The sequence below is a fragment of the Paraburkholderia youngii genome (genome assembly GCF_013366925.1).
GTDB classification, from domain to species: domain Bacteria; phylum Pseudomonadota; class Gammaproteobacteria; order Burkholderiales; family Burkholderiaceae; genus Paraburkholderia; species Paraburkholderia youngii.
Genome location: NZ_JAALDK010000002.1, coordinates 1,486,911 through 1,544,581, shown reverse-complemented (window position 1 = coordinate 1,544,581; position 57,671 = coordinate 1,486,911). Strand labels below are relative to the sequence as shown.

Sequence of the window (57,671 nt, the reverse complement as noted above, 5' to 3'; positions counted from 1 at the left end):
TCGCCGTATGACTTCACGCTCGTGAGGTTGATCGCGTTGATCACGCCAAAGCACACGAGTGCGGAGACCCACGTTGGCAGTCCTGGCCACCAGTACTGCATGTAGATGCCAACGGCCGACAGTTCCGCCATGGACACGAGCACGTACAGCACCCAGTAATTCCACCCGGAAACAAAGCCAGAGAATTGCCCGCAGTATTTTCCTGCGAAGTAACTGAAAGAACCTGCGACGGGTTCGTCGACGACCATTTCGCCGAGTTGCCGCATGATGAAGAAAGCGACGATGCCCGCGATCGCGTACCCAAGCAACACGGACGGCCCTGCCGTCTTGATGGTCTGCGCGATGCCGAGAAACAGGCCCGTGCCGATTGCGCCTCCTAGCGCGATCAACTGAATGTGACGATTCTTCAGGCCGCGCTTTAGCGTGCCCTGTTGCTGGTGTGCCACGATGTTGTCTCCTGTGTCCTGCGGTTGGTTCTGGACGCCACGCTTCGCTTTTTTCGCCTGCTCGGGTCAGAGCAGGCGAAGTATGCCGAGGCCTCACAGCCGACGCTTGTGACGCCGGTGCCGTGTCTTGCTGGGATAGGTATGGTTGAAGCGGCGATGAACGGGTTGCATGCGCGTCAAACTTTCAGCGTGCCCCGCTCGATCTGATCGCGTTCGAGCGACTCGAACAGCGCCTTGAAATTGCCTTCCCCGAAACCTTCATCGCCCTTGCGCTGGATGAATTCGAAAAAAACGGGGCCAAGCAGCGGTTTGGAAAAAATCTGTAGCAACAGGCGCGGCGATCCATCCGCAGTCGTTCCATCGAGAAGAATGCCGCGCGACTGCAATTCGCCAACCGGTTGACCGTGGCCTGGCAGGCGGGTTTCGAGCGCATCGTAGTAGTAGCTGTTCGGCCCGGTCATCAGCGGCACGCCAGCCATCTGCAGGTTGTCGATCACCGCGATCAGATCGTCGGTCAGGAAGGCGATGTGTTGAATGCCCTCGCCGTTGAAGGCCATCAGAAATTCTTCGATCTGGCCGCTCCCCTTGCCGGACTCCTCGTTCAATGGAATGCGGATCTTGCCGTCCGGCGCCGTCATCGCCTTCGACGTGAGCCCCGTGTATTCGCCCTCGATGTCGAAGTAGCGCAACTCCCGGAAGTTGAACAGCGTCTCGTAGAAGTTGGCCCAATACGTCATGCGGCCGCGATAAACGTTGTGCGTCAGATGATCGACGAGGCGCAAGCCATGACCGGCCGGCCGGCGCTCGACACCTTCGATGAACTCGAAATCGATGTCGTAGATCGACTTGCCGTCTTCGAAGCGGTCGATCAGATAAAGCGGCGCGCCGCCAATGCCTTTGATTGCCGGCAATCGCAACTCCATCGGACCGGTTGCGATTTCGATCGGCTGAGCGCCCAGCGACAGCGCGCGGGCGTAGGCCTTGTGCGAATCTTTCACGCGAAATGCCATGCCGCAAGCACTCGGGCCATGTTCGGCGGCAAAGTAAGCGGCCTGACTATTGCGCTCACGATTCACGATGAAGTTGATTTCGCCCTGGCGGTAAAGCAGCACGTCTTTCGAACGGTGGCGAGCCACCAGTGTGAAGCCCATCTGCTCGAACAGCGGTTCGAGGACATCGGGTGCGGGCGAGGCGAATTCAACGAATTCGAAGCCCATCAGTTGCATTGGATTGTCAAACAGGTCGGCCATGATTTCTCAGGTTCAGCGGAGGTTGAATGATTGGTGGCGATCGACGGGCACTGACTGATGCGGAGGCATGTTGGAACAATGAAAGAAAATTTCCCATTCGTCACGCAGGGAAAGGCCCTCGAGCCACCTGCTCATCTGACCACCTTCCCAGCACACGCGCTCGTGTCGCAGCAACATCTGGAATCAGTTTAATTTTTTATCGATGCAATAGGATTTCCTAGCGGACGCAGACAAACCCTGATTTGTGCATTAACATTTCATTTCGCTGCGGAACGAGGAAATAAGAGTGCATACAATCGACATCGACCGAATCGACGTGCGTTTGCTGGAGATTCTTCAGTCGCAAGGGCGCATCTCCAATCTCGAGTTGGCGGAGGCGATCAAGCTGTCGCCCGCGCAAACGCTGAGGCGTCATCGCCGGCTCGAGGAAATGGGCGTAATCAAGTGCTACGAGACGCGGCTCGACGCGCAGCTGCTGGGCTTCGGCGTAGTGGCTTTCATCCAGGTGACGATGGAGCGAGGCCATGTGCGCGACCTGTCGAAGTTCAAGCGAATGATCTCGGAACTCACCCAGGTTCAGGAATGCTTCGTCGTAACGGGTGATATCGATTACATGCTCAAAGTCGTCGCGCACGACCTGAAAGCGCTGTCGGAGTTTCTACTGGATACGCTGATGCGTATTCCGGGCGTGAGCGGAGTCAAGTCCAGCGTTTGCCTCGATGAAATCAAATGTACAGGCGCGGTCCCGCTGGCGGCCTAGTGAATCGACTCGGAGACTGTATTGACATGCTCACCAAAACGTGTCGACGTGCGTTTTGTCGCCCACCTCGACGCCAGGACGCGGCGTGTCGGTGCAGGTCGAAGCCTCAGCATGCCGCCAGGGTTCCTGCAGCGTGTTCCGCCGCGATAGGGCCCAACCGCCCCGCAACCCGTTCGATAGCCGCGATACGACTGATTGCCGCGCGGTACGTCTCGTCGATACTCCGCTCCCCATCCAGCGCGACGACGCCATTGACGTCGAACACGGCGCGATAGGCCGCCACCTGACGCGTCAGAAAACTCATCGGCGGCGGCTGGTCGTTCACGTCGTTCCTTGAGCGCACGCGGCGGTGTGAAGTCGCGCCGGAAACGTTCAGACCAAAGGCGACGTCGGGACGCAGCACATGGCCAGCGATGCTGCGGAGCACCGGCGCAGTCGCAGCCGGATCGGAACGCGTGCCGATCTCGGCCTGAGAGGTGAACACGTAGCGGTCGCAAAAGACTACGTCGCCGCGTCCCAGTGCCGGTATGACCGTGTCGGTCAGATGCTGGACGAGGTCGCCCATGATGGACAGCAGAATGCCCAGCATGTCGACGCGACGTACGCTTGCGTCGGGCTCGGAGCTCGCTTTGAAGGTATGCCAGTGGCTGTCGACCATCTCCCGGAACAACGCATCTTTGCGGATGCGACTGGTCGGCGTAAACGTCGTCACGCAATTGAGCCCTGCATGCGTACACGCGCTTTCGAGCTTTTTCATCAGTGAGGACTTTCCGGCCCCATCCACGCCGCACAACGTGACCAGTACGCCGGGATAAGCATGCGGTTTGAGCTCGAGCGCTTCGAACACGGCATTCGACATGAAATCACCTCAGACCATCACTTCGCGGCTCTCCGCAAACACCTCGTCACGGGCCTCGATCGGCGCGAGCACCGCGGTGAAGTGCTTGAGCATCGGCGGCGCCGAGACGATGCGCATACCGCGGATCGAATCGCGTCGCTGGTAGACCCGGATCAACGCCGCCGCAACCGCCGCGAGGTGGCTATCGGTGTAGACGCGGCGAGGAATGGCGAGCCTCAGCAGTTCCAGCCTCGGGGCGCTGAGCGCGCCCGTCGATGGATCTTCTTTCAGGAACGCCAACGAGCCCAGACCGACGGCGCGCACGCCGCCCTCCAGGTAAAGCTCGGAAGCCAGCGCCTCGGCGGGGAACTCCGAGCGCGGCACGTGCGGCAGGAAGGCGGCCGCATCGACATACACCGCGTGTCCACCGGTCGGCCTGAGGATCGGAACGCCACCGGCAAGCAGTGTGTCCCCTAGCCGTTCGACCTGACCCACGCGGTGTTGCAGGTATCTGTCGTCGACCATCTCGCGCAGACCGATCGCGAGCGCTTCGAGATCGCGGCCTGCCATCCCTCCGTAGGTGACGAAGCCTTCGTGCAGCACGAGCAGCGGCACAACCTGCTCGTAGAGCACGCGCGACCGTGTCGCGAGCAAGCCGCCGATGTTGACCAGCGCATCCTTTTTGCAACTGAACGTGCAGCCGTCGGCGTAGGAAAACTGCTCCTTCAGAATTTCCGCCACCGACCGGTTCGCATAGCCGCTCTCGCGCTGCTGGATGAAATAAGCATTCTCCGCGCAGCGCGCCGCGTCGAAGTACACGGGAATCGCAAACTCATCGGCCAACGCTTTCACCGCGCGCAGGTTCGCCATCGATACCGGCTGTCCGCCGCCCGCGTTGTTCGTCAGCGAGACCATTATTAGCGGAACGTTGTCGCGCCCTTCGCTCTCGATCACGTTGCGCAGTTTCTGCACATCCACGTCGCCCTTGAACGGATGCTCGACAGAGGGTTGGTAGCCGATTTCGGCGACACACGATATCGCGGTCCCGCCGGCAATCGATACGTGCGCCTCGGTCGAATCGAACGGCGCGTTGAACGGCACCACCTGGCCCGGGCGCACGAGGGTCCGGAACAGGAAGTGCTCGGCCGGCCGTCCCTGGTGAGTCGGCAATACGTATTCGAAGCCGAGCATGTCCCGCACCGCCTGCGTCAGCTTGGTAAAGCTGCGGGAGCCGGCATACGACTCGTCGCCGGTCATGATGCCCGCCCACTGGTTCGCGCTCATCGCGGAGGTGCCGCTGTCCGTCATCAGATCGATATAGACGTCGTCGGCTTCGAGGCGAAACACGTTGTACCCGGCAGCGGCAAGCCGCGCCTGCCGTTGCTCGCGGTCGATCAGCCTGATCGGCTCGACCATCTTGATCCTGTACGGCTCAGGCTGGCTGTTTTCTAAAAGCATGCACTCCTCCTGCGTTGAAAGTACACGGGCCAGCGGATGGCTGGCCGCTTCGGACATCACATCCCGCGTCAGGCGCTTTGCTCGATCGGCAAAATCTCGATCGGCGTCCAGTCCGGATCGCCGCCGTCCGCCGACGCGCGGTGACAAGCGCGCGCGTGATGGGCCGCTTCGAAGCGTTTCTCGATCCGGTTCAGGATCGACCAATACGCGCCGCGTTCGCCTTGCGCGATCGCTTCGACCAACGCGTCGTTCGCGTTGTAGTTGAACAGGCTCGCATTGGTCCCGAAGAACCGCCGGTCATTGCCGATCAGATCGGCAACGAACTGCTGCGGGTCCGGGCCCAATGCGGTCGGCAGATAAAACACCGGGTGCAGCAGATCGTCGTTGCCTTCGATATGGCCGTGCAGATTCGGATTCCCGACGTGCAGGCCTTCGCGGCGGATCATCTGTTCGAGCTCGGTGCCCGGAAAAATCCTCAGCCCGACCGTGACCGAAACGCGCTCCGGATCGACCCGCTTGATGAACTCGATCGTCTCGCGAGCGGTCTCCTGCGTCTCGCCGGGTGCGCCGAACAGCAGTTCGATGATGTGCTCGAGGCCGTGGCGCTTCGCGGTATTGACCGCATGTTCGATGTCGGGAGCACTGAAGGTGCGGCGCAGTATCTTCAGCATCGTTTCGCTGGCGGTATCGACGCCGAAGTTCATGCCGACGCAACCGGCCGCTTTCATCGCGGCCGCGAGTTCGTCGGGAAACGGCCGCGGCATCCCGTACGCATACCACTGGATTTTTCCGGCGAGCCCGTGCCGGATGATGGCGGCGCACAGCGCCATCGGATGCGCGACGCTCAGATTGAATTCCGAGTCGTTGATGTGAAAGACGTTGACCCCGCGCTCCTCGAGCGATGCCATCTCGGCGACGACGTCATCGGGTTCGCGCATGCGCACCGAGCGGCCTTTGATCAGCGGCTCGACGCAATAGATGCAGGAGCGATTGCAGCCGCGTTTCGTTTCGATGCCGATCTGGCCGCCTTTGGCGAAATAGTGCGGGTTGTTGACCAGCTCGCGTTTGTGAGGCCCTATGCTGGCCAACGGTCCGCATGTGTTGGGCGCGAGCGGCGTAGCATGCACGCCGGCCGTATCGCGGTAGACCAAGCCGGGTATGTGCGTGAAACTCCTGCCTTCTTCGAGGCAGGTCAGCAGTTCGGGAAAGCTGAATTCGCCTTCCCGAACTATGCCGAAGTCCGCGTCGAGGTACGCAAGCAGTTTTTCCGGCATCACCGAGTAGCCCGCGCCGCCCATCACGATCGGGACCGCGCGCGCACGCCGAAGCATCGCGACGATGTCCCTGATGCGTTCGAGAAAGCTGTAGCCGCTGGAGAAATAGACGTCGTCGGTATTTCGCAGCGTCACCCCCCAGTAATCCGGCGCGGCGGTGTGGCAGTGCTCGGCAATGGCCGCCTCGCAATCGTCGGAGAAGCACAGGTCGAGCAAGTTGAGCTCGAACCCTGCACGCTCCATCGGCGCCGACAGATAGTCGAAGGCAATCGGCGCAATCGCCGGCTTGATCTGGTTCGTGTTGACGAAGGTGACGCGCTTGGCCATGTTCGATCAGTCTCAGTGGAAAGTTTCGCGAGGGTTCGCAAGGGGTCGCAAGGGGTCGCAAGGGGTCGAAAAAGGGCGCGGCTAGACGGCGACGTCGATCGACATCTTCTGGCCCGCGCGGGCCACCGTCATCTCGCTCATGAATTCACTGAACCGATGCCGCATCACCGCCGAGAGGTGCTTCGCCTTTTCCTCGCAGTCGGAAAACGCATAGAAGCCCGGACCCGCGCTGCTCATCCCCGCGTACACCGCGCCCTCGCGTTGCATCGTCTCGTCGAACTCACGCATCACGTCGGTCCGGAAGATGCCTTCGAGCACCTTCATGTTGCTCATGCTGTTGAGTTCCCAGCCGTGCTTCAGAAACGCGAACAGGTCGTTGCGATGCAGCGCCGGCCGCAGTTTCTGTTCGATGAAGTTGCGCCACGCGGTGCCATAGCGCTTCTGCCACTCGACGAAATGCGTCGGCACGAAACCGGCCTCGGTGGTGCCGGACATGTCCGCGCCTTCGCCATGCGCACGCAGCGCTTCGGTCGATAGCGTGTCGTAGTTGCCAACGGCGGTGGTCACCCACAGGTTTTCCGAACTCAGGTTGCCGAGGAAACGGCCGTTGCCGTGTTTCTCGTCGACCCAGACCAGCCCGCCGAAGAACAGGCAAGCTTCACCGACGCCGGTCTCGAGGCCGAAATACACGTGCTCGTCATCCTTCGCGGTCTCGACGTAGTTGCGGGTGATCATTTCCCACATGTCGTGCGGCGAAAACGGTGAGCCGAACAACGCGTTCAAGCCGGCGAGCGTCGCGGTGTTGAACGACACATTCGAGCCGAAGCCGCTGTGCTGATGCTGGATGCTGCGCAGCCGATCGACACGGATGTCGTCGCGTGAGTAGCCGACCGTTCGCTTGAACAACTCGAGCATGTGCCGCCCGCTCGGCACGTCGCAGCCGCCTTCGCCGTTGTTCGTCTTCGTGACGGTGATCCGGTGTCCGACCGTGCTCGTCGATACGCCGAGTCCGCCGCCGCCGAAGCCGGGCATCATTTGCATGAAGTCGAACACGGCGAAGTGAAGGCGCCCTGGCACCGAGACTTCGGCACGATCGTAGCTCGGCACCGCGTCGCGCTCCCAGTGCGGCAGCACAGTCAGATTCGCCCCCGGCAGGAACTGCCCCGCTTTCGCCTTCCAGGCCTGATTCATTGCTCTACCTCCGTCCTCGTGAGTTCCAGGAATTCCAAAGGGCACCACCCGTTGTTCGCGCTCCTGGTGCACTGTTCGTGCCAGGCATTCTTTTGCTGCGCGAAGTGAGTCCCCGTCAGAGGCAATGACGCAAGCAGGCCGCCAGATTTCAAAAGGCCGGGCCATATATCCGAACGTTTAGATGTTTGGACGTTGGCATGTGAACCGGGCCGGTATCAGACGTCGTGCAGTCGAGCTGCAACCAACAGATCTCCTTCGGATGTTGGACCGGCACCGACATTCAGGAGGCTGAGGGGTTTTCCTCCAACGTGCGTCGGCAATGCGCCGACACCGCTTCAATCCGCGCGATACCCGCCCCGCCTTTTGAGATCTGGGCACTTCGTTCCGTTCTTGCAGGGGATGAGGACGACTTGCGTGGTGCCAACGGATGACTGGCATGAACCCTGCAAAATGCGTCCGCAAGAAGTGGCACCGGTCGATCGCCACTCGTGACCCGCCCTCTTGATCTTTGCCGGGAGCCGCAGATGACAGCAACTTTGAAGGACGACGCGCTGGCGCGACGCCACATCGATTGGCCGCGCGCGTTGCGAGCGATCAAGGCGTTGAGGGAGAACGTAGACGACATTCAGCATGCCTACGAAGTGATGATCGCGCTCGACGGCGGTCAGATGGAGACGATGTACCAGCGCTTTCTGAGCGAGCCGGGCGCCGGCGCGCTGCTTTCGGAACAGCCGTCATTGCTCGATACGCTCGCTGATTCCGACACGCTGCTGCGCTTGCCGCCCGGCTCGTTCGGCCGCGCCTACATGGCGATGATGGAGCGCAGCGGCTACAGCGCCGATGGTCTGCTGCAAGCAAGCCGGCTGGCCGCCGGTCTCGAAGAAATCCTGCCGGGCCCGGACCGTCAGTGGTTCATCGAGCGCAGCGGCTGCATTCATGACCTGCTGCACGTGTTGACGGGCTATGGACAGGACTGGGCCGGCGAGACCTCGCTTCTCGCATTCGACTGCGGCCTCGAACCGATGCGCGCGCGCATCGTCGGTCTGCTCGGCACCGCGTTGACCGCGCCGTGGTGGCCGAACTTCTGGGTCCATCGTTTTCTGCACCGCGCATGGCTGCGTGGCAAGCGCGCGCGCATTCCCCTCTCATACCGCTGGGAACAAGCGTTGGAGCGACCGCTCGCACTCGTCCGCCTGCAACTGGCGATCGAGCCGGTCGCGCTCGCGCATCCCCAGGGCATCCTGGCCGGTGGCCAGACTCTGCCGTGGCGCTACGCCGCGCCGAGCAACGCGTGAACGGAAAGGAACCCAGCATGGCCAGCACACCGAAAAATGCGTCGCTGCGCAACACCGTATTCGGCATCGTACGCACGCAGTTGCTGCGCGTCTGCCGCGAGCATCAGCGCGACTTCAACGCAGAGATTCACCTCGAGAGTTCGCTGATCGCCGATCTCGGCCTCGACTCGCTATCGCTCGTCGAAGCGGTGGTCGCAGTCGAGCAGGCGTTCGGCATCGACCGTCTGCCGCTAGAAGCGTTGAACGAAGAACACGCCGAAACGTATTTCACGGTCGGCTCGCTCGTGGACCTGTGCATCCGGCACGCCGCCATCCGCGTGGACGCCAACGAGGGGATGCGTACATGAGCCCGCGCCTTTCGCTGGCCACCGCGCAGGCAAGACGTGGCCGGCTTGCGGCCGCGGCAGCTGCCGTCGGCAACACGCTCGGCCGCTTGCCGCTGGCCGCCGAAGCGCTGCCGATCGCCGGCGCGTTCGTCTGCTCGCTGCTGCTGTACGGACGGATCGCCGGCGTCGCCGTTGAACCGGGCTGGCGTGTGCTGGCCGGCCTCGTGTCCTTTCTCCTGCTGTTCGTCCAGCTTCGCTTGATCGACGATCTCGACGATCTCGAACGCGACTATCCCGCCGGGCACGCGCTGTTGGCGCGCCGCGAGGCACGACGCACACGTCTCGTCGCCAGCCTCGCGACCAGCGCGCTGCTGCTCGTTGCGCTGAACACCGGCATGGAGCACGCGAGGACGGCCGCCGCTGCCGCCACCGCCCTCGCCTTCGCCGCGCCGTTCGTATTCAAGCGGCTGCTCCCGAGCAGCCCGCTGCTGTGCTTTCCCGCATTCGAGGGGGCGCCCTTCGCGGTCTTCATGTACGGCTATTTCTGGTGGCGCGACATGGCTGGCCGCGAACTGAGCTTCTATGCCGTGATGTGCGTAGCGGGCTCGATGTGGACCGGCTACGAATTCTGGAAGTTCTCGCGCAAAGTCGGCACCACCGCACTGCAGCCCTATCACCTGTCGGCGCGCGAAATCCGCGTCGCGCTGAATGTCCTGCTGATGCTGGCGCTCGGCATCAACGTGTCGCTGTCGCGCCTCGCAGGCCTGTCGCAAACCTATTCGATCTATGCGGCGACGCTGCCACTCGTATGGCTCGTCTGGCTCAACGCGAGTCGGCCGGGCCCCGCGAGCAGGCCGGGCCGGCCACGCTGGGCGGGCACGCGCTTCATCGTCGCCGTCGAGCTCGGAATGCTGGCCGAGATTTTCCTCAAATGACACGCAACCCTGGATGGTCACCCACGATGAATAAGCACGTTCTCGTCACCGGTGCGCGAGGTCTGTTGGGCGCCGAAGTGATCGCCCGGCTCACGGCAATGGGCTACCCGGTCGTCGCATTCTTGCGCTCCGAAGGACCGGTTGTCCGCAACGACGGCACGCCGCTCGCGGCAACCACGTACGACGGCCACACGCCTTCGGCCGGAACCTTCGCATGTGTGCGGGGCGACGTCGCCGAACCCCACCTTGGGCTCGACCCGCACACCTACGAGGCGCTGCGCGCGACGACGGGCACGATCGTCCACTGTGCCGCGCTCACCAGCTTCGGCCGCAAGCCCGAGGTCTACGACGCGATCAACTTTCGCGGCACCGAGCGCATCGTCGAGTTCGCGCAACCTCGCGACGAAGCGCCGATTCCGCTGCTCTACGTGAGCACCGCCTATGTCTGCGGCGAGCGTCCCGGCGTGTTCAGCGAGGACGATCTGGACCTCGGCCAGCGGCTGGGCAACCCGTATGAGCAGAGCAAGTACCGCGCGGAACAATCGGTGCGGGCGGCGATGCGCAGCGGTCTGCCGGCCGCGGTGCTGCGCCCGTCGATCATCGTCGGCGACTCGGCGAGCGGCGTGATCCGCAAGTTCGACACGCTCTACACCGTCGTGCGCCTGACGGCCGCGGGACTCGTGCGCACGATGCCCGGCGACTACGGCGCGACGCTGAACATCGTGCCGATCGACTGGGTCGCCGACTGCGTCGTCGAGGCACTGGTGAAGTTCCCGCTGGTGCGCGGACGCACGCTGCATCTGACCTCGGGCGCGCCGACCACGCTGCGCGAAATCAACGACGTCTGCGCGGAGTTCCCGTCGTTTCACGTGCCTCGCTATGTGCCGCGGCATGTGTTCGACGCCGCCGCGATGAAGCCGCTCGAGCGGCGCTACTACGACGAGGTCGTGAAGCTGTACGAGTCGTACCTGACGCGCCAGGTGCGCTTCGCACGCGACGCAACCGCCGCGATCCTGCCGGCCCTGCCTCGCGCGACGGGCAAAACGCTGCTGCGCAGGATCTTCCGTTATGGGATCGCGGCGGGCTACTTCGTGCCGCGCACGGCTTGACGCTCAGGGAGCCTAACCATGTTGATGACCGATCCGATTCTCGCCGAGCTCTGGCAAAAAGCGCGCACCGCGTTGAGCGCCCAGTTCGAACAGCGGGCACCGAGCGCCGTCTTTCTCGAAGGCTCGATCGCCGAAGGTTTCGGCAACGAGCGCTCCGATGTCGACTTCGTCGCGATCGTCGATAGCGGGCTGGAGCCGGCCACGATGCCGTACATCCTGTTCATCGACGGCCGCCGCATCGAAGTCAGGTTGCTGAGTCCGGCGCGCCTGCGCCGCGAGCTCGCGCAGGTACGCGCAGCGCTCGGCAAAGGGCGTCGCGCGGTCGCGCGCCTGTCGTGGAATCTGCTCGAACGGTGCCAGCGCTTCATCGGCGCGCTGCCGATCGACAACCCGGCATTGATCGAAACGCTGCAAGCGGAGCTTGGCCGCGACGCGCTCTGCGAGGCGGTGGCGCTGTGGTTCGAGGATTTCGCGCGCCAGACCGGCCGCTATGCGGTCGCGATGTTCGCGCTCGGCGAGCCCGACTACGCCCGCGCCTGGATCAGAACCGCCGCGTTTCATGCGGCGAAGAGTCATGTGGCGCGGCTCGGCGAGTGCTACATGAGCCCGAAATGGCTGTCGCTGCAACTCGAACGCGCGGCTGTCGACGCGGGTCTCGCCGGCCGTCTGTGGAACCTGCTACACGCGCCGCGCGAGCATGGCGCCGAAAGCGCGTTCCTCGCGGCGGGGGTCGCGCTGCTCCGCGAGTTCGGCGTCGGCGGTGTGAGCCTCGCGGGGAAGAACGTGCTGATCGGCCCAGGCAAGGACGCGACGACCTGGCAGATCGGCGAACGGGTCCATGTGCTGCGAGGCAGCGACGTCTTTGCGCTCGACGACGAAGCCGCCCAGGCCTGGCGTGCGATCACCTTCGACACCCCATGCACGGCCATCGCCAGCCGTGGCGACGCGCAGGCGGCGAGCCGGCAGCGCGCGCTGATCGCGGACTTCAGCCGGCTGGGTCTCGTCAGCCTGCGCTGGAAGGGCAGCGGAGAAATCCACGCACGACAGCAGGCGACTTCGACGCCGGTGTCCCGTGCGCCGTTGATCTCGATCGACGGCGCACGCCTCGCGGCCGGCCGCGCGAGCGGTGCCCAGTTGCTGCCGATGCCCGCCGGGCGCTTCGCCGAAGTGGGCCTCGAGATGGTCTGGGCCAACATCGGCCTCGAAAATGCGCGCGAGGACGCCCAGGGCGCACTGCGGCGCGGCCAATGGAAGGTGCTCGAGTACGCGCTGCAACGGATGATGCAAACCGCCTGCATGGTCACGCTCGGCGCGCACGGCGTGACGCCGCAGTCCACGATGGAAGAAGCGACGCTCGACGCGATCCGGCTGCTGCCTCTCGATGCGGCGCTGATCGACGGCATCCGCGAACTCGAACAGTGCTCGATCGGATCGGCACCGGATGCCGAGCGTTACGTCGCGCTGGCCGATGAGCTCGCGCAGCGTCTGCGCAACCTCGGCGGCGACCCGCAGTTTCCGGCGAGCTTCGATACGGCGTCGGGCTGGCGCGGCACGATCCACGCCGCCTACGACTGGATCAACCTCGGTGCGCATCTGCACGCGCGCTTTCCGCAGACCGCTCACGGCGGACGCGGTACCGCCGAGGAAGCAAGAGACCTGCTCGCTTCGTCGAGCACCTGAGCAACGGGGACCTCAATGAATTTCGACACCATTGCGCGCGCATGCGGCGAATTCGAAGCGGGCAAGAGCTACGCACAGCACGAGAGCTTCGACGCAAGCAGCAGCGCCGGCCCAACAGCATCGCCACGTTTGATCCTCACCGCGGCAAGTCCCGCCGAAGCCATCGAGCGGCTCGCCGGCAACAAGGGACGGTCGCTTCATCGGCTGGCGAACCTCGGTGTAGCGGTGCCGCACTGGGCGATCCTCGGCACCGACTGCTTTGCGGAGTTCCGCCGCGACGGCGGCCTCGATCAAACCATCGCCACGCTGCTCAGCGACTTCACGCCCGCCAACGCCGCCGCGATCGCGAGCAGGATTTGCGAGGCCGTGCTGACGTGCGACATCAGCGCCGCGTTGCGCGCCGACATTGCACGCGCGCACGATGCGATCGGAGACGGACCGCTCGCGGTGCGTTCGTCAGGTGTCGAAGAAGACAGCGCGAGCTTCTCGTTCGCAGGCCAGTTCGACACGTTCCTCGATGTACGCGGGCTCGACTCGACACTCGAACACGTGCGCCGGTGCTGGGCCTCCGCGTATTCCGAGCGCTCGCTGCGCTACCGGCATCAGCACGGACTCGACATGGCCGGCGCCGGCATGGCCGTGATCCTGCAGCGCCTCGTGCAAGCGGACACGAGCGGCGTCGTGTTCACCATCAACCCGGCCAACGGCAACCGCGACGAGCTGGTGCTGAGCGCCGTCTACGGGCTCGGCGAAGGACTCGTGTCGGGCGCCGTCGACGCCGACACGATCACCGTGGACCGCCACACCGGGCAGCACAAGCAGGTGGTGATCGGTGAAAAACGCGAGCGTCATGACGGCCGCCGCATCCGCGAGGTGCCGGCCGCGCTGCGCGATGCAGCGGCCCTTTCCAACGACGAGATCGAGCGCGTCGTGGCAGCGGCCCGCACGCTCGAAAGCAGGTTCGGCGAGCCGCTCGATATTGAATGGTGTATCGCGGAGCACCAGTTGTGGATTCTGCAGGCGCGCCCGGTGACCACGCCGGTCGCACCGGCCGCATCGCGGACCGGCGAATTCCAGCTGTGGGACAACTCCAACATCGTCGAGAACTATCCCGGCGTGACCACGCAGCTGACCTTCACCTTCGCGCAGCACGTCTATGCGCAGGTGTTCCGCGAGTTCTGCCGGCTGCTCGCGATTCCGCACAAGCAGCGGCGCGAGATGGACGGCTTCCTCGGCTCGACGCTCGCGTTCCTGAACGGGCGCGTGTACTACAACCTGCTGCACTGGTACAAGCTGTCCGGGCTCGCGCCGTTCCAGGACCTCGGACGCAAGATGATGGAAGTCCAGATGGGCGTCGACGAGCCGCTCGATCTGGCGAGCTTCGCCGAGCTGATCGCGCCGTACAAGGCCGGCTCGCGCGCTGGGCTCGCCTGCATCCGCGCCGTGAGCGGCACGAAGTTCGCGTGGCACTTCGCGCGGCTGGAGCGCAACGTCGAGCGCTTCCGCGCGTTCTTCTATCCGGTCTACGACGAGTTCAACGCGTTCGACTATCGCTCGCATCCCGCCGATGCCGTCTATGCGCACTACTGCCGCTTCGAGCGGGCGCTGCTGGCACGCTGGGGCATGATGATCGTGCTCGAATCGGCGATCGGTCTAAGTTACGGCGTGCTCAGGCGCCTGATCAAGCGGTGGATTGCCGATGCGCCCGACTGGCTCGAAGTGGCGGTGATCGGCGGCATGGACGACATCGAGTCGATCGAGCCGGTCCGCAGGCTGGCCGCGCTGGCGGAAGCCGTGCGGTCGAAGCCGCGGGTCGAAGCGCTGATCCGCAACACGCCGTCAGCCGAAGCGTATGCGGCGCTGCGCGAATGCGGCGCGCCGGAGATCGTCGCCGACGTCGAGCGCTACCTCGCCGACTTCGCGTACCGCAGCAACAACGAGCTGAAGCTCGAAGAACCCGATCTGCGCGAAGACCCGGGCGTGCTGTTCGATATGTTGAAGGCCTCGCTCGCGCATGGCGCCGCGACGATCGATCGCAGCGCCACCGAAGCGCGCATCGACGCGTTGTTGCGTGAGCGGCTTAATCCGCTGCAGCGCTGGATCTTTGCCCGCGCACGCAGCCGCGTGCGCGCCGCGATCCGGGCGCGCGAGACCGTGCGCTTTTGCCGTTCGCGCGCGTTCGGGGTCGCGCGCCGGATGTTCCGCGCGATCGGCGAGGGTCTCGCCGCCGACGGCGTGCTGGCCACAGGCCGCGACATCTTCCATCTGCGTCTCGACGAAATTCGCGGCTGCTTCGAAGGCACCGTGTCCCACCGCGAACTGCGCCCGCTCATCGAGCAGCGCAAGCGCGACGACGCGAGGTATCGCGCGATGGATGATCTGCCGCCACGCTTCCTCACGCATGGTCCCGTAGCGGCCTGGCTCAGCAAGCCGGCGAACCTCGCCGCGCTGCACGCGGCGCCCGCCCATGCGGCCGGCGCGACGCTGCGCGGCACGCCCTGCTCGCCGGGCTTCGCCGAAGGGCGCGCGAAGGTCGTGCGCGAAGCGAACGAATTCGACGGCGGCATCCTCGTCACCTATCGGACCGACCCCGGCTGGGTCCCGGTATTCGCGTCGGCGACCGGCCTGCTGATCGAGCGCGGCAGTCCGCTGACCCATGCCGCAATCGTCGCACGCGAAATCGGCATCCCGACCGTCGTGCAGATTCCGGGCCTCACCACGCGCGTGCAGTCGGGCATGCAACTCAAGGTCGATGGCCATAGCGGCGTGATCGAACTGCCCGAGCCGACCTGAAACGAATCCCTACCTCCTGACTGACCACTGCAACCGCCCCTGAAGGAAACTGCCATGTACCGCCTGCTCAACGATCGTCGCGACCTGCCGCATCTGTGGCTCTACATCGAGTGCGCGCTGATATTCATCCCCGCCGCAGCCGTGCTGTATTGGCTCGGCCACTTTCCCTGGTGGGCGGGCGTGGCCTATGTGCTGGTCTGGAACATGTTCGGCGACCGCTTCACGATGAGCTACCACTGCACGCTGCATCGGCGGCTCTTCAGGAAGAAGTACCGTGCGCTCGAAATCCTGCTCGACTGGGTGCTGTGCCCGTTCTTCGGCCAGACGCCGGGCACGTTCTATGTCCATCACATGGGCATGCATCACATCGACGACAACCTGCCACGCGACCTGAGTTCGACGATGCGGTTTCAGCGCGATAGCGTCATCGGCTTTCTGCACTACTACCTGCGCTTCGCCGCGCTGGTGCCGGTCGAGCTCAGCGTCTATCTGTGGCGCTCGCGCAATACGAAGCTGATGCGCCAACTGCTCGTCGGTGAGATCGCGTTCTACGCGGCGATCGGCGCGGCCGCGTACTGGAACCTGCGGGCGACGCTGGTCGTGTTCGTGTTTCCGTTCGTGTTCGTGCGGCTGATGATGATGATCGGCAACTGGGTCCAGCACGCGTTCATCGACCCCGATCATCCGGACAACCCGTACACGAGCAGCACCAATACGATCGACTCGCGTTTCAATGCGCGCGTCTTCAACGCCGGTTATCACATCTACCACCACGTCCGCAAAGGCACGCACTTCAGCGAGCTCACGAAGGAGTTCGCCGCGAACCTGGAGAAGTACGGTCACGAGGATGCGGTCGTGTTCGATCGCATCGACATCGCGCAGATCTGGCTGCTGCTCGTCACGCGTCAGCACCGCAAGCTCGCCAGGCATTTCGTGCGCTTGCCGGGCGCGCCGGTGCGCAGCGACGACGAGGTGATCGCGCTCTTGCGCCGCCGTCTGCAGCCGATCCGCGACTGGTCGCCCGCTGCTTCGCTCGATCACGGAATCTCGACCAAGTAAGCGGGGAGCCGTCACCATGAACCTGACGCTAGTCGATGCCGTTTCAGCGCTGCCGCGCGGCGACGCTCGAGGCCTTCGTTTTGTCTCCTCGCACGGCGACGAGCACTACTATCCGTATGAGGCGCTCGAGCGCGAGGCACGCCAGCGTGCGAAAAAGCTCGTGGCACTCGGCCTGAACAAGGGCGACCGTATCGCGCTCGTGATCCTCGACCCGGAAGCGTTCATCCTGAGCTTCCTCGGCGCGTCGTTCGCCGGTCTGGTGCCGGTCCCGATCTTTCCGCGCGGAAGCCTGAACTTCAGAACCCGCGAACGCTACGCCGAAACCGTCAGTCACATCGTGCGCTCGGCAGGCGCGCGGATGCTGCTGACGTCGAACTCGACACGCGAGACTATCGAGGACGTGCTGGCCGCCGACACCGGCCTCGAATGCATCGTGACCGTCGAAGCGCTGCTCGACGGCGAGCCGCCCGCCTGCGATTTGCCCGCGCTGCATCCCGATGACCTGTGTTTCCTGCAATACACGTCGGGCAGCACGTCGCTGCCGAAAGGCGTGATGGTCACGCATCGCAATCTGATCGCGAATGCGACAGCGTTCCTCGGACCGCGCGGCATCGATCTGCACGAGCAGGACGTCTATGTGAGCTGGCTGCCGCTGCACCACGACATGGGACTCATCAGCGTGCTGGGCGCGCTGATCTGCGACTTGCCGAGCGTGCTGCTAGCAACCGAAGCATTCGTGCGCCGGCCTGGCCTGTGGATGGAGGCGATCACGAAGTACCGCGGCACGATCAGCTTCGCGCCGAACTTCGCGTATGCGCTCGCCGCGCGCCGCACCCGCGACCAGGATCTCGAAGGCCTCGACCTGAGCCGACTGCGCGTGGCCGGCTGCGGCGCCGAGCCGATCAACGCGCAAGCGCTGCGCCAGTTCTCCGCGCGCTTCGAGCCGGCCGGCTTTCGCGCCGAAGCGCTGCTGCCGTGCTACGGGATGGCCGAGGCAACACTCGCGATCACGTTTCACGAGCACGGCCAGCCGATCGTCACCGACGTCGTCTATGCGGCACCGCTGGGGCTCGGTCGAGCGATACCGGCCGCGCGTGATACCAGCTTGCGCACGATCGAACTGGTCGGCTGCGGCCATTGCTTTCCCGGACACGAGCTGCGGATCGTCGACGAATCCGGACGTGCGTTGCCCGAACGCTGCGTCGGCGAGATCGTCACGCGCGGGCCCAGCATCACCGTGGGCTACTACGGCCTCACCGAAGCGAGCGCCGACGCGTACCGCGACGGCTGGCTGCAGACCGGCGATCTCGGCTACGTCGCGGGCGACCAGCTCTATATCTGCGGCCGCAGCAAGGACCTGATCGTGATTCACGGCTCGAACCTCTATCCGCAGGACATCGAATGGGCGGTGGCCGAGTTGCCGAGCGTGCAAAGCCGCGGCGTGATCGCGTTCAGCGTGATGCGCGACGGCGACGAGACGCTGGTCGTCTGCGCCGAGGGCAAGCCCGCGGAGGCCACGGCGCTGCGCCGTGCGATCGCGCAGAAGGTCGCCGAATGCGCGGGCCTGCAGGTCGGTCACGTCGCGATCGTACAGGCGGGCAGCTTGCCGCGGACTTCGAGCGGCAAGGTGCAGCGCCGCCGGACCAAGGCGCAGTTCGAAGCCGGCGAGCTGGAGGAACACTCGTGAGCATGCGCTGGCGCGAGATCATGCTGACGGTGTCGGGCGCACTCGCGCTCGCCGCCTGTCACGCGAAAGAAGCCGAGGTGACGCTGCCGCGCCCGGTCATCGCGGTGGTCGTGCATCGGGACAGCAAGCCCGTGCTCGCGACGCTGCCGGGCGAAGTCAACGCACGCTATGCGACACCGCTGTCGTTTCGCGTCGCCGGCAAGCTGGTCGAGCGGAAGGTGCGGCTCGGCGATACGGTCACGGCCGGCCAGGTGATCGCGCGGCTCGATGCCGACGACGCGCAGCGCAGCCTCGCGAGCGCGCAGGCCCAATTGATGGCGGCGCAGCATCGGCTCACCTTCGCCGAGCAGCAACTCGATCGCGACCGCGCGCAGGCGCAGGAACAGCTGATCTCGACGACGCAGCTGGAGCAGACCCAGGATGCGTATGTGGCGGCCGCCGCGCAGCGCGATCAGGCGGTACAGCAATTCGCGCTGCTGAAGAATCAGACCCAATACACGGTCCTCACGGCGGACCATGCCGGCGTCGTCACCGCCGAAGACGCCGATACCGGGCAGAACGTCGCGGCGGGACAGCCGGTCTACCACCTCGCGTGGTCCGGCGAGGTCGATGTCCTCTGCGACGTGCCCGAGAGCCTGCTGAACGCGCTGGCGGTCGGCAGCGCGGCCAGCGTGTCGCTGCCGGCCGTCACGGACCGACGCTTCACCGCGCACGTCCGGGAGCTGTCGCCGGCAGCAGATCCCGGCAGCCGCACCTATCGCGCGAAACTGACGCTCGATGCGCCAGGCCCCGAAGTCCGCCTCGGCATGACGGCCACCATCACCTTCGCCGACGCGTCCGGCGAGGCGCAAGCGGACGACCCGATCACGCTGCCCGCCAGCGCGCTCTTTCACGACGGCAACGCGCCGGCCGTCTGGGTCGTGCGGCCCGGCGACGAGGCGCTGGAACTGCGCCGGGTCCAGGTGGGCCGCTATGACGACCGCACGATCTCCGTCGCGCGAGGCCTCACCGACGGCGAGCGCGTCGTGCTGCAAGGCGTGCACACAGTCAGCGCCGGCGAAACCGTGCGCGCAGTTGCGCCGTTGCATCCCGAGGACTTCGCATCATGAGAGCGCTGTTTGGCCAGGGGCCCGACGGAGCGGGCGGCCCCGGTGAACCGGGTGGACCGCGGCGGCCAGCAGCGGACGACACCGGCCGCTTCAATCTGTCCGCGTGGGCAATCCGCAACCAGGCGCTCGTCTTTTTCGCCGTCGTGCTCGCGACGCTGTTCGGCGTGCTCGCCTATTCCCGGCTCGGACAATCGGAGGACCCGCCGTTCACGTTCCGCGCGATGGTGATCCGCACCTTCTGGCCCGGCGCGACCGCGCGCCAGGTCGAGGAGCAGGTGACCGACCGGATCGGCCGCAAGCTGCAGGAGACGCCGCATCTCGACTATCTGCGCAGTTACTCGCGTCCCGGGGAATCGCTGATCGTCTTCACGATGAAAGACTCCGCGCCGGTGAGCGAGGTGCGCGACACGTGGTACGAGGTGCGCAAGAAAATCGGCGACATCGCGGATACGCTGCCGCCCGGCGTGCGCGGGCCGTACTTCGACGACGAATTCGGCGACGTCTACACGAACATCTATACGCTAGCCGGCGACGGCTTCTCGCCGGCCCAACTGCACGACTATGCGGACGAACTGCGCGGCGTGCTGCTCCGTGTGCCCGGTGTCGCGAAAGTCGATTATTTCGGCGACCCCGACGAGCACATCACGATCGAGATTCCCAACGCGCAATTGACGCGGCTCAGCATCACGCCGCAACAGCTCGCGCGGGCGATCAACGCGCAAAACGCGGTCACGCCGAGCGGCACGCTCACCACCGCGTTCGATCGCGTGTTCGTGCGTCCGAGCGGCCAGTTCACCGACCTGACGGCGATGAGCGACACGCTGATCGACATCAATCACCGCCTCGTTCGTCTTGGCGACATTGCGACGATCAAGCGCGGCTACGACGATCCGCCGGTCTCGCAGGTTCGCACCAACGGCCGGCCGGTGCTCGCCATCGGCATCACGATGCAGACTGGCGGCGATGTGATTCAGCTCGGCAAGCTGCTCGACGCGAAGACGGCCGAATTGCGCGCGCGTCTGCCCGCGGGGCTCGAACTCGTCCAGGTGTCGAGCATGCCGCACGCGGTCTCGCACTCGGTCAACGGCTTTCTGCGCGCCGCCGCCGAAGCGATCGTGATCGTGCTGGCCGTGAGCCTCATCTCATTGGGCTGGCGCGCCGGCGTGGTTGTGGCGATCTCGATCCCGGTCGTGCTCGCGGTCACCGCGCTATGCATGAATGGGTTCGATATCGGCCTGCACAAGATCTCGCTCGGCACGCTGGTCCTCGCACTGGGGCTGCTCGTCGACGATGCGATCATCGCGGTCGAGATGATGGCAGTGAAGCTCGAACAGGGATGGGGCCGCGCGAGGGCCGCGGCGTTCGCCTACAGCAGCACCGCGTTTCCGATGCTGACGGGAACCCTGGTCACGGTGGCGGGATTCCTGCCGATCGCGCTGGCGAAATCGGCCACTGGCGAATACACGCGCTCGATCTTTCAGGTGTCCGCGATTGCGCTGGTTGCTTCGTGGTTCGCGGCGGTCGTGCTGATTCCGTTGCTCGGCTATCACCTGCTGCCCGAACGCAAGGACATCGCGCGCGAGACGCCGCCTCGGCGCGCGCTTCGCAAGCTGCGCCGGCGCGACGACGCGCAGACGCGCCGCGCCCCGCTGGCGGCGCCGCGCGCGCCCCGCTTTCATGACCGCCTGCGCGACTGCATCGCGTGGTGCGTGAAGCGCCGCCTCGTCGTGATTGGCGTCACGGCTGCGCTGTTCGTCGTCGCGTTGGCCGGCTTCGCGCTCGTGCCGCAACAGTTCTTCCCGAGCTCCGAGCGTCCCGAGCTGCTCGTCGACATGCGGCTGCCCGAAGGTGCGTCGTTCGAAGCGACGCTGCGCGAAGCCGCGCGCCTCGAAAAGACGCTAGCCGGCCGGCCCGAGATCGATCATCTGGTCGACTTCGTCGGCACGGGCGCGCCGCGCTTCTATCTGCCGCTCGACGTCCAGATGCCCCAGCCGAACTTCGCGCAGCTCGTGATCACCGCCAGGTCCGTCGACGACCGCGAAAAGCTCGAACGCTGGCTCGCGAGCACGCTGCAAAACAGCTTTCCCGCCGTACGTGCGCGCGTTTCGCCGCTCCAGACGGGACCCTCGGTCGGCTATCCGGTGCAGTTTCGCGTCAGCGGAAACGACCTTGCCACCGTGCGGGAAATCGCGGAAAAAGTCGCGGCGACGATGAAGGCCGATGCCCGCACGACGGGCGTGCATTTCGACTGGGACGAACCCGGCGAACGCTCGGTGCGCTTCGAGATCGACCAGCAGAAGGCGCGCGAGCTCGGTGTCACGTCGGAAGACGTGGCGAGCTTCCTCGCGATGACGCTATCGGGCTATACGTTCACGCAGTACCGGGTGCGCGACCGGTTGATCAGCGTCGACCTGCGCGCGCCCCAGCGTGAGCGGGTCGATCCCGCCGAGATCGTGAACCTCGCGATGCCGACGCCGAACGGCCCGGTTCCGCTCGGCACGCTCGCGCACCTGCACAACGAACTCGAATACGGGGTGATCTGGGACCGCGACCGTCAACCGACGATCACGGTCCAGGCCGACGTGCGCGGCAACGCGCTGGACCTCGACGTGACCCAGGCGATCGATCGGACGCTTGCGCCGCTGCGCGCGTCGCTGCCGATCGGCTATCGGATCGAGACCGGCGGCGCGGGCGAGATCAGCGGCAAGGCGCAGGCGTCGGTGATCGCGCAGCTGCCGCTGATGCTCGTGGTGGTGCTGACGCTGCTGATGATTCAACTGCGCAGCTTTGCGCGCGTGCTGATGGTCGTGCTCACCGCGCCGCTGGGGCTGATCGGCGTGGTCGCCGCACTGCTGCTGTTCGGCAAGCCGTTCGGCTTCGTCGCGATGCTCGGCGTCATTGCGATGTCCGGAATCATCATGCGCAACTCGGTGATTCTCGTCGATCAGATCGAACGCAATATCGCCGCGGGCCAGGGGCGCTTCGATGCGATCGTAAGCGCCACGGTCCGGCGCTTCCGCCCGATCATGCTGACCGCCGCGGCCGCCGTGCTCGCGCTGATCCCGCTGCTGCAATCGGCCTTCTTCGGACCGATGGCGACCGCACTGATGGGCGGCATCACAGGCGCGACCGTGCTGACGCTGTTCTTCGTTCCCGCGCTCTATGCGACCGCGTTCAAGGTGCGGCACTTCGAACGCGGTGTGCGAACCGCGTCCTCGACAATCGAATACACGTGGAGCTGATCGTGCGCACAGACTGCAACCCTATCGACGGGCCGGCGAGCGCGCCGCATTTCACTGACGCGCCGCGTCGAGCGCGGGCGGTGGCGACCCATCGCTGGCGCGCGGCGTTCGGCGCGGCCGCTGTGATCGCGCTTGGCGCATGCTCGTTCGGTCCGAGCGGCGAGCCGCCGGCGATGCCCTCGCCCGCCCATTACGGCGCCGAGCCGCAGCCCGCGCAAACCGTCGAGGCGCTCGGTGTAGCACAGCGCTTCACCACCGGCGCGCAGCCGGTGCCGCAATGGTGGCGGCTGTTCGGCTCGACGACATTGAACGACCTCGTCGAAGAAGGCCTGCGCAACAGCCCGACGCTCGCCGCCGCCGACAAGCACCTGGCCGCCGCGCACGAACAACTGCGCGCGCAGATCGGCGCCACGCTGCTGCCGTCGGTCGATCTGGTCGCGCAGGCCTCGCGCGGACGCGATCTCGGCATTCCGGTTCCCGGCGCGCCGAATACGCTGCTTTACAACGAGTTCATCGGCGTGGTCCAGGCGCAATACACGTTCGACCTGTTCGGCGCGGTGCGCAAGGCCAACGCGGCGCGCTCCGCGCGGGTCGACATCGATGCGTATCAACGCGAAGCCGCGCGCCGCGCGCTGGCCACCAACATCGTCACGGCGACGATCGAGGCGGCGATGCTGCGCGCCGAGATCGATGCGACCGAGCGCCTGATCGTGCTGGCGGGCGATCAGGCTCACGATACCGAACGGCATTACCAGCTCGGGTCGCTGACGCGCGGCGACGTGTCGGCTGCGCGGCAAAGCACCGCCGCGCTCCAGGTCAGCGCGGCCGATCTGCGGCAACGGCTGACCGTGACCCGACACGCGCTTGCGGTGCTGCTCGGCCGCACGCCCGACGCGGCGCCGCCCGAGCCCGATCTGGCGAGCCTGCATTTGCCGCAGGACGTGCCGGTCGTGCTGCCATCGGACCTGTTGCGCTCACGGCCCGATATCGCGGCCGCCGAGGCGGCGCTGAAAGCCGCCGCGAACGACGTCGGCGTCGCCACCGCACAGCTCTTTCCGAGCCTGACGCTGAACGCATCGATGGGACAAGGCGGGTTCAGCTGGCCGCTCGCGCTGTCGGGCGCCGGCGCGATCTGGAGCATCGCCACGACGATGTCGCAAGCGCTGTTTCATGGCGGCGCGCTCGTCGCGCAGCGGCGCGCGGCAATCGATACCTACGAGGCCGCCGTGTTCGAGTACAAGCAGACCGTGCTGGCCGCGTTCGAGAACGTCGCCGACACGCTTGCGTCGCTCGAACACGACGCGCAGGCGCTCGAAGCCGCGAGCGGCGCTGCCCGCGACGCACGCGAGACGTTCGACGATGCCACGTCACGTCACCGGCTCGGCGCGCTGCCCGCTGCCTCCGCTCGCGGCGGCGAGCAGCAGTACGAAGCAGCGAGGCTGGAAGAAATCCGCCTGGTCGGCCGGCGCCTGGCCGATACGGCGACGCTGTTTCAGGCGATGGGCGAGTTGCCGCCGGGCAACACCCAGACACCCGAGCATCTGGCCGGCAAGTGATCCGCGCGCCGCGCCCGACGGCGCGCGCTTGCGTTCAAGCCTGCGGGTTGCCGCGGAACGCCGACAAGATAAGTCAGACCGAGCGGCGAGCCCTGCACCGGCAGCGTGCCGATGTCCCAATCGAAGCTCTGCTGATCCGGAATACTCGCGACCATCTCACGCAATTCGTCGGGGTTGTAGATGCGCAGCATCGACACGATGCCGTCGAACAGACACAGCAGCGGGATCGCCGGCAGCACATAGGTGAGCGCTAGCCGCGACCAGCGAAACGGTCGGATCAGCGGGGTCAGCGCGAGCATCATCAGCGGCATCACCAGGATGAACACGATACCGAGCAGCCGGTGATCCGCACCCTCGACGACGACGATCGCGCGGCGTTTCGTCACGGCGTCGGCGAGGATCGCGCGCGCATCGTCCGGCCGGAAATGGTGGAACGAGTTGAACATCGTGCGCACGCCGTCGAATCTCGATGGCACGTTCATCGCGTCCACCGGTTCGCTCACATAGGTGACACAGTTGGTCGACCCGGCTGAAATCCGCTCGTACGCGGCGCGATTGGGATAGAAGTCCGTCAACTGCACCATCACGCGGCCGGACAGCGCGAGCAACGGTGCAAGCGTCTGCCATGGCCCGCCGCCGCCCGAGCACAGATCGACGATCCGGTCGCTGCCGACCCGGCGCATCGCCTCGCGCAGCTTGCCCGCGATCACGTTGAAGCCCTTGTGGGAATTGGCCAGAAAGTGCAGCCAGTCCGTCCCGCCGTCACGGAGGGCGCGTGGGCACCACGGCTGGTCTTCGATTTCGAGCAGATGCAGGCGTCGCATGATTACGCGGGCAACCGAGGTAATTGAAAACCACGCCGCTCGGTCAGCCTTGGCGAGCGGCAACTTACTACCGAAGTTAAACGAGCCAACGCGCGGGCTTCTTTAACGGCGTCAATCGACTATACGCCGAGTCGCCCCGCGCGGGCGACGCTCGCCGTTCACATCCCGCATAATGACGACGGATTAGGACTTACCCGCATCAGCCGCCGGACGGCGGCCGGGAGATGAACGATGCAAAACGACAGACCGCCGCCGCGGCGGGTGACATATGAGAAAGGGATCCGGATCGGTGGCTCAGGCTGGTTCGGCCGGTTGCTGACCGTCGCCTTGAGCGCGATCCTGTTCGTGGTGGCCGCGACGCTGTCGATCGTGCTGTTCGCCGTGCTGTTCGCGGTCGGCACGGTCGTGGTCGGCTATCTGTGGTGGAAGATGCGCAAGTTGCGCCGGCAGGCGGCCGCGTATGGCGACGACGGCCGCACCGTCGACATGGAGGTCGTTCACAGGGACACACCCGACGACGACGGCCGCACCATCGACATGGAGTTGGTCCACAAGGACCCGCCCCGCGACGATTCCGCGCCGCGCTGACGATCTGCTCCGCGCCTGTTTCAAGCCGCAAGGGCCGTTTCGACCGCGCTCACGTAGTTGCGAAAGCCGGCCTGCTGTAGCGCCTCGAGCAGCCGCAGCAGTTCATGTCGTGTGGCGTCGGTAAGCGGCGCCTGAAGCGCGAGCGCAAGCGCACGGCCACGCGCCGCGAAAAGCTCGGACCACGGCAACGGTTCGCGCTGCGTATAGGCCTCGAGTGCGTCCACGTAGTGCAGCATGCCGGCAGGATCGCCCGCCCCCAGCATCGCTTCGATGGCGTCGCGGTAAAACCACAGGTGATTGTGGCCGACCGCGCCAAGGCGCAACAGCGCCTCACCTTCAGCCAGTAGCCGCGTCCGCTCGTCTTTGTCGTCAACCGCGCGGCTCAGCGCGCTCAAGGTCTTTGGCCCGGAAAACTGACTGCCCACCTCGCGTGAGATGGCGAGTGCTTCGCGCAGCGCCATCACCGCTTCACTGCGGCATCCCTGGTCCAGTAGCAGGCGCCCCTGCATCTCAAGGTTCTGCGCCTGGAAACGGCGCGCACCCAGTTGCCGGATCACGCGCAGTTCCTGCGCCAGATGCTTGCTGGCCGCCTGCACGTCGCCCAATTCCTGGCACGCGAACACCCCCAGCGTCTCACCCAGCAATTGCGCGCGAGGCTGCCCGATCAGCTCGGCGGTGCGGGCGGCGGCGATGGCGTCCTCGCGCGCGGGACCCGCGTCGTTCAGATAGATGCGGCTGAAGCCCTGCATCGACAGGTTGGCAACCTCGATGCGGCCGAAGCCGTGCTCCCGGCTCATCGCCACGCATTCGCTGAAATGATGGAACGCGGTGCGCATGCGTCCCTGCGCATACGCCGCATCCGCCAGGCCGCCGAGCGCGCGAGCCTCCGCCTCGGGCAGATCGAGGCGGCGCGCATAGGCGAGACCGCGCTCGTGTTCGGCGCAGCAGGCGTCGATCTTGCCGAGCGGAAACAGAATGTTGCCGCGCAAATAATGGAGGCTTGCCAGCTCGGCCAGCCGGTTGTCCCGCTCCGCGATCCGTTGCGCTTGCGCCAGCAGACCGAGTGCTTCGTCGAGACCCTCGCTGACCCGCAGACCTTCCGCGAGCCCGAGCTGGCAGTCGCATCGGGCGGTGTCGTCGGTGGCGGCGGCGAGTGCGGTGCGGTACGTCGCGATCGATCCCGCAATGTCGCCCAGGTCGCGCTGAAGTTCGCCCTTGCAGCAGCTCAGTGCATGGCGGTCCGCGTCCGACCGCGCGATCTCGATGCCCCGCTCGGCCAGCCGCAGCGCGGCTTCGAAACGATGAGCGGCGCGCTCAGCCACCGCCGCGCCCAGGTAGGCGTGCGGCGCATGCGGGTCTTCGGCGCGATCGAGATGCTGGGCGTGCAACGTGGCATCGCTCTGTGCGAACCATTCGGCCGCGCGCAGATGAAGTTCACGGCGGCGCGCGCGCAACAACGTCGAGTAGGCGCTCTCCTGGATCAACGCATGCGCGAACAGGAAGTCCTCGCCTTCCGGCAGCACCAGTGCATTGACGAGCAGTCCGGCGCAGACATAGCCAGGATCGTCGATCAGTTCTCGCAGCAGCGCCAGGTCGAAGCGCTGGCCGATCACGGCGGCCGCCTGGAACGCCAGGCGGTCGCGAGGCGCGAGCCGGTCCATCCGCGCGAGCACCAGACTGCGGATCGACGCGGGCACGTTGCTGCCGCTGCCTTCTTCGGCGTTGCGCAGCAGTTGTTCGAGAAACAGCGGATTGCCGCCCGCGCGCTCGATGCAGGCGAGCGCGACACGCTGCGTCGCATCGATGAAATTGCCCGCCAGGCTCAGCGCCTCGTCCTTGCGCAGCGGTCCGAGATCGATCGTGGCGAACGGCGTGTCGCGGCAACGTGCGCGCCAGCTTGCATCGATCGGATCGCCTTCCACGCGCGAAGTCGTCACCAGCAGACCAGTACCGTTGGCAATGCCCGACGCGAACGCCGACAGGTAGCCGATGACTTCGGCATCGGCCCAATGCAGGTCTTCGACGACGATGAGCGTCGCCGCGTGCGCGCAAACGTCCTCGGTCAGCCTCGCGGCGAGCGCCTGCTTGCCGCGCTTGCGCGCGCCGTGGTCCATGGCCTCGTAGATGGTTTGCCATTCGGCGCTCTGCGGGAGGTCGAGGAAGTCGTGCAGAAATACGATCTGCTCGGCCTTGACGATGCCTTGGGTCGCGACCTGCGCGGCGGCGGCTTGCCGCGCTTCACTCGATGCACCGGCCGGCAAGCCGAGCAAGCTGCCGATGACGGTTCGCACCGGGTCCTGGCCCTTGCCGACGCCGAAATCGAGCACGAGGCTTCGATGCAGCGTGAAGCCCTGGGCCTGCGCATGGCGGCGCATCTCGTCGACGAGCCGCGTCTTGCCGATCCCGGCTTCGCCTCGCACATGAACGACGTGCCCCGCGCGCTTTGCCATGCACGCATGCAGGATGCCGTGAAACTGTTCGAGCTCGGCTTCGCGTCCGACGAAATGGCTGTGGCTCGTCCTGACCGGCTCGCTGCCGAGCGCGACGAGGCGCCATGGCCGCACCGGCGTGTCGATGCCCTTGAAGCGCCGCTCGCCGATTGCCTCGCAACTGGCGACGTCGCCGAGCGTGCGCGCTGCGTCGTCGGATAGCCAGGTTTCGCCCGCTGGCGCGGCAGCCACCAGCCGGGCGGCGAGGTTCACCGGATCGCCATGCACGGTGTAGTCCTGCGCGTCGGCGCGGCCCAGCGCGCCCGCGATGACCTCGCCGCTCGCAATGCCGATATGCGCCTGCAACGCCCGTCCGGTCTGGGTGGCCAGTCGCGCCACGCCGTCGTGAATGTCGAGTGCGGCGCGCGCGGCGCGCAGCGTGTCCGTCTCGTGCGAGCGAGGCGCGCCGAACAGCGCCATCACCGCGTCGCCGATGTGCTTGTCGATCGTGCCGCCATAGGCGAGCACGATCCCGTCGACCAGCGCCGTATAGCGTCCGATCAGCGCGCGCAGGTCTTCGGGATCGAGCGAGCGCGACAGCATCGTGTACCCGCACAGATCGGCGAACAGGATCGTGACCTGCCTGCGCTCGTCCGCGGGCACTTCGTGGTCGTCGGCCGGCTGAGGCGATAGCGGCGCCGCTGTCGGTAGCGATGCCGTCGCCGCGGCCAGAATGCGCTTACGGTGGCCGAGCGACTGTACGCCAAGCTCTTTCAGGTCCGCGTCGGTCAGCTGCCCGAGCAGCGACGTGTCGATGTCGTTTGCCGCGAACGCGTGGGCGTACTGCTCGAGCCCGAGGCCCCGCAGCCATTTGTCGATGTCCATGTTCGTCGCCCTGCCTCCGATGCGTGGTCCCGCGGGCAAAAACTCAGACGAATAACGCGCGTGACGGCCGTCGGCGTGAACGGCCCTGACGCGCAGTGCATTCGCGTGGAGCCGCCAGCTACGAGGCCGATGAATAACCAGTGTAGGTGTCCGATCAGCACGCTGCATCGCGTTTGACAGCCGTTCGAGCCGCGCAGGATACTGGCTGGCGCGCCTCGCGGCGCCCTCGCATTCGACCGGGAATCCACGTGAAGCCGGGCAAGACCGTTTCCGTCTCCGACGTCGCGCTGCGCTCGCGTTTGGCGGGCCTGCCAGGCGACGTGGCGGCGGGCGCCGTTTCGACGCTCGTCATGCTGTGCTATGCGATGAGCCTCGGCACGATGATCTTTAGCGCCGATCTTGCGCGCTACGCGATGCTGGGCGTGCCCACCGCGCTCGTGAGCTGTGTCGTCACGGCGCTGGTGATCGCCTTGACGAGTTCGATGCGCATCAACATCGGCGGCCCCGACAGCAACGCGGCGGCCTTTCTCGCGGGGGTGGCGGCGGGTGTGGCCAGCAGCGTGCGCGCGGACGGCGGCTCACCGCAGACGCAGATCCTCACGGTGCTGATCGCAATCGCGCTTTGTTCGGTGATGACGGGCATCGCGCTCTATGCGATCGGCTCGTCCAGGCGCAGCCGCTCGTTGCAGTTCCTGCCCTATCCGGTGCTCGGCGGGTTTCTCGCCGGCACGGGCTACCTGCTGCTCGCCGGGGCGTTCCGCGTGCTGACGGGCCAGCCGCTGGAGTGGCACACGCTCGCCTTGCTCGCGCACCTTCACTGGATCACATGGCTTCCGGCGCTCGTCGTCGGCGTGCTCGCCACGGTGCTGATGCGTACGTGGCAGCACATTGCCGCGTTGCCGCTCACGCTGGCCTTCGGTGTCGTGCTTTTCTACGTTCTGCTACAGGTTGCCGGAATTTCGATCGACGACGCGCGCGGCATGGGTCTGCTGCTGCCGCGCGTCAAGCTGCACCTTGCCGGGCTGCCGGAGCTGCACCTGGCCGCGAGGCTCGGACAGGGCGCCATCGACTGGTCGGCGGTCGGCGCGCATCTTCCCGAAAGCCTGGTGGTGACGTCGGTGTCGGCCGTGACCATCCTGATGAATTCGACCGCGATCGGCACAGCCACCGGGGAGGACGTCGACCTCAATCGCGAGATGCGCGCCGCCGGCCTCGCCAATCTCGCGAGCGGACTGCTGGGCGGCATGGTCGGCTACCAGTCGTTCAATCGCTCGATGCTCAATGCGCGGGTGGGCGCGACGAGCCGGGTGGCGGGCGTGTTCGCGTCGCTTGCGTGCGTGGTCGTGCTCGCGACCTCGCCCGACATCGTGGCGCTGTTTCCGGTGCCGGTGCTGGTCGGCCTTCAACTGTTCATGGGGCTGCGTCTGCTCGTGCATTGGCTCGCGGGCGCCTGGACCAGGCTCAACTGGTATGAGTATCTGCTCGTGCCCGTGATTCTCGGCACGATCGCGGCTTATGGCGTGATCGTCGGTGTAGTCGTGGGCGTCGTTGCGGCATGTGTGATGTTCACGCTGCTCTACGGCCGGGTCGGCTGCATACGCATGGAGTTCGACCTGCGCGCGCGGTCCTCGAATGTGGAGCGCAGCATCGAAGACACCCAGGCGCTGCGTGCCATCGGCTCCCAGGTATGCGGAATGTGCCTGCAAGGCTTCCTCTTTTTCGGCACGGCGAATTCGATTCTGCAGCGCCTGCGGGAACGCTTCAATGCAAACAGTCCCGTGCAAGTCCGTTTCGTCGTGCTGGACTTTGCGGCGACACATGGCATGGATGCTTCGGTATCCATCAGCTTCGTCAAGATCAGGCAACTCTGCGCGGCAAAGAACGCGGACCTCGTGTTGACCGCGCTGCCGCCGCGCTCGCGCGATCTGCTCGAGAAGACCGGCACGCTCAGTCTGAAGATCCATCAATTCGATACGCTCGATGCGGGTCTCGAGTGGATCGAAGACAAACTTCTAGCGTCGAACTCGCTCGCGTTCGCGCATGGCGGCGATCTGCGTGCGATGCTCGAGCCGCATTTCACGGCCAGTGCGTTGAACGGCTTGGTCGCGAGTCTGGAGATGCGTGATCTGCTTTCAGGCCAGGCACTGTTTCGTCATCGCGAGCCGGGCGATGCGCTGTATTTCGTCGAGCAAGGACGTGTCGCGATCTCGCTGCCGCTCGCCGATGGCCGCTCGGCGCGTCTGCGCTCGTTCGGCCCGGGCACGGTAGTGGGGGAAATGGCGGTGTACACGCAGCAGCAGCGCAGCGCGGACGTGATTGCCGAGGCACCGACGCGCGTGTACCGACTGTCGATCTCCCGGCTGCTCGAACTCGAACAGCAGGACCCGGCAACCGCGCAACAGTTGCACCGGTTTCTCGTGAAGACGATTGCGTTGCGCCTTGCCGTTGCCGACGAGGCGCTACGCGCGGCTTTGTAACTTATGTATGCAGGACTGGCGCATCGCGCGCGGTCGTCAGTTGTAGCCCAGGATCGCTGCGGTCGCTACATCCGTGCGGTCGATCGGGTTGCCAGCAAGCAGTACGGTCGGCTCTTTCAACAACAAACGGTATGACGGCACGTAGGTTTCGCTCATCCCAGCCGCATCGCGCGGCTGACCTTCCTGCGGCTTGCTGTTTTCGGGGTGATTCATCGTTGTCTCCTTCTGGATGGCCGGTGGTCCCGTCACGGATGCGTTCAAAGCAGAAATGAGGCACGCGTCCGTTGCGCCGAAACCGCCGGCTTGATATGCGTAATTGAGCAAGTTCAATGCCATCGCGGCATCCGTCTATATCTCCGACCGTCTGGCTCGCCTTTACCGCATGAACATTCGCATGGTACAAACATCGTGTTTGGCAGTTCGGGCTAGCTAATGTAAGCAGGCACACCATGTGCGCAGCGCTGGATCATCCTCGGCGCCATGTCCGCAGAGGAAACCGATGCAAGGACGCTGATGAACGATCCTGCTCACTTCCTTCCTTCATTCGTTTGGCGTGCCGATCGCGACGGCGTCGTCCGCTACGCCAACCCGTGGACATCACGGTATCTCGGCATTCCCGCCCTTGAACTGGTCGGGATGCACTGGAAGACCTTCGTTCATCCCGACGACATCGATCATGTGCTCGACGCAGTGCGGCAGATGCGGGACGGCACGCTGCTCGGCAATGTCGAAGTGCGTCTGCTGCGCGCGGACGGCGAGTATCGCTGGCACGTGTTGCATCTTCAAGCCGAGCGCGACGCGAATGGCCGCATCGGCGAGACGGTGGGCGTCGCGACAGATATCCACGAAGCCCGTCACGCGTGGGCCATGTACGAAGCGAGCGAGCGACGCCTGAAGGCTGCCTTCCACGGCGCTCGCATGGGTGCGTGGGAATGGGACATGAAGCGCCGCGTCGTGCGAATGACCTCGCAACTCGCGGATCTGTACGGGTTTCCACCCGGCACCGATGCGCTTGCGCTATCCGATCTGGAGAACCGTGTCGAACCCGAGTATCGGGCGCTATTCCAGCGGAAGGTCGATGACGCTCTGCAATACGGCGGTCCCTTCGAATTCGACTTCGTGCTGAACGGTGGATCGCCTTCCCCACGCTGGCTGCGCATGCGCGGCCACGCGGAATACGAGAACGGTACGCTCGCGCATGTGTACGGCGTGACCTTCGATATCAGCAAGGAGCGGGCAGCCGAAGAGCAACTCAGTCTCAGCGAGCGGCGTTATCGGGTGCTCGTGGAATCGACGGGCGCACTCGTATGGTCGGCCGAGCCGAACGGCGACATCCGGCCCGCAGGCGAGGACTGGAGCCGCTTCACGGGCGACGGCGCGGTCCGTCTGGCGGACTGGGGATGGCTCGACTACGTTCACCCGGACGACCGCGAGGCGGCAAGGCAGGGGTGGGTCGATGTGCTGCAGCGACGCGCGCCCGGATCGATCATGTTCCGCATGCGGCGTCACGACGGCCAGTACAGGATGATGCACGCCCAGGCGGCACCCCTGTTCGACAGCCACGGCAAACTCCAGGAGTGGTTCGGCACAACGACCGATGTGACGCCTCAATATGAAGCGCAATTGGCGATCGAAGCGCGCAACCTGCGTCTGTCCGTCGCGATGCAGGCGGCGCGGCTGAACATCGTCTGCTTCGACCTGACCTCGCGCACGCTGTCGTTCGAAGAGGGCCACGCACCGCGGATAGACCATGTGCTCAGCTACGACGAGGCGCTGCGCAATGTGCATCCCGACGACCGCGCGATGCTCGAACAGTATGTCTGCCGAGTGGCCGAAGGCCACGACCCGGTCGCGAACTTCGAATTCCGCTTGCAGAACGCGTACGGCGAACAATGGATGCACGGCAGCGCGCTGCTTCAGCGAGGCGCGGACGGCAAGCCGTTGCGCATCATCGCCAGCGTGATCGACATCACCCAGCGCAAGCAGCTCGAACTGATGCTGCGCGAAACCGATCGCCGCAAGGACGAGTTTCTCGCGATGCTCGCGCACGAACTGCGCAATCCGCTCGCGCCACTACGCACTGCCATCGCATTGCTCGACAAGCAGCCCGACACGGGCTCACGCCCCCACGAGCTGATCAACCTGATGCGCCGGCAGGTCGAGCACATGACGCGAATCGTCGACGATCTGCTCGAAGTGTCGCGCATCACCCAAGGCCGCATCGTGCTGCAACTCGAGCCCGTTCTGGTCGGCACGGCCGTCTATCACGCCGTCGAGGCGATCGCGGCGATGGCCGAAGCTCGTCATCAGCAGTTGCACGTCAGTGTTTGCGATCCGACCACGTGGGTTTGCGGCGACATCACGCGGATTTCGCAGATCTTCGTCAATATCCTCAACAACGCGAGCAAGTACACGCCGGAGAACGGACATATCACGGTGAACGTAGCGGCCGACGGCGAATGGGTTTCCATCGTCACGCAAGATACCGGCACGGGCATTTCGGCCGAGCTTCTGCCGAAGGTGTTCGAGCTCTTTTCGCAAGGCGAACGCACGCTCGATCGCTCGGATGGCGGCCTCGGCATCGGACTGTCGCTCGTCAAGAAGCTCGTCGAAATGCACAACGGCACGATCGCCGTGCACAGCGAAGGCCCCAATCTCGGCACCACGGTGACGGTCCGACTGCCGCGTTTGCACCACCATGAACGCCATTCGGCGGTCGCGCTGTCGGAGCCCGCGCCGGGGCACGCGCGAACCGCGTTGCGCGTGCTGGTCGTCGATGACAATCGCGACGCCGCCGATTCACTCGCGATGCTGTGCGAATCCGAAGGGCATGCTGCCCGTGTCGCGTATTCGTCAGCCGAGGCGCTGGAAGCCGCACCGTCATTCGTGCCGGACGTGGCGCTGCTCGATATCGGCTTGCCGGATATCGACGGATACGCACTGGCTAGGCAGCTTCGCCGCAAAGGCGATGCGAAGCCGTTGCTGATCGCGATCACCGGATACGGTCAGACGGACGACAGGCTGCGCGCACAATCGGCGGGCTTCGACTATCACTTCGTCAAACCCGTCAATATCGACAGCCTGCTGAAGCTGCTTTCCTCGCTGATCGAGGGGCGATAGAGCGGCTATCCGTCGCTTGCGATGCCGCGCCGCCCCCAATCCATCACCACGTTCCGCTGAATGCCTGCTGCACCTTGACCGGATCGGTCACGCCGTTGGCCACCAGCAACTGCGTCAGCAAGCGCGCCTTCTGCGGATTCAGATCGAGCGATGCGACGAAGCCGCGCTTGTCGTCGTCCACCTCGACGTTCCGGTTCACGAATCCCGACACGAGGCGCGTCGAACGAACTACCACGATGCCTTTTGCCGCCGCGCGGTCGAGCGCCGCGAGGGCTTCCTTCGACATGTCACCGTCGCCTTCGCCGGCGACGACGATGCCCTTCGCGCCATCGGCGATCGCATGCTCGATCTGGCGGCCATCCATGTTGCTATGCGCATACACGATATCGACGCGCGGCAATTGCCCGTTCGCGGGCAGGCTCAGCGCGGTGCGCGTCGCTTGCACCGCCGGCATCACGAAGCGCACGCTGGCCGGATCGACATAACCGATCGCGCCCGCGTTCGGCGACGCGAACGCCTGTACCGCCGTGGTATTGGTCTTGGTGATCCAGCGCGGCGCGTGAATCTGATCGTTCATCACGACCATCACACCCCGGCCACGCGACTGCGGGCTCGCCGCCACTTCGACGGCTTCGTACAGATTGTTGGGGCCGTCGGCGCTGGTGGAGCCGCCCGGGCGCATTGAGCCGACCAGTACCACCGGCTTGTCGGAGTGCAGCACGTTGTTCAGGAAGAACGCGGTTTCCTCGATCGTATCGGTGCCGTGCGTAATCACGACGGCGTCGGCCTCGTTGCGCTCGAAAGCCTCGTCGATTCGCCGCGCAAGCTGCAACCAGATCTTGTCGTTCATGTCCTGCGAGCCGACGTTCGAGATCTGCTCCGCGTTGATGCTCGCGAGCTTCTCGATGCCCGGCACGCCGCGCACCAGTTCCTGCCCCTTCACGTTGCCCGAGTTGTAGCCGATTGCCGAGCGCGGATCGGCGGTGCCCGAGATCGTGCCGCCGGTGGCCAGCAGCAGAACGCGCGGCATTGCGGTAACGGCGCTTGCCTGTTGCGATGACGCGTCGGCCGCCTGCGCGGCGGTACCCGCGGCAAGCGCCACAATCAGCAGTGCCGCCGAACCGCACAGCCGCATTGCTTTTCGATTGATCGTGTTGATGCTCATGTTTCGTCTCCACCATCGTTTAAAGGAGTCGCGTGCGTATACACGCGACCTGTCACTGGGAAAACCTTCGTCGCTCATTCCGCCGGGGACATTTTTCTCGGTTGCGTCAGCATGGCCGGTTGAAGGATCTGGTCGAGCTGCGCCTGGCTCAGCAGCCCTTTGTCGATCACGATCTGCGCCACGCTCTTGCCCGACGCCAGCGCTTCCTTCGCGACTTCGGTCGAGTGCGTATAGCCGATGTACGGGTTCAGCGCGGTCACGATGCCGATCGAGTTCTCGACGATCGCGCGCAGCCGTTCGCGATTCGCGGTGATGCCGTCGACGCATTTCGACGCGAGCGTGAGGCACCCCGCGCGCAGATGCGCGACGCTCTTGAACAGGCTGTGCGCGATGATCGGCTCGAATGCGTTGAGCTGCAGCTGACCCGCTTCGGCGGCGAAGCTCACCGTCACATCGTTGCCGATGACTTCGAACGCGATCTGGTTGACGACCTCGGGAATCACCGGATTCACCTTGCCCGGCATGATGCTCGAACCCGCCTGCACCGGCGGCAGGTTGATTTCGCCGAGGCCCGCGCGCGGACCGCTCGAAAGCAGGCGAAGATCGTTGCAGGTCTTCGACAGTTTGACGGCGACGCGCTTCAGTACGCCGGAAAGCTGCACGAACGAGCCGACATCCTGCGTCGCTTCGACCAGGTTCGGTGACGTGGTCAACGCAATACCGGTTATTTCGCTCAGGTGCCTGCAGGCAAGCTGTGCGTATTCCGGATGCGTGTTGATGCCGGTGCCGATCGCGGTCGCGCCGAGGTTGATCTCGCAGATCAGTTGGGCGGCCTCCTTCAGCCGCTCTTCATCTTCGCCGAGCATCACCGCGAAGGTGCTGAACTCCTGGCCGAGCGTCATCGGCACCGCGTCCTGAAGCTGTGTGCGGCCCATCTTCAGGTCGTTGCCGAATTCCACCGCCTTGCGTTCGAACGATGCGCGCAACACGCCCATCGCATCGACGAGTTGCATGATTCCCGCGTACGTGGCGATCTTCAGCGCGGTCGGATAAACGTCGTTGGTGCTCTGGCCGAGATTCACATCCTCGTTCGGATGAAGAATCGCGTATTCGCCGCGCTGTCGCCCGAGATGTTCGAGCGCGAGATTGGCGATCACCTCGTTCGCGTTCATGTTGGTCGAGGTACCCGCGCCGCCCTGAATCACATCGACGACGAAATGCTCGTGCGCGGTGCCTGAGCGCACTTGCCTGCATGCATGCACGATGGCCTGCATCTTCGCTGCGCTCAACAGGCCGAGATCGTGATTCGCAAGCGCGGCGGCTTCTTTCACGCTCGCCAGTGCATTGACGAGGTTCGGATACACGGAGATCGGAAGACCGGTGATCGGAAAGTTCTGCAGCGCGCGCAGCGTGTGTACGCCGTAGTACGCGGTCGCGGGCACGGCGAGATCGCCGAGAAGGTCGTGTTCGATACGTTCGGTCGGTGCAAGCATGAGTTCCTCTCAGGTTCTGAAAACGACACGCGAGCGGGGTCATCCGGCACACGTCGTGTGCAGGTCCGTCGCATTGAATGGTTGATGCGGTTGGGTTATCGAGGCGGCGCGGTCGCGCAGGCGACGCACTGCTTCGCGAGCACATCGGTCGGATCGACGACGTTCACGCGCGCGCCGTTCGCGCCGATCACATACGGCTCGCGCAGCAGCAGCGGCAGTTCCGTGCAGCCGAGAACGATCACTTCGACGCCCTCGGCGATGAGTCCGTCGATCGCCGCGGCGAGGTCTTGCTGGCACTGCCCCGCCGTGAATCCGGCCTTCACGCCTTCCTTGCCGTAAATCGCGTCCATCACGCGCGCCTGCAGCGCGGGTGCCGGCACGACCTGCCGCAAGCCCTGCGATTCGAGCGCCTTCTGGTAGACGCCGCTCGCGAGCGTGCCGGAGGTCGCGAGCACGCCGACCGAGCGCAGCGCGGGAAACGACTCGCGCAGATAACGCACGGTCACCGTCAGCATATTGACGATCGGCACGCCGAGATAAGGCTGGATCCGCTCGACGAAGGCATGCGCGGTATTGCACGGGATCGCGATCAGATCCGCGCCGCCCGTTTCGAGTTTCTTGCAGGTCGCGTACAGCGAGATGGTCGGATCGGGTCCATCGCCAATGAGGTTCTCCGTGCGATCCGGGATCTGCGGGTTCTGCTCGACGAGCAGCTTGATGTGGTCCTGATCGCGCTGCGCGGGCGTCGCACGCACGATCTTGTGAATGAAATCGACGGTGGCCGCCGGACCCACGCCGCCCACCACGCCGACCTTAAAGATCGTCTCGGGCGTGTGGTACTGGCCGGACACGACGTATTGCGCGTAAGCCAGGTTCGAATCGACGAGCGGCACGCGCAACGCACCCAGTTCATCCGCGACCAGCGCGATTTCGGTGAGCCCCGGCACGATGACATTGGCGCCCTGCGCGATCAAATCCTCGCAAGCCGCGCGCAGCAATTCGACCGGACGGCCACGCAGATTACCGCTCTTCACGCCATCCTCGCCATAGACGGCTTCGGTGACGAAATCAGTGCCGTCGCTGATGCGCGGGTGGATCACTTCGAATTCTGGCGCCGCAAAGCACTTCTCGAACAGACGCTTGCGCCGCGTATAGGCCGATGCGAGCACGCCCACGCGGCGCACCGCGGGAAATCTTCTGCGCACGTGGCTGCGCACCGCATCGACCATATCGACGATCTGCAGCGGCGAATTGGCTTTCAGTTCGTCGATGAACGTATGGCTCAGGAAGCACGGCAGCACGACCGTCGTCACGCCGCGCTTCTCGAAGCTGCTGATCAGATCGAAGATGTACAGCTTGCGCTGCGTCAGCGTCTCGCTGTCGGCATCGGCGCTGCGAAACGGCTGCTGCTCGAAGATCGCATCGAAGTGCTCGGCGTCGCGCGTGGCCGGCGTCGATTTGATCAGTTTGAAGAACACGTCGGCACTCGCGAGCGGGCCAAGCCCGCCCACCACCCCGAACTTGCGCGCGCTCGTGGCAGCGGTTGCATCGATGCCGCTCATTTCGTCTCGCCTTCGAACTGGCCGAACGAAGCCGTGGCGATCGCCGCGCGGCGCTGCTGGCGCGCCACGCGCTTGCCTTCCCACTTCGCGATGGCTGCCGTCGCGATGCTGTTGCCGATTACGTTGGTCGCGGTGCGCCCCATGTCGAGAATCTGGTCGATCGCGAGCACCAGCACGACGCCCGATGGCGGCAGATGGAACATCGGCGCCACCGCCGCGACGACCACCACCGAGCCGCGCGCGACGCCCGCCATCCCCTTGCTGCTCACCATCAGCACCAGCAGCATCACGATCTGCGTGCTGATCGGCATGTCGATGCCGAACGCCTGCGCGATGAAGATCGCGGCGAACGCCTGATACATCATCGAGCCGTCGAGATTGAACGCATAGCCGAGCGGCAACGTGAAGCCGACCACTTTCTTGTCGACGCCGAATTCCTCCAGCTTCTCCGTCAGGCGAGGATACGCCGCCTCGCTGCTCGCCGTGGAGAACGCCAGCATCGCGGGTTCGCGGATCACCTTGAGCAACGCCCAGATCGGCTTGCCGAGAAAAGCGTAGCCGGCGAGGATCAGCGCGGCCCACAGCAGCGCGAGCCCCGTATAGAAGCTGGCGACGAGCTTGCCGTACGTGGTCAGCACGTCGAGACCATGCACCGTGATCGCCGAGGCCAGCGCGCCGAACACACCGAGAGGCGCGAGACGCATCACGTAATCGGTCAGCTTCAGCATGGTGGGCACGAGTCCTTCGACGCCCGCGATCAGCGGCGCGACGCGCGGGTCCGACTTGATCACGCTGAGCACGATGCCGAACAGCACGGAGAAGACGAGGATCTGCAGGATATCGTTGCGCGCCATCGCATCGATGATGCTGGTGGGGAACGCGTGGGTGACGAAGTCCTTGAAGTTGAGGCTGGACGTATTGAGGCCCGTGGCCACGTCAGCGCTCGTCTGGGCCATGTGCAAGCCCGCGCCCGGTTGCAACAGATTCGCGAGCACGAGGCCGAGCGCGAGCGAGAACAGCGACGCGCACAGGAACCACGCGATCGAGCGCAGCCCGATGCGGCGCACGTCGCTGGTGCCTTCCATGCCGGCGAGACCCGACACGAGCGTGGCGAACACGAGCGGCGCGATGATCATCTTCACGAGCCGCAGGAAGATATCGGTGATGATCGAAAAGTAGCCGGCGATCTCCTTCGCGTGCGCGGCATCGGCCGCGGTGCGATGGCAGACATAACCGACGGCCACGCCGAGCAGCATGCCGGCGAGGATGTAGAGGGTAAGCCGATTCTTCATGTGTCTCCGTCCAGGGATGGCGCACGAACGATCGGCATCGACCGGCGCGCGCTCGGGAATGGCCGGCACATCGCATGTCGATGTACCGCTTTTTGTGTCTGGACGGAATTCTAGAGACGGCAGAACCGCCTTGAATGCTAGTGTTGCATACGGCTATGCAAGTTTCGCATAACGCGGGATAACCCTATCAGCGCTGCTCGGCGGGCCCCGACGAAGCCAGAAGATGCCGCCACAGCGTATCGAGAAGTTCGCTGCGATTCGTCAGGTCACGGTACACGCGCAGCTCCAGTTGCAGTTGCCATTCGGAGCGGCCGGCGGCGACGAGTTGACCGCTGTCGAGTTCGGCGGCGATCGAGCTCTTCGGCAACCATGCGACGCCCTCGCCTTCCAGCACGAGCTTCTTCACGACCTCGGCCATGTCGGACTCATAGTGAAGATGCAACGCGGGCGACGCTTTGCTCTGCTCCATCAGCAACGCGAAGCAGCGCCCGAAGTAGCTGGTCTCCGTGTAGGCGATGAACGGCATCGGATGTTCGATCACGCCGGGCAGACGGTACCCGTGCGCAAGCCGCTGATTGGGCCTGCATACCGGCATGAAAGTGTCGACGCCCACGGTCACGCATTCGTACCGGGTCGGATCGAGATGCAACGGCAGCTGCGGATGGTGATAAGCGAACATCAGCTCGCAGTTGCCGTTGACCAGCATCAGTATCGAATCGTGCACGTTCGCCGGAATCACGCGCGCGCGCACTTCGCCGACATGCTTCGACAGCGTGCGCAACCACGCGGGCAGGAAGTTGAGCGCGATCGTGTGGCCCGCCGCGATCTGCAGGCTCGTGCCGGCAATGCGCTGTTCGGTGCGAATGATCGCGCGCGTGTCGAACAGCTTGTCGAGGATGCCTTCGGCCGCATCACGAAACAGTTGGCCAGCCGGAGTCAAGGTCGGCGGAAAGCCGCTGCGATCGACGAGATCGGCGCCGACCCATTGTTCGAGCTGCTGAATCCGTCTGCTGAATCCCGACTGCGTGACGTTGCGGAACTCCGCCGCGCGGGAAAAGCTCTGATAGCGGGCGAGCGCGATGAAGTCTTCGATCCACTTGATTTCCATCAGCCATCGGTCTCCGGTCAGACGACGAATCGGCTCGCCGCCGCGCCCGCAATTCTACGCTTGGCCGTGCCGCACGCTGACTATCGGATCGAGGTCAAACCGCCATGCACAGGTACTTGATCACGAGGTAATCGTCGATTCCGTAGTGCGAGCCTTCCCTGCCGAGACCCGACTGCTTCACGCCGCCGAACGGCGCGACCTCGTTGGAGATCAGGCCGGTATTGATGCCCACCATGCCGTATTCGAGTTGTTCGGCCACGCGCCAGATGCGGCCGATATCGCGGCTATAGAAGTAGGCGGCCAGTCCGAACTCGGTGTCGTTGGCGAGTCGCACCACTTCTTCGTCGCTAGAGAAACGAAACAGCGGCGCGAGCGGGCCGAAGGTCTCGTCTTTCGCCACGGCCATCTGCGCGGTGACGTTGGTCAGCACCGTGGGCTCAAAAAAGCCGTGGCCGAGCGCGTGGCGCTTGCCGCCGGTGGCAAGCGTCGCCCCTTTGCCGAGCGCGTCGGCGATGTGCGCTTCGACCTTGCTGAGCGCCGCGTCGTTGATGAGCGGACCCAGCGTGACGCCGCCCTCCATGCCGTGCCCAACCTTCAGGGCTTCGACTGCCGCAGCCAGCTTCGACGCGAACGCGTCGTACACCCGCTCATGCACGTAGAAGCGATTCGTGCACACGCAGGTTTGCCCGTTGTTGCGGTACTTCGATGCAATCGCGCCTTCCACCGCGGCGTCGAGATCGGCATCGTCGAACACGATGAATGGTGCATTGCCGCCTAGTTCGAGCGTGACCTTCTTCACCGTGGGCGCGCTTTGCGCCATCAGCAATCTGCCTACGCCGGTCGATCCGGTGAACGACAGCTTGCGAACCACCGGGCTGCTCGTCATCGCGCCGCCAATCGCCTTCGGATCGCCGGTGACGACGTTGAGCACGCCCTTGGGCACGCCGGCCCGCTCGGCCAGAACCGCGAGCGCGAGCGCGGAGAACGGCGTGGCTTCGGCGGGCTTCACGACGATCGGGCAGCCCGCCGCAAGCGCCGGGCCCACCTTGCGGGTAATCATCGCGTTCGGAAAATTCCAAGGCGTGATGGCGGCGCACACGCCGATCGGCTCCTTGAGCACGACGAGCCGCTTGTCCGATGCCGGCGTCGCGAGCGTGTCGCCGGCCACGCGTTTGCCTTCCTCGGCGAACCACTCGATGAACGATGCGCCGTAAGCGATTTCGCCCTTCGCTTCCGCGAGCGGCTTGCCCTGTTCCGCCGTCAGGATCAGCGCGAGGTCGTCGGCGTTCTCGATCATCAGTTCGTACCAGCGGCGCATCACGACCGCGCGCTCCTTGGCCGTGCGGGCTCGCCACGCCGGCCACGCGGCGTTGGCCGCATCGATTGCCCGCGTCGTTTCTGCCTCACCCATCAACGGGACACTGCCGAGCGTTGCGCCCGTTGCCGGGTCCAGTACGTCGAAACTCGCGCCCGAGTCGGCCGGGCACCATTGCCCGTCGATATAAGCCTGATCGCGCAGAAGCGCCGCGTCCTTCAACAGGGTCTTCAATTCCACGTTGCTTTCCTTTGATACACAAAAATGCTAGCCCGCCTGACGCCACACCGCCTGTTCGTGCCCTTCGGCCAGCAGCTTGCGGGCGATTTCGGCCACCCGGTGCACATGCGCGATCGCGGCCTCGCGCGCGGCGGCGCTATCGCGAGCCGAGATAGCCGAGAGAATGCAATGCATCTCGTCGACGGCCTGGCGGCCGCGGTCGTCGGAAGCGATCGTCAGCGCTCGCAGACGGTTGATGCGCGCGGTCAACGACTGCACGATTTCCCAGGCCACATGCTTTTTTCCCGCGATGAACATGCGTTCGTAGAAGGCCGTAGTGAGCGCCCTGACGGCCTGATGATCCTGCGCTTCGAACGCTGTCTGAATCTGGCCGATGAGGCCGGCGAGATCGGCAACCGTCTGCTCGTCCGCATGCCGCGCGCAGGCCATCGCTGCCTCGCCTTCGAGCAGCGCGCGTATTTCGTAGATCTCCGCCGCCGTATCGAAGTCGAGCACGGCGACGATCGGCCCCTGGTTCGGTATCGAGTCGACGAGCCCTTCCGTTTCCAGGTGCCGCAACACCTCGCGAACCACGGTGCGGCTCACGCCGAGAATCTCGCACAGCGAGCGCTCGACGAGCCGCTCGCCGGGGTGGAAATGGGCCTCCAGGATCGCCGTGCGCATCTTCTCGAGCGCGAGTTCGCGCAAGGTGGTCGTCGGGCGTTGAACCTTCAGCGATGGCAGTGCGCCGCTCATGGCAGTCGCCGTCATGCTTGCGCGAACAGGCGCACATCGCGTGCGTCCCAGTCGACGAGCGCCTGGGTACCGATCGCGATACCGCTGTCGTGCCGATGCGCGGCCGGCATCCGGATCGAGATTTCCTGCTGCCACGGGGTCGCCACCGCGTAGTGCATCGCGTCGCCGAGATACGTGATATCGCGCACCGTCACGGGCAGGCCGCTCGTGCCGTTCCCCCCGCTTGCGGCTTGCAGCGCGCTGATGCGCATCTGCTCGGGCCGGATCATCAAGGTGCCGTCGTCGCCCGCGCTGAGCGCGGGACTGAAGGCGTCCGACGCGATCTCGTGACCGTTCGGAAACACGCCGTTCATGCGGCCGTCGTTATTCTTCGTGACCTTCACGGGCAAGAAATTCGAATTGCCGATGAAGCTCGCAACGAAGCGCGACGCCGGGTTCGCGTACAGCTCCTCACCGGTGCCCACCTGCTCGATGCGGCCTTTGTTGAACACCGCGATGCGGTCGGACAGGCGCAGCGCTTCTTCCTGGTCGTGCGTGACGTAGAGGATCGTCACGCCGGTTTCCTGATGGATGCGGCGCAATTCGAGCTGGATTTCCTCGCGCAGCTTCTTGTCGAGCGCGGACAGCGGCTCGTCCATCAGCAGCACGGGCGGATCGTAGGCCAGCGCGCGGGCGATCGCCACGCGTTGCTGCTGCCCGCCCGACAACTGCGCGGGCATCCGGTCGCGGCACTCGGACAGGTGCACGAGCTTGAGCATCTTGTCGACCTTGGTCTTGATTTCGGCTTCGGGGCGGCGGCGCACGCGCAGCGGAAACGCCACGTTCTCGCCTACCGTCAGATGCGGGAACAGCGTATAGCGCTGAAACACCATGCCGATGTTGCGCTTGTTCGGCGCGACCGCCAGCAACGGCTTGCCGTCGAGCAGCACGCGGCCGTCGGTGGGCTCCTGGAAGCCCGCGACGATATACAGCGTCGTGCTCTTGCCCGAACCGGACGGCCCGAGAAACGTCATGAATTCGCCCTTGCGCACATCGAGAGAAACCTGATCGATGGCGACGACGTCGTCGTAGGTCTTGCGCAGACGCTGGATTTGCAGGAATGCAGTCATGGCTCGTTTACCTCGCTGATTACATCGATTAGCGCGCGCGGCGCAGCACGGCGCCCGCCAGCATCAATACGGTCGTCAATGCGACCAGCAGTGAAGACGCCGCCGCAACGACGGGCGTCAGGTCCTGCCGCAGCGTCGACCAGATACGCACGGGCAGCGTTTGGAGTGTCGGGCTCGACATGAAGATCGACACCACGACTTCATCCCACGACGCGAGAAACGCGAAGATCGCGGCGGCGAACAGGCCGAGCCGGATCGCGGGAAGGGTCACGCGCAGCTTCACGGTGAGCGGCGACGCGCCGCAGATCAGCGCGGCATCTTCGAGCGCCGTATCGAAGCTCACCAGCGAGTTGCTGATGGAGATGATCGAGAACGGCAGCGCGATGATCAGATGGCCGAGCACGAAGCCGGTCATCGTGCCGTTCAGGCCGATGCGCAGAAAGAACGCGTACAGCGCGACGGCCAGAACGACGACGGGCAGCACCATCGGTGTCAGGAAGAAGCCTTTCACCGCTTCGCGGCCGCGGAACTTGCCGCGCACCAGCGCAAGCGACGCAAGAAAACCGAGCAGCACCGAAAGCGCCATCACGATCACGGCCAGCTTCGCGCTCGTCAGCAGCGAGTCGATCCAGCCCGCGTCCGTGAAAAGCTGCCGATACCACTCCAGCGTCCAGCCCGGCGGCGGGAAAATCAGCCACTGCGAATCGCCGAAAGACAGCGCGACGATGAACAGGATCGGCAGCAGCAGAAACAGTGCGACGGCCGCGCCTATGGCCACCAGTGCCCAGCGAAGCCCGCCGAGACGATCGAAATCGAGCAACATGTCAGCGTCCTCCCTGAATTGCGCGCGCACTGCCGGTAAAGCGCAATTGCAACGCATAGAGCACGAGCGTCACGCTCAGCAGTACGAAAGCGGCAGCACCGGCGAGGCCCCAGTTCAGCAGTTCCTGCACGAGCTGCGCGATGAGTTCGGCGAGCATCATGTACGACGGACCGCCGAGCAGCGCGGGCGTGACGAAGTAGCCGAGCGCCATCACGAATACCATCAGCGCGCCGGAGGCCACACCCGGCATCGCGAGCGGCACGAGGATGCGCCAGAACGCCTGCCAGCGGCTCGCGCCGCAGACCGCGGCGGCACGCAGCGTCGACGGATCGATGCCGCGCAGCGTCGCGTGCAGCGGCATCACGAGGAACGGCAGCATGATGTACGTCATGCCGATCGTCACGCCGGTGAGGTTGTTCACGAGCGCGAGCGGCTCGTGAATCAGGCCGATCGCCATCAGCGCGCGGTTGATCGGACCCGTACCCTGCAACAGCACCATCCACGCGAAAGTCCGTGCGAGCAGGTTGGTCCACATCGACAGCAGCAGGATCGCGAAAAGCACGGAGCTGAGCTTGCGCGGCGCGATCGCGAGCAGCCATGCCATCGGAAAGCCCACCAGCACCGTGACGACGGTCACGACCGTCGCGACGAGAAAGGTATTGCCGAAGACGCGCAGATATGTGGTCGAACCGACCAGTTGCTGATAGTTCTCCAGTCCCGGTGTCGGCTCGAGCACGCTGCGCAATAGCAGCGACAGCACCGGCAGCAGGAAGAAGATCAAGAGCAGCAGCATGGCCGGCGTCAGCAGCCAGATGCTGCGCCAGTCGCGCCGCTTGCGCGCGGCCGTCGCGGGCGGATGCGCGACGGTACTCATTACGTTGGGCATGATGTCTCCTGCTCGGTGTCTCTGCGCGCCGGTTCATTGCGCGGCGCTCGGCTCTAACGTCGGTCCGTGCGGCTTATTTCGATTGCCACGCGTACCAGCGCTTCGCAATCGCGTCGCGGTTGTCGGCCCAGTACTTCATGTCGAGATTGATCTGCGAGTCCTTGTACTGGTCGGGCAGCGTCTTCGCCATCGCGGCCGGCATCAGCGCGGCCGACTTCACGTTGATCGGCGCGTAACCCGTCTCGGCGGCGAATTTCGCCTGCGCCTGCGGGCTCGTCGCGGCCGCCAGATACTTCATCGCTTCCGCGCGATGCTTGGCGCCCTTCGGAATTACCAGCATGTCGGCGGCGGTCAGGTTCTGGTTCCACGAAATGGCCACCGGCACGCCGGTCTGCGCGAGCGCATGCAAACGCCCGTTCCAGAACATGCCGATCGGCGCTTCACCCGAGGCGAGCAGTTGCTGCGACTGCGCGCCGCCGCTCCACCAGACAATGTCGCTCTTGATCGTGTCGAGCTTCTTGAACGCGCGGTCGAGGTCGAGCGGATAGAGCTTGTTCGGCGGCACGCCATCGGCGAGCAGCGCGATTTCCAGCACGCCCGGCGCCGACCACTTGTAGAACGTGCGCTTGCCGGGGAATTTCTTCGTGTCGAACAGATCTGCCCACGTCTGCGGCTGCGCGCCCGTGTACTTCGACTTGTTGTAGCCGAGCACGAACGAGTAATAGAAGCTGCCCACCGCGTCCGGGGTCGCAAAGCGCGGGTCCAGTTCGTCCTTCTTCACGACCGAGTAGTCGATCGGCTCGATCAGGCCGGCCTTTTGCGCGGCGTACGCGAAGTCGCCTTCCACATCGACGACGTCCCAGCTTACGTTGCCGCTATCGACCATCGCCTTCAGCTTGCCGTAGTCGGTCGGGCCATCCATCAACACGGTGATGCCGCTCGCCTGCGTGAACGGCTGCGCCCAATTCTTCTGTTGCGACGACTGCGTGGTGCCACCCCAGCTGGTGAAGACGATCGGGTCTGCGGCGAGTGCGGGCGCTGCCGCGAGCGCCGTCGCGCAAGCAACGAACAACGGCGCGATAAACGGAATGCTTCTGCTGCTCATGTCTGTCTCCGGGATACGGTTGGGTGTTGCTTCGTCGGTCCGGCGGCGAGAAAACGCGCCGGCTTCGTCGTTGTGAGTTGTGAGTTGTGGGTTGCAGCGGTGCCGCGCTGTCAATGCGCGAGGCCGAGCGGCTGCACGGTGCCGGCTTCGCTGTCGCCGACATAAATGCCGAACGCGTCCTGCCTGCGTTCGCGCTCATAGCGTTCGAGCATCGAGCGCACCGCGGCGTCGCTCACGTCGTCCCACGGAATCTGGGACAGCGGCACGATGCGCACGCTGCTGTCGAGCCACGGCGAGCCGTTGGGAATCACGCGGCCGCGATAGTAGATATGCACGCCGGGCTCCTTGCCGCTGCCGTCCTCAAACACTGCGAACAGGAAGTCGAGATGCACATGCAGGCCGAGCTTGGCGAGCACGCCGTGCAGGCTCGCGGGATCGCTGGCCGGGTCGAGCTTGATGCCGGTTGGCAGCCCCAAGCCTTTGCCGGTGTCGACGAGCACCAGCCCGTCGCGGTGCTCGAGGATCGCGCCGACTTTCGCGCGCCCAGCGGCCGCGGCCAGCGCGTCCTGCGACAGGCTGAAGTTCACGTATGCGCCGCGGCAGTAGCCAAGCGGCGACGAACTCGTTTGCACGAAGTCCACCACGCGACCGATCAGGATGATGTGATCGCCCGCATCGACCACTTGATGCGTCGTGCAGTCGAAGCTCGCGGCCGAGCCATCCATCACCGGCGCGCCCGTTTTGCGCGTGCTCCACGGCACTTGCGCGAACTTGTCCGCGGCCTTCGAAGCGAACACGCCGGACACATGCTTCTGGTCTTCGGCGAGCACGCTCACCGCGAAGCGGTGCGTGTCCGAGAACACTGCGTAACTCGCCGCCGTCTTCGCGACGCACACGAGAATCAGCGGCGGATCGAGCGACACCGACGTGAACGAGTTCGCCGTGAAGCCCCGCGGCGAACCGTCCGCCTGGACGGTCGTGACGACGGTCACGCCCGTCACGAATGCGCCGAGCGCGCGTCGAAAATCGACGATATCGAAAGGGGGTTGCGCGCGCGGGGCGGTGATCGACTCAGCCATGGCGTTCTCCGGTTGGTACTGCGGTAGTTGCTGCGGTAGTTGCTGCGGTCATTGCGGGGTTCTTCCTTCGCAACGCCGATGCTTCGACAAGGAACGCGAGCAGGCTTGCGTTCACGCGCTCCGGGTCGGTGACGTTCATCATGTGGCGCGCGTTCGCGATCACTTCGGCGCGGCCCTGTGGTGCCGCCGCGGCCATCGCCCGCGACATCTGCGCGCTCGAATTCGGATCGCCCTCGCCCGTCAGAAATAGCGCGGGAACCGCGAGACTCGCGAGACGCCCGACATGCGCGTCGTCCGAGCAGGCGAACAGACGGTAGGTGCGCGCGTAGCCCACCGGATCGACGGCAAGCAGCAGCGCTCGCACCGCCCGCGCGGCCTGGGTCAGGTGTCCCGGAATGGGATCGCCGAACCAGCGCGACAGGGTTCCGTCCACCCCGGTGTCGGCACGCGCATCGCCGAGCGTGGCCGCGCGCGTCATCACCGCCTCGCGCTGTGCCGGCGTGCGGTCGTACACCGCGTTCAACGCGGCGACGCTGAGCGTGCGCTCGGGGTGGGTCAGCGCGAATTCCAGCGCGACCAGCGCGCCCATCGAATGCCCCACCACGTGCGCGCGCTCGATCCGCAGCGCGTCGAGCAGCGACGCGAGCTGCGCCGCGTATTCGTCGAGCGAGGGCTCCGCGCTCGGCAGCACGCTGTCGCCGTGCCCCAGCATGTCGTAGACAACGACGCGAAACGATTCGGATAACGCATCGATCTGCGGCGCCCACACGCTCTGATTCATGCCTACGCCGTGGATCAGCACGACGGTTTCGGCGGCGGCGTCCGATTGCCGCGCGTACACGCTGTAGCAGGTGCCCGCGGTTCGGCCACGCTGACCATGCGAGATCACGCGCGTCGGCGACATATCAGGATTCATCGGACACGCTCCACTTTGCACGTCATGGGGTTCTCCTTTCAGGCTTCGAGCCGCAGATCAATATCGATGAGATTATGGTATGCCATCTTATGGCCTACAACAATGCATGACGTATTATGGAATACCATGATATTGCGATGAATTACGCTGGCACGGTTTGGGCTAAGCGCGTGTTTGCTTGATCAAACAGCCATAAGAAAAGGCCGCCGGCAGATGCCGGCGGCCTTGATAGGGGCGACTACGGATGGGCTTAGGCGTCGCCGGTCGCTTCGTTCTGCTCCGCAAGAACCGCCAAAGCCAGTTCCGACACCCGCTTGATATGCGCGAACGACGCTGCGGACGCCGCGTCACCGTCGCGCCGCTCGATCGCGTCGAGCAGCAGGTTCATTTCGCGGTTCGAATCGCCGCCTCGGCCCGGCGTCGCGATGGTCAACGCGCGCAGGCGGTTGATGCGCGCGTTCAGCGACGTGACGAGCGCCAGCGACACCTGTTTGTTGGCGGCTTCGAACAGCGTTTCATAGAAGCGCTCGGTGTATTCGAGCACGCGGGGCAGATCGCGTTTCTCGAATGCGTCTTCGATGATTGCGCGGATCTCGCGCAGTTGCCGCACGACTTCAGGCGTGGCGCCCTCGGCGCAGGCCCGCGCGGCGTTCGCTTCGAGCAGCCCGCGCAACTCGTAGATCTCGCCGACCTGCGCGGGGTCGAGCCGCGCGACGATCGGTCCTTGCCGCGCGACGATCTCGACCAGGCCTTCGGTCTCCAGATGCCGCAGCACCTCGCGCACGACGGTGCGGCTCACGCCAAGTTCGTCGCACAGCGTGCGTTCGACGAGGCGGGTGCCCGGCCGGAAATACCCCTGGACTATCGCGGCGCGCAGTTTGTCGAGCGTGAGTTCACGCAAGGTTTTGACATTGCGGTCGATTTTGAGGTCGTGCATATGCGGCAGTGGGACGATGGACGAGGGCCCGCACCGAGGGCGCGGGCGTGGAATGCCATATTATGACTCATCTGACTTTCAGGCTTGCACACGAGGGCACAATCAGCCGCCCAGGCCCTCGACGATCGTGATCTGTGCCCGGCAATGTCCATCGCGCTTCTGTTTGGCGGCCTGATACTCGGGCGAGTGATAGCAGTCGAGCGCCGTTTGCATGTCCCTGAAGCGAATCACGACGTGCCGCTCGAACGATTCACCTTCCAGCACCTCCGACGCGCCGCCGCGCGCGAGAAACACCGCGCCGTACTTGTTGAACGCCTGCGGTGCGATGTCCGTGTAGCCCTTGTATTTCGCCGCATCGAGCACGGTTACGTGGGCTATCCAATATGCAGCCATATCTCCTCCTTCTTAAATCCAGAATGGTTTGCGCCATAGCTGCCGCTTCGTTGATGGTCCGACGAACCGCGCGCTACGTTTTTTGGACGTCGCTGCTCGCCAGCAAATCCCTCGCAAAAAACGCCCTTTCCCCGCCAGACGCGGCTTCCACGGCGCCCCGGGTTAACACTCATGGCATGCCGTAACATGGTATACCACAATGCCTCACACATCCAACCCACGCAGGAAGCTGCCATGAGCCTGATTCGCAAATCCATCCTCCATGTCGAGACCGTCTATGTCGACGGCGACAAGGTCGCCGCCAAGCCGCTGAAAATGATCGGCGCGGCCGCCGTGATCAAGAACCCGTGGGCGGGCCGCGGTTATGTGGAAGACCTGTCGCCGGAGATTCGTGCGCTCGCGCCGCAACTGAGCGAGCACCTGACCAGGCTGATCATCGACGAAGCCGGTTCGGGCGAAGCGGTCGAAGCGTTCGGCAAGAGCGCGATCGTCGGCCTTGCGGGCGAGATCGAGCATGCGTCCGCGCTGATCCACACGCTGCACTTCGGCAACACGTATCGCTCGGCCGTCGGCGCGAAGTCGTATCTGGCGTTCAACAACACGCGCGGCCCCGCCAACGCGCCGCTGCTGATCCCGATGATGGACAAGAACGACGAAGGCCGCCGTTCGCACTATTTGACGCTGCAGTTTGCGATTGCGGACGCGCCGGCCGCGGACGAACTCGTGATCGCGATTGGCGCCGCTACCGGTGGCCGTCCGCATCACCGCATTGGCGATCGCTACAAAGACCTCGCAGAGCTCGGAAATGACGCCAAGAACCCTGCAGCTGTCAAATAAGCGCGGCGCGCACTATCTGGAGCAGGGCAGCGGCGAACCGCTGGTCCTGATCCACAGCGTCGGCACGCAGGCGCTCGCGTGGTATCCGCAGATCGAAGGGCTGTCGTCCGAGTTCCGGGTGATCTCGGTCGATATGCCGGGCCACGGTCGAAGCGATCCGCTCGAGCCAGGCGCCGGCTTGCAACAGTTCGTCGAGTGGGCAGCGGCGAGAAGTACCAGCCCGACGCATCGGCAAGCTTCATCCATTCGGTCTACAACAACACCGAAACCCAATACCAGTACATCTCGTTCCTGTGCAGCGCGCCGGATGAACTCGCCGCTTCGGCTGACGCTTCAGGCGAATTCATCGGCATCGACGACATCGACACCCAAGCGTTGCAGGACAGCGCCGTGGCCAGCATGCTGCACCGCTACCGCAAGGAAAGCCAGTTGAAGAGCTACGGGTTGTACTTCGGCGACCATAGCAACGGCACAGTCCGCCCGCTTCATTCCTGAAAGGTCACATCATGCGATTTTCCCTCTTCGTTCACATGGAGCGCGTCTCCGGGCAGACCAGTCAGAAGCAGCTGTATGACGAAATGGTCGAGCTTTGCCAGATTGCCGATCGCGGCGGCATGCACGCCGTCTGGACCGGCGAGCACCACGGCATGGACTTCACGATCGCGCCGAATCCATTCATCAATCTCGCGGACCTCGCCAACAAGACGAAGCACGTGAGGCTCGGCACCGGCACGGTGGTGGCGCCGTTCTGGCATCCGATCAAGCTCGCCGGCGAAGCCGCGATGACCGACATCATTTCGAACGGCCGCCTGGAGCTGGGCATCGCGCGCGGCGCGTATTCGTTCGAATACGAACGCCTGCATCCGGGGCTCGACGCGTGGGGCGCGGGTCAACGCATGCGCGAACTGATCCCGGCCGTGAAAAAGCTCTGGGAAGGCGATTACGCGCACGAAGGCGAATTCTGGAAATTCCCTTCCACGACGTCTTCGCCGCTGCCGCTGCAGCGCCCGCACCCGCCGATCTGGGTGGCCGCGCGCGACCCGAACAGCCATGAGTTCGCGGTGTCCAACGGTTGCAACGTGCAGGTGACGCCGCTGCATCTGGGCGACGAAGAGGTCGAGAAGCTGGTTGGCCACTTCAACGCCGCGTGCGAGAAGTTCAGCAACCTGCCGCGCCCGCAGATCATGCTGCTGCGTCACACGTATGTCGCGAGCAGCGAAAACGACGCGCAGATCGCGGCCGACGAAGTGAACACCTTCTACAACTACTTCGGTGCATGGTTCAAGAACGAGCGGCCGGTGAGCCGCGGCATGATCAAGACGCTGAGCCCGGAAGAGATCGCTGCTCATCCGTTCTACACGCCCGCGGCGATGCGCAAGAACAACGTGATCGGCACGCCCGAGGAAGTGATTGCGCGCCTGAGGGCATACGAGGCGCTCGGCTTCGACGAGTACTCGTTCTGGATCGATACGGGCATGAGCTTCGAGCGCAAGAAGGCTTCGCTCGAACGCATGATCAACGACGTGATGCCTGCATTCCGGTAAGGGGCCGACGCCATGGATTCGCATTTTCAGCTGTACATCGACGGACAGTTCGAACCCGGCGCCGCCACGTTCGCGAGCGTCAACCCGGCCACCGGCAAAGCGTGGGCGCAAATGCCCGAAGCGCGCACGGAGCAGGTCAACCGGGCGGTCGAGGCGGCCAGCCGCGCGCTCACCGATTCCGCGTGGGCCGGCCTCACCGCGTCGGCGCGCGGCAAGCTGCTCTACAAGCTGGCCGGGCTCGTCGAACAGGCTGCGCCGCGACTCGCTGAAATTGAAACGAACGACACCGGCAAGATCATTCGCGAGACGTCCAGCCAGATTGCTTACGTCGCCGAGTACTACCGCTACTACGCCGGCATCGCCGACAAGCTCGAAGGGAGCAGCATTCCCGTCGACAAGCCGGACATGCAGGTCTGGCTAGAACGGCAGCCGGTCGGCGTGGTCGCCGCGATCGTGCCGTGGAATAGCCAGTTGTTCCTATCCGCCGTCAAGCTCGGGCCGGCGCTCGCCGCCGGTTGCACGGTCGTGCTCAAGGCGTCCGAGGAAGCCCCAGGACCGCTGCTCGAATTCGCGAAGCTCGTGCACGAGGCCGGCTTCCCGCCAGGCGTCGTCAACGTGATTACCGGCTTCGGGCCGGAATGCGGTGCGGTGCTCAGCAGCCATCCGAAGGTCGACAAGGTTGCCTTCACGGGCGGCCCGGAAACTGCGCGGCACATCGTGTCGAACACATCGAACAACCTCGCGAAGGTGTCGCTGGAACTGGGCGGCAAGTCGCCCTTCATCGTGTTCGCCGATACCGATATCCAGAGTGCCGTGAACGCGCAGGTGGCGGCCATCTTCGCGGCGAGCGGCCAAAGCTGCGTGGCGGGCTCGCGGCTGCTGATCGAAGCCTCCGTGAAAGAGCGGTTTCTCGCCCTGCTGGTGGAGCGCGTGTCGCGCATACGGGTGGGTTCGCCCAACGAGATGACGACCGAATACGGGCCGCTTTGCACCGAGAGGCAACTGCGCAACATCGAGAAGGTCGTCGCGAACTCGGTGCGTCAGGGCGCCAGGGTGCTCGCCGGCGGCAAGACGCTGGAACGCGACGGCTACTACTATGCGCCGACGATTCTCGACTGCACCGGCGTGAGCGACGCCGACAGCATTACGACGGAGTTGTTCGGGCCGGTGCTTTCGGTGGATACGTTCAACACCGAGCAGGAAGCGATCGACAAGGCGAACAGCACCGCCTACGGTCTCGCCGCGGGCATTTTCACCACCAGCCTGACTCGCGCGCATCGCGTGTCGAAGCGCGTGCGCTCGGGGATCGTCTGGATCAATACCTATCGCGCGGTGTCTCCGCTGGTGCCATTCGGCGGCTTTGGCCTGTCCGGTCACGGCCGCGAAGGCGGCATGGCCGCGGCGCTCGAATACACGACGACGAAGTCGGTATGGCTGCGCACCTCGGACGAGCCGATCAGCGATCCGTTCGTGATGCGCTGAGTCCAGCGCGCGGTCCATTCCCCGCTGCACCGTTTCAAAGCCGTAGAGGGCAATGCCATGTCACGTCCATCGAACGTGGCATGGCGCACGCCTGTGCGATAAAGATGGACACTATGAAAAACCCGTCGAACGACAACAGCCTTCTGACCATTGTCACGCAGGCGAGCTTTCGGTGTTCAGCTTCGACACCGCACCCGTCTGCTCGTCGTAGCGGTAGCCTTGTTTCTCGAGGTGAGCGGTGATCGTTTCGACGATCACTTGCTGCTGGATCTCCTTGCGCAGCAATTCATGCTCCGGCTCGACCCGACCGAGTTCAGCGGAAAGCCGGCGGCTCAAGGTCGCTTCGCCCGCGCCGCGGGCAAGGACGACCACCATTTTTTCATTCGCCTGAGTCAGCTGCTGCTTCAGTGCGTTCGAGTAGTCGGACCATTTCCTGACGGTCTCCCGCGCCTCGGCAATCGCTGCGGCATGCGCTTGCGCGTCGCGCGACATCTGCGCCTTCAATGCCTCGAGTTCCTGCGAGTCGACACCCGCCGGCGACGCCGATTCCGCGTCCTCGGCCTTCTCGCTCGCGGCCGCCGCGCTTTCGGCCAGTTCGGCCGCGCGCTGCTGCTCCGCGTCGGCACGCTCCTGCGCTCCGGACAAGCTGGCCGACAACCTCGCGATTTCGGAAGCGTCCGCATCGCGCTCGTCGCTCAGGCTGGCGATTTGCGTCTGGGCATTCTGCAATTCGAGCGCGGCGGCATCCCGTTCGGCCTGCGCGCCCTCGACCTCTTCGCGTCGGGCCGCATGCGCTTCCTGCTCGGCCTGCAGTTGCGCGCGAATCGCTTCGAGTTCGCTCTGAAGACGAGCGACCGCTTCGGCATGCTCCGCTTCCAGCGCCGCGCGCTCTGCCTCGCCGGCCGGCGTTTCGACTACCGACTCGGCCGACTCGCTCGCCGCCTCGCCCTCGCCCGCGGCATCGCTCTCGTTGCCCGCAATCGCTCCACGCTGCGCGGCCTGTTCCGCGCGCTCCAGTTCCGCTTCGAGGTGCGAAACGCGGTCGGCAAGCTCCTGCGCGCGCTTCTCGGCCGCGTCGGTGCGTTGCACCGCGAGCGCGATGTCCTCTTCGAGCCCGGCCACGGCATCGACCTTCTCGTCGTAGGCGCTGGTCATCTTGTCCAACTCGACCTGCAGCGCATCGAGTTCCTGGACGGTGGTTTGCAGTTCGGCGAGCGCTTCGTCGCGCTCGTTGCTGGCGTCCTCGACACGCTGACGCATCGCGGCGAGGCGTCGCGCCACTGAGCGTTCCGCTTCGTCCTGCGCCGACGTCCACAGCCGGTCAAGCGCTTCGCGCATGGTGTCCGTCACGGTTTCCGGCAAAGCAGGACGTTCGACGACCTGCGGCACCCGCGCGGCGCGCGTCTCGCGCCACTTGCGCAATGCCGCGGACACCGCGACCACCGAACCGCTATGGACTTCGGACCAGATGGCGACGGGAGACACCTTCTGGCCCTCGTCGGCCATCCGGTTTGCGATTTCAGCTACGAGTTCGTCCGTGATCGTAATGTTGCTTGACATGTCTGCCTCGACAAAGTGCACGTGGTGACGAATACCGTTTCGTCGTCCGGGAGGCAGCCGCGCGCTGGGACTCGCCTCGTATAGCCACCAATTGTCGGCTACCTGGCTGGCGGCCAATCGGTCGAAAAGCCGATGTTACGGGGAGGTATTCACGGGATTGGGGCGTGGCCTTGCGGCGTCCGATCCGCGTGATACGACGAGCGCACGAGCGGCCCCGCCACTACTTCGACGAACCCCATCTTCAAACCTTCATCGCGCAGCATGTCGAAAGTCGCGGGCGGCACATATCGCCGCACCGGCATGTGATACCGCGACGGCGCGAGATACTGACCGATCGTCAGTACGTCGACGTCGTGGTCGCGCAGATCGCGCATCGTGGCGAGCAGTTCGCTGTCGGTCTCGCCGAGGCCGACCATCAGGCCGGATTTGGTCAACGCCGCCGCGTTCTGGCGTTTCGCTCGCGACAGCAATTCGAGCGAGCCGCGATAGTCCGCGCCTGCCCGCGCCGCCCGATACAGCGACGGCACCGTCTCGATGTTGTGGTTGAAGACGTCGGGCCACGCCCCGGACAGCGCATCGAGCGCGCGCCCGATGCGCCCGCGAAAATCCGGCGTCAGGATTTCGACGCGAATGCCCGGCACGCGCTCGCGCACCAGCGCGATACAGCGCGCGAAGTGCGCGGCGCCGCCGTCGCGCAGATCGTCGCGGTCCACCGATGTAATCACCGCGTAGCGCAGCCCCAGCGCCGCGACGGCGTCGGCGAGCCGCGCGGGCTCGTCCTCGTCGAGCGCTTGCGGCCGGCCATGCGCGACGTCGCAGAACGCGCAGCGCCGCGTGCAGATCCCTCCCATGATCATGAATGTCGCGGTGCGCTGCGCGAAGCACTCGCCGATGTTCGGACACATCGCCTCCTCGCAGACCGAATGCAACTTGTGCTCGCGCAGAACCGCCGCCATGCCCGCGACGGTTTCGCTCATCATCGGCCGAGCATGCAGCCAGGGCGGCTTCGGCAAGACGGCCGCATGGTCCGCCGGCACGATCTTCACCGGAATGCGGGCGAGCTTGTCGCGATTGCGCTTGCCATGCTGGCCAAGCGCCGTGACGCTGTCGGTATGAGAAGCGGCGTCCATCGCGGTTATCCGAAGAACTCGTTGAGCAGGCGGTTCACGTCCGATGCAGCCTCCATCTGCACCATGTGCCCCTTGCCGTCGATTACGTGCACGCGCACCTGAGCGGGCAGCCCCTGTGCGTGCGCGGCCGGAATGATCTGGTCCTGCGCCCCCCAGATCACCAGCGTGCGCGGCGCGAGCGTGTCGAGCCGGTCGCGATAGACGCGGCTTTGCACCCCGCCTTCGAACGCGGACGCGGCAATCTTGCGCAACGCGTCGTTCACGCCTTCGAGCCGCTTGTACTTGACGATGTCTTCGACCAG

47 protein-coding genes (2 of these 47 cut by a window edge) are annotated in these 57,671 nt (G+C 65.0%); 19 read left to right on the top strand and 28 right to left on the bottom strand.

The window, feature by feature from the left end; translation table 11 throughout:
* Both G5S42_RS38375 and hppD read right to left on the bottom strand, forming a co-directional pair.
* Nucleotides 1–446, bottom strand: the start of a protein-coding gene (locus G5S42_RS38375; protein WP_376777199.1) for an amino acid permease. Its footprint begins 937 nt before the window's first position; the window shows 446 of its 1,383 coding nt (coding positions 1–446); the start codon lies at nucleotides 444–446; the stop codon falls past the left edge of the window.
* A gap of 176 nt (nucleotides 447–622) precedes the next feature.
* Complete coding sequence (gene hppD / locus G5S42_RS38370) at nucleotides 623–1,696, bottom strand: 4-hydroxyphenylpyruvate dioxygenase (protein ID WP_176111897.1); 1,074 nt, start codon at nucleotides 1,694–1,696, stop codon at nucleotides 623–625.
* 286 nt (nucleotides 1,697–1,982) lie between these two features.
* On the opposite strand from hppD, the gene G5S42_RS38365 reads away from it, so the two are divergent.
* On the top strand, nucleotides 1,983–2,456 hold the full coding sequence (locus G5S42_RS38365; protein WP_013094327.1) for an Lrp/AsnC family transcriptional regulator: 474 nt from the start codon (nucleotides 1,983–1,985) through the stop codon (nucleotides 2,454–2,456).
* Between the two features lie 106 nt (nucleotides 2,457–2,562).
* Here G5S42_RS38365 and G5S42_RS38360 read toward each other — a convergent pair whose 3' ends face one another.
* The 4 genes from G5S42_RS38360 to G5S42_RS38345 all read right to left on the bottom strand — a co-directional run bounded on the left by G5S42_RS38360 (nucleotide 2,563) and on the right by G5S42_RS38345 (nucleotide 7,544).
* Entirely contained in the window at nucleotides 2,563–3,315 is a 753-nt protein-coding gene (locus G5S42_RS38360) for a dTMP kinase (RefSeq protein ID WP_176111896.1), read from the bottom strand.
* A gap of 9 nt (nucleotides 3,316–3,324) precedes the next feature.
* A complete protein-coding gene (locus tag G5S42_RS38355; protein ID WP_176111895.1) occupies nucleotides 3,325–4,752 on the bottom strand; it encodes a tryptophanase in 1,428 nt (475 codons plus the stop codon).
* 68 nt (nucleotides 4,753–4,820) lie between these two features.
* Nucleotides 4,821–6,353 (bottom strand): B12-binding domain-containing radical SAM protein, encoded by a 1,533-nt coding sequence (locus G5S42_RS38350; protein WP_176111894.1) that lies wholly within the window; start codon nucleotides 6,351–6,353, stop codon nucleotides 4,821–4,823.
* Nucleotides 6,354–6,434: 81 nt separating this feature from the next.
* Nucleotides 6,435–7,544 (bottom strand): hypothetical protein, encoded by a 1,110-nt coding sequence (locus tag G5S42_RS38345; RefSeq protein WP_176111893.1) that lies wholly within the window; start codon nucleotides 7,542–7,544, stop codon nucleotides 6,435–6,437.
* A gap of 524 nt (nucleotides 7,545–8,068) precedes the next feature.
* Here G5S42_RS38345 and G5S42_RS38340 point away from each other — a divergent pair.
* The 11 genes from G5S42_RS38340 to G5S42_RS38290 are packed head-to-tail and all read left to right on the top strand — an operon-like array spanning nucleotide 8,069 to nucleotide 24,335.
* The gene (locus G5S42_RS38340; RefSeq protein ID WP_176111892.1) at nucleotides 8,069–8,839 is read left to right on the top strand and encodes a Coq4 family protein; all 771 of its coding nucleotides are present in this window, start codon (nucleotides 8,069–8,071) and stop codon (nucleotides 8,837–8,839) included.
* A gap of 17 nt (nucleotides 8,840–8,856) precedes the next feature.
* The gene (locus G5S42_RS38335; RefSeq protein WP_176111891.1) at nucleotides 8,857–9,186 is read left to right on the top strand and encodes an acyl carrier protein; all 330 of its coding nucleotides are present in this window, start codon (nucleotides 8,857–8,859) and stop codon (nucleotides 9,184–9,186) included.
* Nucleotides 9,183–10,100, top strand: a complete 918-nt coding sequence (locus tag G5S42_RS38330; protein WP_176111890.1) for a hypothetical protein — start codon at nucleotides 9,183–9,185, stop codon at nucleotides 10,098–10,100. The genes G5S42_RS38335 and G5S42_RS38330 overlap by 4 nt, the downstream gene beginning before the upstream one ends.
* A gap of 26 nt (nucleotides 10,101–10,126) precedes the next feature.
* The gene (locus G5S42_RS38325; RefSeq protein WP_176111889.1) at nucleotides 10,127–11,209 is read left to right on the top strand and encodes an SDR family oxidoreductase; all 1,083 of its coding nucleotides are present in this window, start codon (nucleotides 10,127–10,129) and stop codon (nucleotides 11,207–11,209) included.
* 18 nt (nucleotides 11,210–11,227) lie between these two features.
* On the top strand, nucleotides 11,228–12,889 hold the full coding sequence (locus tag G5S42_RS38320; RefSeq protein WP_176111888.1) for a nucleotidyltransferase domain-containing protein: 1,662 nt from the start codon (nucleotides 11,228–11,230) through the stop codon (nucleotides 12,887–12,889).
* 15 nt (nucleotides 12,890–12,904) lie between these two features.
* Complete coding sequence (locus tag G5S42_RS38315; RefSeq protein WP_176111887.1) at nucleotides 12,905–15,682, top strand: phosphoenolpyruvate synthase; 2,778 nt, start codon at nucleotides 12,905–12,907, stop codon at nucleotides 15,680–15,682.
* A 54-nt stretch (nucleotides 15,683–15,736) separates the two neighbouring features.
* Nucleotides 15,737–16,741, top strand: coding sequence for a fatty acid desaturase (locus tag G5S42_RS38310; protein ID WP_176111886.1), 1,005 nt, complete (start codon nucleotides 15,737–15,739; stop codon nucleotides 16,739–16,741).
* A 16-nt stretch (nucleotides 16,742–16,757) separates the two neighbouring features.
* Complete coding sequence (locus G5S42_RS38305; protein ID WP_176111885.1) at nucleotides 16,758–18,428, top strand: fatty acyl-AMP ligase; 1,671 nt, start codon at nucleotides 16,758–16,760, stop codon at nucleotides 18,426–18,428.
* A gap of 2 nt (nucleotides 18,429–18,430) precedes the next feature.
* Complete coding sequence (locus tag G5S42_RS38300) at nucleotides 18,431–19,537, top strand: efflux RND transporter periplasmic adaptor subunit (protein WP_176112023.1); 1,107 nt, start codon at nucleotides 18,431–18,433, stop codon at nucleotides 19,535–19,537.
* Nucleotides 19,534–22,779 (top strand): efflux RND transporter permease subunit, encoded by a 3,246-nt coding sequence (locus G5S42_RS38295; protein ID WP_246392361.1) that lies wholly within the window; start codon nucleotides 19,534–19,536, stop codon nucleotides 22,777–22,779. The genes G5S42_RS38300 and G5S42_RS38295 overlap by 4 nt, the downstream gene beginning before the upstream one ends.
* Complete coding sequence (locus tag G5S42_RS38290) at nucleotides 22,770–24,335, top strand: efflux transporter outer membrane subunit (protein WP_176111884.1); 1,566 nt, start codon at nucleotides 22,770–22,772, stop codon at nucleotides 24,333–24,335. Before G5S42_RS38295 ends, G5S42_RS38290 begins: the two co-directional genes overlap by 10 nt.
* Here G5S42_RS38290 and G5S42_RS38285 read toward each other — a convergent pair.
* On the bottom strand, nucleotides 24,272–25,159 hold the full coding sequence (locus G5S42_RS38285; RefSeq protein ID WP_176111883.1) for a class I SAM-dependent methyltransferase: 888 nt from the start codon (nucleotides 25,157–25,159) through the stop codon (nucleotides 24,272–24,274). The two genes, G5S42_RS38290 and G5S42_RS38285, sit on opposite strands and share 64 nt — an antisense overlap.
* A 231-nt stretch (nucleotides 25,160–25,390) precedes the next feature.
* Between G5S42_RS38285 and G5S42_RS38280 the strand changes: the two genes are divergently transcribed.
* The gene (locus tag G5S42_RS38280; protein WP_176111882.1) at nucleotides 25,391–25,747 is read left to right on the top strand and encodes a CPBP family intramembrane glutamic endopeptidase; all 357 of its coding nucleotides are present in this window, start codon (nucleotides 25,391–25,393) and stop codon (nucleotides 25,745–25,747) included.
* 20 nt (nucleotides 25,748–25,767) lie between these two features.
* On the opposite strand, the gene G5S42_RS38275 is transcribed toward G5S42_RS38280, so the two are convergent.
* The gene (locus tag G5S42_RS38275; RefSeq protein WP_176111881.1) at nucleotides 25,768–29,061 is read right to left on the bottom strand and encodes an adenylate/guanylate cyclase domain-containing protein; all 3,294 of its coding nucleotides are present in this window, start codon (nucleotides 29,059–29,061) and stop codon (nucleotides 25,768–25,770) included.
* A 248-nt stretch (nucleotides 29,062–29,309) separates the two neighbouring features.
* On the opposite strand from G5S42_RS38275, the gene G5S42_RS38270 reads away from it, so the two are divergent.
* Complete coding sequence (locus G5S42_RS38270; RefSeq protein WP_176111880.1) at nucleotides 29,310–31,538, top strand: SulP family inorganic anion transporter; 2,229 nt, start codon at nucleotides 29,310–29,312, stop codon at nucleotides 31,536–31,538.
* A gap of 36 nt (nucleotides 31,539–31,574) precedes the next feature.
* Here the strand turns inward: G5S42_RS38270 and G5S42_RS38265 are convergent, their stop codons facing one another.
* Nucleotides 31,575–31,874, bottom strand: coding sequence for a hypothetical protein (locus tag G5S42_RS38265; protein ID WP_176110692.1), 300 nt, complete (start codon nucleotides 31,872–31,874; stop codon nucleotides 31,575–31,577).
* 177 nt (nucleotides 31,875–32,051) lie between these two features.
* On the opposite strand from G5S42_RS38265, the gene G5S42_RS38260 reads away from it, so the two are divergent.
* On the top strand, nucleotides 32,052–34,658 hold the full coding sequence (locus tag G5S42_RS38260; protein ID WP_176111879.1) for a PAS domain-containing hybrid sensor histidine kinase/response regulator: 2,607 nt from the start codon (nucleotides 32,052–32,054) through the stop codon (nucleotides 34,656–34,658).
* A gap of 43 nt (nucleotides 34,659–34,701) precedes the next feature.
* On the opposite strand, the gene G5S42_RS38255 is transcribed toward G5S42_RS38260, so the two are convergent.
* The 15 genes from G5S42_RS38255 to G5S42_RS38185 all read right to left on the bottom strand — a co-directional run bounded on the left by G5S42_RS38255 (nucleotide 34,702) and on the right by G5S42_RS38185 (nucleotide 50,816).
* Entirely contained in the window at nucleotides 34,702–35,823 is a 1,122-nt protein-coding gene (locus G5S42_RS38255) for an asparaginase (RefSeq protein ID WP_176111878.1), read from the bottom strand.
* A 74-nt stretch (nucleotides 35,824–35,897) separates the two neighbouring features.
* Nucleotides 35,898–37,316, bottom strand: coding sequence for an aspartate ammonia-lyase (gene aspA, locus G5S42_RS38250; RefSeq protein ID WP_176111877.1), 1,419 nt, complete (start codon nucleotides 37,314–37,316; stop codon nucleotides 35,898–35,900).
* 95 nt (nucleotides 37,317–37,411) lie between these two features.
* Entirely contained in the window at nucleotides 37,412–38,878 is a 1,467-nt protein-coding gene (gene cuyB / locus G5S42_RS38245; protein ID WP_176111876.1) for a cysteate racemase, read from the bottom strand.
* Entirely contained in the window at nucleotides 38,875–40,170 is a 1,296-nt protein-coding gene (locus tag G5S42_RS38240; RefSeq protein ID WP_176111875.1) for a dicarboxylate/amino acid:cation symporter, read from the bottom strand. Before G5S42_RS38240 ends, cuyB begins: the two co-directional genes overlap by 4 nt.
* A 187-nt stretch (nucleotides 40,171–40,357) precedes the next feature.
* Nucleotides 40,358–41,278, bottom strand: coding sequence for a LysR substrate-binding domain-containing protein (locus tag G5S42_RS38235; protein ID WP_176111874.1), 921 nt, complete (start codon nucleotides 41,276–41,278; stop codon nucleotides 40,358–40,360).
* Between the two features lie 94 nt (nucleotides 41,279–41,372).
* A complete protein-coding gene (locus G5S42_RS38230; RefSeq protein WP_176111873.1) occupies nucleotides 41,373–42,833 on the bottom strand; it encodes an NAD-dependent succinate-semialdehyde dehydrogenase in 1,461 nt (486 codons plus the stop codon).
* A 27-nt stretch (nucleotides 42,834–42,860) separates the two neighbouring features.
* The gene (locus G5S42_RS38225) at nucleotides 42,861–43,568 is read right to left on the bottom strand and encodes a GntR family transcriptional regulator (protein ID WP_176111872.1); all 708 of its coding nucleotides are present in this window, start codon (nucleotides 43,566–43,568) and stop codon (nucleotides 42,861–42,863) included.
* A gap of 11 nt (nucleotides 43,569–43,579) precedes the next feature.
* Nucleotides 43,580–44,677 (bottom strand): ABC transporter ATP-binding protein, encoded by a 1,098-nt coding sequence (locus G5S42_RS38220; RefSeq protein ID WP_176111871.1) that lies wholly within the window; start codon nucleotides 44,675–44,677, stop codon nucleotides 43,580–43,582.
* Between the two features lie 28 nt (nucleotides 44,678–44,705).
* On the bottom strand, nucleotides 44,706–45,500 hold the full coding sequence (locus G5S42_RS38215) for an ABC transporter permease (protein WP_176111870.1): 795 nt from the start codon (nucleotides 45,498–45,500) through the stop codon (nucleotides 44,706–44,708).
* 1 nt (nucleotide 45,501) lies between these two features.
* Nucleotides 45,502–46,386: an ABC transporter permease gene (locus G5S42_RS38210; protein ID WP_176111869.1), complete on the bottom strand. Its 885-nt coding sequence runs from the start codon at nucleotides 46,384–46,386 to the stop codon at nucleotides 45,502–45,504.
* A gap of 73 nt (nucleotides 46,387–46,459) precedes the next feature.
* A complete protein-coding gene (locus G5S42_RS38205; protein WP_176111868.1) occupies nucleotides 46,460–47,491 on the bottom strand; it encodes an ABC transporter substrate-binding protein in 1,032 nt (343 codons plus the stop codon).
* A 110-nt stretch (nucleotides 47,492–47,601) separates the two neighbouring features.
* Nucleotides 47,602–48,570 carry a flavin reductase gene (locus G5S42_RS38200; protein ID WP_176111867.1) on the bottom strand — a complete coding sequence of 323 codons (969 nt, stop codon included), beginning with the start codon at nucleotides 48,568–48,570 and terminating at the stop codon, nucleotides 47,602–47,604.
* Nucleotides 48,563–49,486, bottom strand: coding sequence for an alpha/beta fold hydrolase (locus tag G5S42_RS38195; protein WP_176111866.1), 924 nt, complete (start codon nucleotides 49,484–49,486; stop codon nucleotides 48,563–48,565). Before G5S42_RS38195 ends, G5S42_RS38200 begins: the two co-directional genes overlap by 8 nt.
* Before the next feature lie 250 nt (nucleotides 49,487–49,736).
* Entirely contained in the window at nucleotides 49,737–50,423 is a 687-nt protein-coding gene (locus G5S42_RS38190) for a GntR family transcriptional regulator (RefSeq protein ID WP_176111865.1), read from the bottom strand.
* A 102-nt stretch (nucleotides 50,424–50,525) separates the two neighbouring features.
* A complete protein-coding gene (locus G5S42_RS38185; protein ID WP_018436685.1) occupies nucleotides 50,526–50,816 on the bottom strand; it encodes a DUF1330 domain-containing protein in 291 nt (96 codons plus the stop codon).
* 234 nt (nucleotides 50,817–51,050) lie between these two features.
* On the opposite strand from G5S42_RS38185, the gene G5S42_RS38180 reads away from it, so the two are divergent.
* Nucleotides 51,051–51,653, top strand: coding sequence for an amino acid synthesis family protein (locus G5S42_RS38180; RefSeq protein ID WP_176111864.1), 603 nt, complete (start codon nucleotides 51,051–51,053; stop codon nucleotides 51,651–51,653).
* Here the strand turns inward: G5S42_RS38180 and G5S42_RS38175 are convergent.
* Nucleotides 51,646–51,837: a hypothetical protein gene (locus G5S42_RS38175; RefSeq protein WP_176111863.1), complete on the bottom strand. Its 192-nt coding sequence runs from the start codon at nucleotides 51,835–51,837 to the stop codon at nucleotides 51,646–51,648. The genes G5S42_RS38180 and G5S42_RS38175 overlap by 8 nt on opposite strands.
* Here G5S42_RS38175 and G5S42_RS38170 point away from each other — a divergent pair.
* From G5S42_RS38170 to G5S42_RS38160, 3 genes are all read left to right on the top strand, one after another.
* Nucleotides 51,745–52,086, top strand: a complete 342-nt coding sequence (locus G5S42_RS38170) for an alpha/beta fold hydrolase (RefSeq protein ID WP_376777216.1) — start codon at nucleotides 51,745–51,747, stop codon at nucleotides 52,084–52,086. The genes G5S42_RS38175 and G5S42_RS38170 overlap by 93 nt on opposite strands.
* Before the next feature lie 73 nt (nucleotides 52,087–52,159).
* On the top strand, nucleotides 52,160–53,197 hold the full coding sequence (locus G5S42_RS38165) for an LLM class flavin-dependent oxidoreductase (protein WP_176111862.1): 1,038 nt from the start codon (nucleotides 52,160–52,162) through the stop codon (nucleotides 53,195–53,197).
* Between the two features lie 12 nt (nucleotides 53,198–53,209).
* Nucleotides 53,210–54,679 (top strand): aldehyde dehydrogenase, encoded by a 1,470-nt coding sequence (locus tag G5S42_RS38160; protein WP_176111861.1) that lies wholly within the window; start codon nucleotides 53,210–53,212, stop codon nucleotides 54,677–54,679.
* Between the two features lie 153 nt (nucleotides 54,680–54,832).
* Here the strand turns inward: G5S42_RS38160 and G5S42_RS38155 are convergent, their stop codons facing one another.
* The 3 genes from G5S42_RS38155 to G5S42_RS38145 form a co-directional block, all read right to left on the bottom strand.
* Nucleotides 54,833–56,239: a DNA-binding protein gene (locus tag G5S42_RS38155; protein ID WP_176111860.1), complete on the bottom strand. Its 1,407-nt coding sequence runs from the start codon at nucleotides 56,237–56,239 to the stop codon at nucleotides 54,833–54,835.
* 149 nt (nucleotides 56,240–56,388) lie between these two features.
* On the bottom strand, nucleotides 56,389–57,369 hold the full coding sequence (lipA, locus tag G5S42_RS38150) for a lipoyl synthase (protein ID WP_176111859.1): 981 nt from the start codon (nucleotides 57,367–57,369) through the stop codon (nucleotides 56,389–56,391).
* Nucleotides 57,370–57,374: 5 nt separating this feature from the next.
* Nucleotides 57,375–57,671, bottom strand: partial view of an acetoin dehydrogenase dihydrolipoyllysine-residue acetyltransferase subunit gene (locus G5S42_RS38145; RefSeq protein WP_176111858.1) — the 3' end only. The gene runs 813 nt beyond the window's last position; the window shows 297 of its 1,110 coding nt (coding positions 814–1,110); its start codon lies beyond the right edge, outside the window; the stop codon is at nucleotides 57,375–57,377.

What these genes read in the sequence shown, in the direction of transcription:
- G5S42_RS38235 (WP_176111874.1), bottom strand. Translation starts at nt 41,278, where the DNA reads ATGGAAATCAAGTGGATCGAAGACTTCATCGCGCTCGCCCGCTATCAG.
- G5S42_RS38315 (WP_176111887.1), top strand. Translation starts at nt 12,905, where the DNA reads ATGAATTTCGACACCATTGCGCGCGCATGCGGCGAATTCGAAGCGGGC.
- hppD (WP_176111897.1), bottom strand. Translation starts at nt 1,696, where the DNA reads ATGGCCGACCTGTTTGACAATCCAATGCAACTGATGGGCTTCGAATTC.
- G5S42_RS38330 (WP_176111890.1), top strand. Translation starts at nt 9,183, where the DNA reads ATGAGCCCGCGCCTTTCGCTGGCCACCGCGCAGGCAAGACGTGGCCGG.
- G5S42_RS38325 (WP_176111889.1), top strand. Translation starts at nt 10,127, where the DNA reads ATGAATAAGCACGTTCTCGTCACCGGTGCGCGAGGTCTGTTGGGCGCC.
- G5S42_RS38180 (WP_176111864.1), top strand. Translation starts at nt 51,051, where the DNA reads ATGAGCCTGATTCGCAAATCCATCCTCCATGTCGAGACCGTCTATGTC.
- G5S42_RS38305 (WP_176111885.1), top strand. Translation starts at nt 16,758, where the DNA reads ATGAACCTGACGCTAGTCGATGCCGTTTCAGCGCTGCCGCGCGGCGAC.
- G5S42_RS38155 (WP_176111860.1), bottom strand. Translation starts at nt 56,239, where the DNA reads ATGTCAAGCAACATTACGATCACGGACGAACTCGTAGCTGAAATCGCA.
- G5S42_RS38345 (WP_176111893.1), bottom strand. Translation starts at nt 7,544, where the DNA reads ATGAATCAGGCCTGGAAGGCGAAAGCGGGGCAGTTCCTGCCGGGGGCG.
- G5S42_RS38255 (WP_176111878.1), bottom strand. Translation starts at nt 35,823, where the DNA reads ATGAGCATCAACACGATCAATCGAAAAGCAATGCGGCTGTGCGGTTCG.
- G5S42_RS38165 (WP_176111862.1), top strand. Translation starts at nt 52,160, where the DNA reads ATGCGATTTTCCCTCTTCGTTCACATGGAGCGCGTCTCCGGGCAGACC.
- G5S42_RS38340 (WP_176111892.1), top strand. Translation starts at nt 8,069, where the DNA reads ATGACAGCAACTTTGAAGGACGACGCGCTGGCGCGACGCCACATCGAT.
- G5S42_RS38215 (WP_176111870.1), bottom strand. Translation starts at nt 45,500, where the DNA reads ATGTTGCTCGATTTCGATCGTCTCGGCGGGCTTCGCTGGGCACTGGTG.
- G5S42_RS38195 (WP_176111866.1), bottom strand. Translation starts at nt 49,486, where the DNA reads ATGAATCCTGATATGTCGCCGACGCGCGTGATCTCGCATGGTCAGCGT.
- G5S42_RS38225 (WP_176111872.1), bottom strand. Translation starts at nt 43,568, where the DNA reads ATGAGCGGCGCACTGCCATCGCTGAAGGTTCAACGCCCGACGACCACC.
- G5S42_RS38310 (WP_176111886.1), top strand. Translation starts at nt 15,737, where the DNA reads ATGTACCGCCTGCTCAACGATCGTCGCGACCTGCCGCATCTGTGGCTC.
- cuyB (WP_176111876.1), bottom strand. Translation starts at nt 38,878, where the DNA reads ATGAGCGGCATCGATGCAACCGCTGCCACGAGCGCGCGCAAGTTCGGG.
- lipA (WP_176111859.1), bottom strand. Translation starts at nt 57,369, where the DNA reads ATGGACGCCGCTTCTCATACCGACAGCGTCACGGCGCTTGGCCAGCAT.
- G5S42_RS38265 (WP_176110692.1), bottom strand. Translation starts at nt 31,874, where the DNA reads ATGGCATTGAACTTGCTCAATTACGCATATCAAGCCGGCGGTTTCGGC.
- G5S42_RS38275 (WP_176111881.1), bottom strand. Translation starts at nt 29,061, where the DNA reads ATGGACATCGACAAATGGCTGCGGGGCCTCGGGCTCGAGCAGTACGCC.
- G5S42_RS38190 (WP_176111865.1), bottom strand. Translation starts at nt 50,423, where the DNA reads ATGCACGACCTCAAAATCGACCGCAATGTCAAAACCTTGCGTGAACTC.
- G5S42_RS38210 (WP_176111869.1), bottom strand. Translation starts at nt 46,386, where the DNA reads ATGCCCAACGTAATGAGTACCGTCGCGCATCCGCCCGCGACGGCCGCG.
- G5S42_RS38335 (WP_176111891.1), top strand. Translation starts at nt 8,857, where the DNA reads ATGGCCAGCACACCGAAAAATGCGTCGCTGCGCAACACCGTATTCGGC.
- G5S42_RS38205 (WP_176111868.1), bottom strand. Translation starts at nt 47,491, where the DNA reads ATGAGCAGCAGAAGCATTCCGTTTATCGCGCCGTTGTTCGTTGCTTGC.
- G5S42_RS38160 (WP_176111861.1), top strand. Translation starts at nt 53,210, where the DNA reads ATGGATTCGCATTTTCAGCTGTACATCGACGGACAGTTCGAACCCGGC.
- G5S42_RS38295 (WP_246392361.1), top strand. Translation starts at nt 19,534, where the DNA reads ATGAGAGCGCTGTTTGGCCAGGGGCCCGACGGAGCGGGCGGCCCCGGT.
- G5S42_RS38240 (WP_176111875.1), bottom strand. Translation starts at nt 40,170, where the DNA reads ATGAAGAATCGGCTTACCCTCTACATCCTCGCCGGCATGCTGCTCGGC.
- G5S42_RS38185 (WP_018436685.1), bottom strand. Translation starts at nt 50,816, where the DNA reads ATGGCTGCATATTGGATAGCCCACGTAACCGTGCTCGATGCGGCGAAA.
- G5S42_RS38320 (WP_176111888.1), top strand. Translation starts at nt 11,228, where the DNA reads ATGTTGATGACCGATCCGATTCTCGCCGAGCTCTGGCAAAAAGCGCGC.
- G5S42_RS38360 (WP_176111896.1), bottom strand. Translation starts at nt 3,315, where the DNA reads ATGTCGAATGCCGTGTTCGAAGCGCTCGAGCTCAAACCGCATGCTTAT.
- G5S42_RS38260 (WP_176111879.1), top strand. Translation starts at nt 32,052, where the DNA reads ATGAACGATCCTGCTCACTTCCTTCCTTCATTCGTTTGGCGTGCCGAT.
- G5S42_RS38300 (WP_176112023.1), top strand. Translation starts at nt 18,431, where the DNA reads ATGCGCTGGCGCGAGATCATGCTGACGGTGTCGGGCGCACTCGCGCTC.
- G5S42_RS38355 (WP_176111895.1), bottom strand. Translation starts at nt 4,752, where the DNA reads ATGCTTTTAGAAAACAGCCAGCCTGAGCCGTACAGGATCAAGATGGTC.
- G5S42_RS38200 (WP_176111867.1), bottom strand. Translation starts at nt 48,570, where the DNA reads ATGGCTGAGTCGATCACCGCCCCGCGCGCGCAACCCCCTTTCGATATC.
- G5S42_RS38350 (WP_176111894.1), bottom strand. Translation starts at nt 6,353, where the DNA reads ATGGCCAAGCGCGTCACCTTCGTCAACACGAACCAGATCAAGCCGGCG.
- aspA (WP_176111877.1), bottom strand. Translation starts at nt 37,316, where the DNA reads ATGCTTGCACCGACCGAACGTATCGAACACGACCTTCTCGGCGATCTC.
- G5S42_RS38285 (WP_176111883.1), bottom strand. Translation starts at nt 25,159, where the DNA reads ATGCGACGCCTGCATCTGCTCGAAATCGAAGACCAGCCGTGGTGCCCA.
- G5S42_RS38220 (WP_176111871.1), bottom strand. Translation starts at nt 44,677, where the DNA reads ATGACTGCATTCCTGCAAATCCAGCGTCTGCGCAAGACCTACGACGAC.
- G5S42_RS38280 (WP_176111882.1), top strand. Translation starts at nt 25,391, where the DNA reads ATGCAAAACGACAGACCGCCGCCGCGGCGGGTGACATATGAGAAAGGG.